Source organism: Rhodosalinus sp. (assembly GCF_046542825.1).
Classification (GTDB): domain Bacteria; phylum Pseudomonadota; class Alphaproteobacteria; order Rhodobacterales; family Rhodobacteraceae; genus Rhodosalinus.
On sequence record NZ_JBKHAQ010000002.1, the window covers coordinates 1 to 55,441 of the forward strand.

53 protein-coding genes (1 of these 53 cut by a window edge) are annotated in these 55,441 nt (G+C 69.6%); 31 read left to right on the top strand and 22 right to left on the bottom strand.

The window, feature by feature from the left end; all coding sequences use genetic code 11:
• The 4 genes from pncB to dnaK all read right to left on the bottom strand — a co-directional run.
• On the bottom strand, window positions 1–1,217 hold a 1,217-nt coding region (gene pncB / locus ACLFOB_RS00465), incomplete at its 3' end, for a nicotinate phosphoribosyltransferase (RefSeq protein WP_410924290.1).
• A gap of 61 nt (window positions 1,218–1,278) precedes the next feature.
• Window positions 1,279–1,884: a bifunctional nicotinamidase/pyrazinamidase gene (gene pncA / locus ACLFOB_RS00470; RefSeq protein ID WP_410924292.1), complete on the bottom strand. Its 606-nt coding sequence runs from the start codon at window positions 1,882–1,884 to the stop codon at window positions 1,279–1,281.
• 36 nt (window positions 1,885–1,920) lie between these two features.
• Complete coding sequence (gene dnaJ / locus ACLFOB_RS00475; RefSeq protein WP_410916951.1) at window positions 1,921–3,078, bottom strand: molecular chaperone DnaJ; 1,158 nt, start codon at window positions 3,076–3,078, stop codon at window positions 1,921–1,923.
• A gap of 81 nt (window positions 3,079–3,159) precedes the next feature.
• Window positions 3,160–5,088, bottom strand: a complete 1,929-nt coding sequence (gene dnaK, locus ACLFOB_RS00480; protein ID WP_410916949.1) for a molecular chaperone DnaK — start codon at window positions 5,086–5,088, stop codon at window positions 3,160–3,162.
• 186 nt (window positions 5,089–5,274) lie between these two features.
• On the opposite strand from dnaK, the gene ACLFOB_RS00485 reads away from it, so the two are divergent.
• Window positions 5,275–5,901: an alpha-ketoglutarate-dependent dioxygenase AlkB family protein gene (locus tag ACLFOB_RS00485; RefSeq protein ID WP_410916948.1), complete on the top strand. Its 627-nt coding sequence runs from the start codon at window positions 5,275–5,277 to the stop codon at window positions 5,899–5,901.
• A 9-nt stretch (window positions 5,902–5,910) separates the two neighbouring features.
• Here ACLFOB_RS00485 and ACLFOB_RS00490 read toward each other — a convergent pair whose 3' ends face one another.
• Window positions 5,911–6,519 carry a COG3650 family protein gene (locus ACLFOB_RS00490; RefSeq protein WP_410916947.1) on the bottom strand — a complete coding sequence of 203 codons (609 nt, stop codon included), beginning with the start codon at window positions 6,517–6,519 and terminating at the stop codon, window positions 5,911–5,913.
• A 24-nt stretch (window positions 6,520–6,543) separates the two neighbouring features.
• Window positions 6,544–7,365, bottom strand: a complete 822-nt coding sequence (locus tag ACLFOB_RS00495; protein ID WP_410916946.1) for an ABC transporter permease — start codon at window positions 7,363–7,365, stop codon at window positions 6,544–6,546.
• A 135-nt stretch (window positions 7,366–7,500) separates the two neighbouring features.
• Here ACLFOB_RS00495 and cysQ point away from each other — a divergent pair, with 135 nt between their 5' ends.
• The 7 genes from cysQ to ACLFOB_RS00530 all read left to right on the top strand — a co-directional run bounded on the left by cysQ (window position 7,501) and on the right by ACLFOB_RS00530 (window position 15,647).
• On the top strand, window positions 7,501–8,298 hold the full coding sequence (cysQ, locus tag ACLFOB_RS00500; protein ID WP_410916945.1) for a 3'(2'),5'-bisphosphate nucleotidase CysQ: 798 nt from the start codon (window positions 7,501–7,503) through the stop codon (window positions 8,296–8,298).
• Between the two features lie 114 nt (window positions 8,299–8,412).
• The gene (gene galU / locus ACLFOB_RS00505) at window positions 8,413–9,309 is read left to right on the top strand and encodes a UTP--glucose-1-phosphate uridylyltransferase GalU (protein WP_410924294.1); all 897 of its coding nucleotides are present in this window, start codon (window positions 8,413–8,415) and stop codon (window positions 9,307–9,309) included.
• A 13-nt stretch (window positions 9,310–9,322) separates the two neighbouring features.
• The gene (galE, locus tag ACLFOB_RS00510; protein ID WP_410924295.1) at window positions 9,323–10,306 is read left to right on the top strand and encodes a UDP-glucose 4-epimerase GalE; all 984 of its coding nucleotides are present in this window, start codon (window positions 9,323–9,325) and stop codon (window positions 10,304–10,306) included.
• Window positions 10,307–10,318: 12 nt separating this feature from the next.
• Window positions 10,319–11,341, top strand: a complete 1,023-nt coding sequence (locus tag ACLFOB_RS00515) for a glycosyltransferase family 2 protein (protein WP_410924297.1) — start codon at window positions 10,319–10,321, stop codon at window positions 11,339–11,341.
• 182 nt (window positions 11,342–11,523) lie between these two features.
• Window positions 11,524–12,510 (top strand): glycosyltransferase family 2 protein, encoded by a 987-nt coding sequence (locus tag ACLFOB_RS00520; protein WP_410924370.1) that lies wholly within the window; start codon window positions 11,524–11,526, stop codon window positions 12,508–12,510.
• The gene (locus ACLFOB_RS00525) at window positions 12,507–14,213 is read left to right on the top strand and encodes a beta-1,6-N-acetylglucosaminyltransferase (protein ID WP_410924298.1); all 1,707 of its coding nucleotides are present in this window, start codon (window positions 12,507–12,509) and stop codon (window positions 14,211–14,213) included. Before ACLFOB_RS00520 ends, ACLFOB_RS00525 begins: the two co-directional genes overlap by 4 nt.
• Before the next feature lie 3 nt (window positions 14,214–14,216).
• On the top strand, window positions 14,217–15,647 hold the full coding sequence (locus tag ACLFOB_RS00530) for a nodulation protein NodH (protein WP_410924300.1): 1,431 nt from the start codon (window positions 14,217–14,219) through the stop codon (window positions 15,645–15,647).
• A 57-nt stretch (window positions 15,648–15,704) separates the two neighbouring features.
• On the opposite strand, the gene ACLFOB_RS00535 is transcribed toward ACLFOB_RS00530, so the two are convergent.
• The 6 genes from ACLFOB_RS00535 to ACLFOB_RS00560 form a co-directional block, all read right to left on the bottom strand.
• Window positions 15,705–16,169, bottom strand: coding sequence for a PTS sugar transporter subunit IIA (locus ACLFOB_RS00535; protein WP_410916538.1), 465 nt, complete (start codon window positions 16,167–16,169; stop codon window positions 15,705–15,707).
• A 46-nt stretch (window positions 16,170–16,215) separates the two neighbouring features.
• Entirely contained in the window at window positions 16,216–16,788 is a 573-nt protein-coding gene (gene hpf, locus ACLFOB_RS00540) for a ribosome hibernation-promoting factor, HPF/YfiA family (RefSeq protein WP_410916540.1), read from the bottom strand.
• 237 nt (window positions 16,789–17,025) lie between these two features.
• The gene (gene lptB / locus ACLFOB_RS00545) at window positions 17,026–17,784 is read right to left on the bottom strand and encodes an LPS export ABC transporter ATP-binding protein (protein ID WP_410924302.1); all 759 of its coding nucleotides are present in this window, start codon (window positions 17,782–17,784) and stop codon (window positions 17,026–17,028) included.
• Window positions 17,781–18,230: an LptA/OstA family protein gene (locus tag ACLFOB_RS00550; RefSeq protein ID WP_410924304.1), complete on the bottom strand. Its 450-nt coding sequence runs from the start codon at window positions 18,228–18,230 to the stop codon at window positions 17,781–17,783. Before ACLFOB_RS00550 ends, lptB begins: the two co-directional genes overlap by 4 nt.
• A gap of 64 nt (window positions 18,231–18,294) precedes the next feature.
• Entirely contained in the window at window positions 18,295–18,903 is a 609-nt protein-coding gene (gene lptC, locus ACLFOB_RS00555; RefSeq protein WP_410924306.1) for an LPS export ABC transporter periplasmic protein LptC, read from the bottom strand.
• A 37-nt stretch (window positions 18,904–18,940) separates the two neighbouring features.
• A complete protein-coding gene (locus tag ACLFOB_RS00560; RefSeq protein WP_410924307.1) occupies window positions 18,941–19,552 on the bottom strand; it encodes a ribonuclease D in 612 nt (203 codons plus the stop codon).
• Between the two features lie 790 nt (window positions 19,553–20,342).
• On the opposite strand from ACLFOB_RS00560, the gene ACLFOB_RS00565 reads away from it, so the two are divergent.
• The 9 genes from ACLFOB_RS00565 to ACLFOB_RS00605 all read left to right on the top strand — a co-directional run bounded on the left by ACLFOB_RS00565 (window position 20,343) and on the right by ACLFOB_RS00605 (window position 32,331).
• Complete coding sequence (locus tag ACLFOB_RS00565; protein ID WP_410916550.1) at window positions 20,343–21,035, top strand: sugar transferase; 693 nt, start codon at window positions 20,343–20,345, stop codon at window positions 21,033–21,035.
• Between the two features lie 115 nt (window positions 21,036–21,150).
• A complete protein-coding gene (locus ACLFOB_RS00570) occupies window positions 21,151–22,542 on the top strand; it encodes a hypothetical protein (protein WP_410924308.1) in 1,392 nt (463 codons plus the stop codon).
• A gap of 2 nt (window positions 22,543–22,544) precedes the next feature.
• Window positions 22,545–23,819 (top strand): glycosyltransferase family 4 protein, encoded by a 1,275-nt coding sequence (locus ACLFOB_RS00575; protein WP_410916553.1) that lies wholly within the window; start codon window positions 22,545–22,547, stop codon window positions 23,817–23,819.
• 426 nt (window positions 23,820–24,245) lie between these two features.
• A complete protein-coding gene (gpmI, locus tag ACLFOB_RS00580) occupies window positions 24,246–25,769 on the top strand; it encodes a 2,3-bisphosphoglycerate-independent phosphoglycerate mutase (protein ID WP_410916554.1) in 1,524 nt (507 codons plus the stop codon).
• Window positions 25,766–26,881 carry a murein hydrolase activator EnvC family protein gene (locus tag ACLFOB_RS00585; RefSeq protein WP_410916555.1) on the top strand — a complete coding sequence of 372 codons (1,116 nt, stop codon included), beginning with the start codon at window positions 25,766–25,768 and terminating at the stop codon, window positions 26,879–26,881. The genes gpmI and ACLFOB_RS00585 overlap by 4 nt, the downstream gene beginning before the upstream one ends.
• 13 nt (window positions 26,882–26,894) lie before the next feature.
• The gene (locus ACLFOB_RS00590; RefSeq protein WP_410924310.1) at window positions 26,895–28,235 is read left to right on the top strand and encodes a S41 family peptidase; all 1,341 of its coding nucleotides are present in this window, start codon (window positions 26,895–26,897) and stop codon (window positions 28,233–28,235) included.
• 102 nt (window positions 28,236–28,337) lie between these two features.
• Entirely contained in the window at window positions 28,338–28,826 is a 489-nt protein-coding gene (locus ACLFOB_RS00595; RefSeq protein WP_410924312.1) for an RNA pyrophosphohydrolase, read from the top strand.
• A 65-nt stretch (window positions 28,827–28,891) separates the two neighbouring features.
• The gene (locus ACLFOB_RS00600) at window positions 28,892–29,323 is read left to right on the top strand and encodes a DUF2267 domain-containing protein (protein WP_410924314.1); all 432 of its coding nucleotides are present in this window, start codon (window positions 28,892–28,894) and stop codon (window positions 29,321–29,323) included.
• Between the two features lie 80 nt (window positions 29,324–29,403).
• Entirely contained in the window at window positions 29,404–32,331 is a 2,928-nt protein-coding gene (locus tag ACLFOB_RS00605; RefSeq protein WP_410924316.1) for an error-prone DNA polymerase, read from the top strand.
• Window positions 32,332–32,459: 128 nt separating this feature from the next.
• Here ACLFOB_RS00605 and ACLFOB_RS00610 read toward each other — a convergent pair whose 3' ends face one another.
• Window positions 32,460–33,200 carry a phosphodiester glycosidase family protein gene (locus ACLFOB_RS00610; RefSeq protein WP_410918239.1) on the bottom strand — a complete coding sequence of 247 codons (741 nt, stop codon included), beginning with the start codon at window positions 33,198–33,200 and terminating at the stop codon, window positions 32,460–32,462.
• A gap of 6 nt (window positions 33,201–33,206) precedes the next feature.
• Window positions 33,207–33,602, bottom strand: a complete 396-nt coding sequence (gene rbfA, locus ACLFOB_RS00615; RefSeq protein WP_410918238.1) for a 30S ribosome-binding factor RbfA — start codon at window positions 33,600–33,602, stop codon at window positions 33,207–33,209.
• An 84-nt stretch (window positions 33,603–33,686) separates the two neighbouring features.
• Between rbfA and dapB the strand changes: the two genes are divergently transcribed.
• Together dapB and ACLFOB_RS00625 are read left to right on the top strand one after the other, a co-directional pair.
• Window positions 33,687–34,505: a 4-hydroxy-tetrahydrodipicolinate reductase gene (gene dapB / locus ACLFOB_RS00620; RefSeq protein ID WP_410924318.1), complete on the top strand. Its 819-nt coding sequence runs from the start codon at window positions 33,687–33,689 to the stop codon at window positions 34,503–34,505.
• A gap of 95 nt (window positions 34,506–34,600) precedes the next feature.
• The gene (locus ACLFOB_RS00625; RefSeq protein WP_410924320.1) at window positions 34,601–34,954 is read left to right on the top strand and encodes a dihydrodipicolinate reductase; all 354 of its coding nucleotides are present in this window, start codon (window positions 34,601–34,603) and stop codon (window positions 34,952–34,954) included.
• Window positions 34,955–35,121: 167 nt separating this feature from the next.
• Here ACLFOB_RS00625 and ACLFOB_RS00630 read toward each other — a convergent pair whose 3' ends face one another.
• Both ACLFOB_RS00630 and ACLFOB_RS00635 read right to left on the bottom strand, forming a co-directional pair.
• Window positions 35,122–36,120 (bottom strand): type I glyceraldehyde-3-phosphate dehydrogenase, encoded by a 999-nt coding sequence (locus tag ACLFOB_RS00630; RefSeq protein ID WP_410924321.1) that lies wholly within the window; start codon window positions 36,118–36,120, stop codon window positions 35,122–35,124.
• 156 nt (window positions 36,121–36,276) lie between these two features.
• Entirely contained in the window at window positions 36,277–36,456 is a 180-nt protein-coding gene (locus ACLFOB_RS00635; RefSeq protein WP_410918479.1) for a DUF1674 domain-containing protein, read from the bottom strand.
• Between the two features lie 66 nt (window positions 36,457–36,522).
• Between ACLFOB_RS00635 and ACLFOB_RS00640 the strand changes: the two genes are divergently transcribed.
• The 7 genes from ACLFOB_RS00640 (at window position 36,523) to ACLFOB_RS00670 (ending at window position 45,256) form a co-directional block, all read left to right on the top strand.
• Window positions 36,523–37,812: an RsmB/NOP family class I SAM-dependent RNA methyltransferase gene (locus tag ACLFOB_RS00640; protein WP_410924323.1), complete on the top strand. Its 1,290-nt coding sequence runs from the start codon at window positions 36,523–36,525 to the stop codon at window positions 37,810–37,812.
• A gap of 90 nt (window positions 37,813–37,902) precedes the next feature.
• Complete coding sequence (locus tag ACLFOB_RS00645) at window positions 37,903–39,666, top strand: heparinase II/III family protein (protein WP_410924325.1); 1,764 nt, start codon at window positions 37,903–37,905, stop codon at window positions 39,664–39,666.
• Between the two features lie 19 nt (window positions 39,667–39,685).
• Complete coding sequence (gene purH / locus ACLFOB_RS00650; RefSeq protein ID WP_410924327.1) at window positions 39,686–41,275, top strand: bifunctional phosphoribosylaminoimidazolecarboxamide formyltransferase/IMP cyclohydrolase; 1,590 nt, start codon at window positions 39,686–39,688, stop codon at window positions 41,273–41,275.
• 106 nt (window positions 41,276–41,381) lie between these two features.
• On the top strand, window positions 41,382–41,861 hold the full coding sequence (gene lspA, locus ACLFOB_RS00655; protein WP_410924328.1) for a signal peptidase II: 480 nt from the start codon (window positions 41,382–41,384) through the stop codon (window positions 41,859–41,861).
• 50 nt (window positions 41,862–41,911) lie between these two features.
• The gene (locus ACLFOB_RS00660; RefSeq protein WP_410917642.1) at window positions 41,912–42,430 is read left to right on the top strand and encodes a DUF3035 domain-containing protein; all 519 of its coding nucleotides are present in this window, start codon (window positions 41,912–41,914) and stop codon (window positions 42,428–42,430) included.
• Window positions 42,431–42,512: 82 nt separating this feature from the next.
• Window positions 42,513–43,919 carry a M16 family metallopeptidase gene (locus ACLFOB_RS00665; protein WP_410924330.1) on the top strand — a complete coding sequence of 469 codons (1,407 nt, stop codon included), beginning with the start codon at window positions 42,513–42,515 and terminating at the stop codon, window positions 43,917–43,919.
• Window positions 43,916–45,256 (top strand): M16 family metallopeptidase, encoded by a 1,341-nt coding sequence (locus ACLFOB_RS00670; RefSeq protein WP_410917644.1) that lies wholly within the window; start codon window positions 43,916–43,918, stop codon window positions 45,254–45,256. The genes ACLFOB_RS00665 and ACLFOB_RS00670 overlap by 4 nt, the downstream gene beginning before the upstream one ends.
• Window positions 45,257–45,384: 128 nt before the next feature.
• Here the strand turns inward: ACLFOB_RS00670 and dapA are convergent, their stop codons facing one another.
• Window positions 45,385–46,260, bottom strand: coding sequence for a 4-hydroxy-tetrahydrodipicolinate synthase (dapA, locus tag ACLFOB_RS00675; RefSeq protein ID WP_410917645.1), 876 nt, complete (start codon window positions 46,258–46,260; stop codon window positions 45,385–45,387).
• A gap of 128 nt (window positions 46,261–46,388) precedes the next feature.
• On the opposite strand from dapA, the gene ACLFOB_RS00680 reads away from it, so the two are divergent.
• The gene (locus tag ACLFOB_RS00680) at window positions 46,389–48,374 is read left to right on the top strand and encodes a transglycosylase SLT domain-containing protein (RefSeq protein WP_410924331.1); all 1,986 of its coding nucleotides are present in this window, start codon (window positions 46,389–46,391) and stop codon (window positions 48,372–48,374) included.
• Window positions 48,375–48,473: 99 nt separating this feature from the next.
• Here ACLFOB_RS00680 and ACLFOB_RS00685 read toward each other — a convergent pair whose 3' ends face one another.
• Together ACLFOB_RS00685 and mnmD are read right to left on the bottom strand one after the other, a co-directional pair.
• Window positions 48,474–49,340 carry a DMT family transporter gene (locus ACLFOB_RS00685; RefSeq protein WP_410924332.1) on the bottom strand — a complete coding sequence of 289 codons (867 nt, stop codon included), beginning with the start codon at window positions 49,338–49,340 and terminating at the stop codon, window positions 48,474–48,476.
• Window positions 49,337–49,999, bottom strand: coding sequence for a tRNA (5-methylaminomethyl-2-thiouridine)(34)-methyltransferase MnmD (gene mnmD, locus ACLFOB_RS00690; protein ID WP_410924334.1), 663 nt, complete (start codon window positions 49,997–49,999; stop codon window positions 49,337–49,339). Before mnmD ends, ACLFOB_RS00685 begins: the two co-directional genes overlap by 4 nt.
• 57 nt (window positions 50,000–50,056) lie before the next feature.
• Here mnmD and ACLFOB_RS00695 point away from each other — a divergent pair, with 57 nt between their 5' ends.
• Window positions 50,057–51,097, top strand: a complete 1,041-nt coding sequence (locus ACLFOB_RS00695; RefSeq protein WP_410924336.1) for an NAD(P)/FAD-dependent oxidoreductase — start codon at window positions 50,057–50,059, stop codon at window positions 51,095–51,097.
• Between the two features lie 7 nt (window positions 51,098–51,104).
• Here ACLFOB_RS00695 and ACLFOB_RS00700 read toward each other — a convergent pair whose 3' ends face one another.
• The 3 genes from ACLFOB_RS00700 to sfsA all read right to left on the bottom strand — a co-directional run bounded on the left by ACLFOB_RS00700 (window position 51,105) and on the right by sfsA (window position 53,819).
• Window positions 51,105–51,647, bottom strand: a complete 543-nt coding sequence (locus tag ACLFOB_RS00700) for an NADPH-dependent FMN reductase (RefSeq protein ID WP_410924338.1) — start codon at window positions 51,645–51,647, stop codon at window positions 51,105–51,107.
• A 527-nt stretch (window positions 51,648–52,174) separates the two neighbouring features.
• Window positions 52,175–53,047 (bottom strand): type I methionyl aminopeptidase, encoded by an 873-nt coding sequence (gene map / locus ACLFOB_RS00705; protein ID WP_410924340.1) that lies wholly within the window; start codon window positions 53,045–53,047, stop codon window positions 52,175–52,177.
• 64 nt (window positions 53,048–53,111) lie between these two features.
• On the bottom strand, window positions 53,112–53,819 hold the full coding sequence (gene sfsA, locus ACLFOB_RS00710; RefSeq protein WP_410924342.1) for a DNA/RNA nuclease SfsA: 708 nt from the start codon (window positions 53,817–53,819) through the stop codon (window positions 53,112–53,114).
• A gap of 50 nt (window positions 53,820–53,869) precedes the next feature.
• Here sfsA and ACLFOB_RS00715 point away from each other — a divergent pair, with 50 nt between their 5' ends.
• The 3 genes in view from ACLFOB_RS00715 to ACLFOB_RS00725 are tightly spaced (at most 3 nt apart) and all read left to right on the top strand, a layout consistent with a single transcriptional unit that may run on beyond the window.
• Window positions 53,870–54,592, top strand: coding sequence for a competence/damage-inducible protein A (locus tag ACLFOB_RS00715; RefSeq protein ID WP_410924344.1), 723 nt, complete (start codon window positions 53,870–53,872; stop codon window positions 54,590–54,592).
• Window positions 54,589–55,329 (top strand): GNAT family N-acetyltransferase, encoded by a 741-nt coding sequence (locus ACLFOB_RS00720; RefSeq protein ID WP_410924346.1) that lies wholly within the window; start codon window positions 54,589–54,591, stop codon window positions 55,327–55,329. The genes ACLFOB_RS00715 and ACLFOB_RS00720 overlap by 4 nt, the downstream gene beginning before the upstream one ends.
• A 3-nt stretch (window positions 55,330–55,332) precedes the next feature.
• Window positions 55,333–55,441, top strand: the 5' portion of a protein-coding gene (locus tag ACLFOB_RS00725; protein WP_410924348.1) for a peroxidase-related enzyme. Its footprint extends 458 nt past the window's final position; the window shows 109 of its 567 coding nt (coding positions 1–109); the start codon lies at window positions 55,333–55,335; its stop codon lies off the right edge, out of view.

The window sequence follows — 55,441 nt, forward strand, 5'->3', positions numbered from 1 at the left end:
CCCATCGCCTTTTCCGGGTTGTCGGAGAGCTTGACGGTCGGCCGGCCGTTCGCGGCGGAGGCCTTGCAGACCAGGCTGAAGGGGGCCAGCCGGTCGCCCTCCACCAGTCCGCGGAAGTCGTTGGTCAGCAGCGTGCCCCAGCCAAAGCTCACCCGGACGCGCCCCCGGAACCGCTGGTAGAGGTCGAGGATCACGTCGTCGTCCAGCCCGTCGGAGAAGATGATCAGCTTCTTCCGCGGATCCTCTCCCCGGCTTTCCCACCAGCGGATCGCGATCTCTGCCCCCTCGGCCGGGTCGCCCGAATCCACGCGCACGCCCGTCCAGCCGGTCAGCCAGTCGGGCGCGTTGCGGAAGAAGGCCTCTGACCCGAAGGTGTCGGGCAGGATGATGCGCAGGTTGCCGTCGTGCTCCTCGTGCCAGTCCGACAGCACCTCGTAGGGGGCGCGCGCCAGCTCCTCGTCGGTGTCGGCCAGCGCGGCGTAGACCATCGGCAGTTCGTGCGCGTTGGTGCCGATCGCCTCGACCTCCTGCCGCTTGGCGATCAGGCAGTTCGAGGTGCCGACGAAGCGGTTGCCCAGCCCCTCCATCATCGCCTGCACGCACCAGTCCTGCCAGAGGAAGCTGTGCCGCCGCCGCGTGCCGAAATCCGCGATGCGCAGGCCCTCGTGCGGGCGCAGGCGCTCGATCTTTTCCCACAGCTTGGTCATGGCGCGGGCATAGAGCACCTGCAGTTCGAAGCGGCCCATGGGGGCCAGCACGGCGCGGCCGCGAAGCTCCATCAGCACGGCCAGCGCCGGGATCTCCCACAGCATGACCTCGGGCCACTTGCCCTCGAAGGTCAGTTCGTACTGATCGCCCACGCGCTCCAGGTGGTAGGGCGGCAGTTGCAGGTTCTCGAACCACTCCATGAAGTCGGGGCGGAACATCTGCCGCTTGCCGTAGAACATGTTGCCGCGCAGCCAGGTGCTCTCGCCGCGGCTGAGGCGCAGGGTGCGGATATGGTCGAGCTGTTCGCGCAACTCGCCCTCGTCGATCAGGCGGGCGAGCGGAATGTGCGTGCTGCGGTTGATGAGGGAAAAGGTGACCGTGGTGTCGGGCTTGTTGCGGAACACCGACTGGCACATCAGCAGCTTGTAGAAATCGGTGTCGATGAGCGACCGCACGATGGGGTCGATCTTCCACTTGTGGTTGTAGACGCGGGTGGCGATGTCGACCATGCGGGCTCTCCTGTTGCCTTCGCGTTAGAGCAAAGCCCGCGGGGGAAGGGCAAGGGGCGGCTCAGCGCACCTCGACACCCATCTCGCGCATCTCGGCCAGCGCCTTCGCGAGCGAGCCTTCGTGGTCGATCCCGCGCGCAAGCTCCGTGTGCAGCTCCACCTCGAAGCCAAGGCGCGCGGCGTCCTGCGCCGAGAAGTTGACGCAGACGTCGGTGGCAAGGCCCACCATCGTGAGGCGGGTCAGCCCGCGGGTGCGCAGGTAGCCCTCGAGGCCCGTGGGCGTCTGCCGGTCGTTCTCGAAGAAGGCGGAATAGCTGTCGATGTCCCGGCGGAAGCCCTTGCGCAGGATCAGGTCGGCGCGGTCGGTTTCGAGATCGGGGTGGAAGGCCGCGCCTTTCGTGCCCTGCACGCAGTGATCCGGCCACAGGATCTGGGTGCCGTAGGGCAACTCGACCGTCTGCATCGGTGCCGCGCCGGGATGCTCTGAGGCGAAGCTGGAATGCCGCGCCGGGTGCCAGTCCTGTGTCAGGATGACTGCCGGAAACTCGCGCATCAGCGCGTTGATGCCCGGCACGATCACGTCGCCCTCGGGCACCGGCAGCGCACCGCCGGGGCAGAAATCGTTCTGCACGTCGATGACGATCAGGGCCTCGCTGGCGGGTCGCATGGCGCCTCCTTTCGGCGGGCCGGCGCGCGGGGCGCGTCAGCCCTTCATGTTGTCCCAGAAGCTCTTCACCGAGGAGAAGAAGCTCTTGCTCTCGGGGTTGTTGTCCTCGCTCAGCGCCTCGAACTCGCGCAGCAGCTCCTTCTGCCGCGAGGTCAGGTTCACCGGCGTCTCGACGGCAAGCTCGATGAACATGTCGCCATGCCCGCCGCCGCGCAGCGCCGGCATCCCCTTGCCGCGCAGGCGCATCTGCCGGCCAGACTGGCTGCCGGCGGGTATCTTCACCCGGCTCCGGCCCCCGTCTATGGTAGGCACCTCGATGTCGCCGCCCAGCGCCGCGGTCGGCATCGAGACCGGCACGCGGCAGTGCAGTTCGGTGCCGTCCCGCTCGAAGATGTGGTGCGGGCTGACCTCGATGAAGATGTACAAATCGCCTGGCGGCCCGCCGCGCATGCCGGCATCGCCCTCGCCCGCAAGGCGGATGCGCGTGCCGGTCTCGACTCCCGCGGGGATGTTGACGGACAGCGCGCGTTCCCGCTCCACCCGGCCGGAGCCCGCGCAGGCGGTGCAGGGGTTCTTGATGATCTGGCCCAGCCCGCCGCAGGTGGGGCAGGTCCGCTCGACCGTGAAGAAGCCCTGCTGCGCGCGAACCTTGCCCATGCCGGAGCAGGTGGGGCAACTCACGGGTTCGGCGCCGCCCTCGGCGCCGGTGCCCTCGCACGAGGGGCAGGCGACGGAGCCGCGCACGGTGATCGTCTTCTGCAGGCCTGTATAGGCCTCTTCCAGAGTGACGCGCAGGTTGTAGCGCAGGTCGGCGCCCCGCGCCGCACGTTGCCGCGCACCGGCCCCGCCGCGGCCGCCCATGAAGTCGCCGAAGAGATCGTCGAACACGTCCGAGAAGGCGGAGGCGAAATCGCCCTGTCCGGGCCCGAAGCCACCGGGTCGCGCGCCCGCGCCGCCGCCCATGCCGCCCTCGAAGGCGGCGTGGCCGAACCGGTCGTAGGCTGCCTTGCGCTCCGGGTCCTTGAGCGCATCGTAGGCCTCGTTGACCTCCTTGAACTGGGTCTCGGCCTCGGGGTCGTCCTTGTTGCGGTCCGGGTGAAGCTCCTTGGCCTTCTTGCGGTACGCCTTCTTGATCTCATCCGCAGAGGCGCCGCGCGCCACGCCCAGAACCTCGTAATAGTCCCTCTTCGCCATCCGCAAATCCCCGTGCTCGGAACCGACGGGGCCGGCCCGGTGTCCGGACCGGCCCCCTCGCGAACCGTCAGCTTACCGCGCTCAGGCGCGCTTGTTGTCGTCGAGGTCCTCGAAGTCGGCATCGACGATGTCGTCGTCGTCGCCCTTGCCGGCGGTTGCCTCGCCTTCGCCGGCGTCGGAGGCCGTTGGCTCTTCCTGGCTTGCCTTGTAGATCGCCTCGCCCAGCTTCATCGACGCCTCGGTGACATTCTGGATGCCCGAGCGGATCTTTTCGGCGCTCACATCCTCCTTGTCGAGGTCGTCACGCAGCGCGGAGACGGCCAGTTCGATCGCCTCGACCGTTGCCGGGTCGACCTTGTCGCCATGCTCCTCGACCGATTTCTCGGTCGTGTGGATCAGGCTTTCGGCCTGGTTGCGGGCCTCGACCAGATCGCGGCGCGCCTTGTCCGCCTCGGCGTTGGCCTCGGCATCCTTGACCATCTTCTCGATCTCGTCCTCGGAGAGGCCGCCGGAGGCCTGGATCGTGATCTTCTGTTCCTTGCCGGTGCCCTTGTCCTTGGCCGAGACATTGACGATGCCGTTGGCGTCGATGTCGAAGGTCACCTCGATCTGCGGCATGCCGCGCGGGGCGGGCGGGATGTTTTCCAGGTTGAACTGGCCCAGCAGCTTGTTGTCGGCCGCCATCTCGCGCTCGCCCTGGAAGACCCGGATCGTCACGGCGCCCTGGTTGTCCTCGGCGGTCGAAAAGATCTGCGACTTCTTGGTCGGGATCGTGGTGTTGCGGTCGATCAGCCGGGTGAACACGCCGCCCAGCGTCTCGATCCCGAGGCTCAGGGGCGTCACGTCCAGCAGCACGACATCCTTGACATCGCCCTGCAGCACGCCGGCCTGGATCGCCGCACCCAGCGCCACCACCTCGTCGGGGTTCACGCCCTTGTGCGGCTCCTTGCCGAAGAACTTGGTGACCTCCTCGATCACCTTGGGCATCCGGGTCTGACCGCCGACCAGCACGACCTCGTCGATGTCGTCCTTCGTCAGGCCGGCGTCCTTGAGCGCGGCCTTGCAGGGTTCGAGCGAGTTCCTGATCAGGTCGCCCACCAGGCTTTCCAGCTTCGCACGGGTGAGCTTCATCACCATGTGCAGCGGCTGACCGGTGGCCTTGTCCATCGAGATGAAGGGCTGGTTGATCTCGGTCTGCGTGGCGCTGGAGAGTTCGATCTTGGCCTTCTCGGCGGCTTCCTTGAGCCGCTGCAGCGCCATCTTGTCCTTGGTCAGATCGACGCCGTGCTCTTTCTTGAACTCGTCGGCCAGGTAGTTGACGATCCGCATGTCGAAGTCTTCACCGCCAAGGAAGGTGTCCCCGTTGGTGGACTTCACCTCGAAGAGGCCATCGTCGATCTCGAGGATCGTGACGTCGAAGGTGCCGCCGCCGAGGTCGTAGACCGCGATCGTCTTCGTTTCCTTCTTGTCGAGGCCATAGGCCAGCGCGGCCGCCGTGGGCTCGTTGATGATGCGCAGCACCTCGAGCCCCGCGATCTTGCCCGCGTCCTTGGTGGCCTGACGCTGCGCGTCGTTGAAGTAGGCCGGCACGGTGATGACGGCCTGCGTCACCTCTTCGCCGAGGTAGTTCTCGGCGGTTTCCTTCATCTTCTGCAGGATGAAGGCGGAAATCTGGCTGGGGGAATACTTCTCGCCCTTCGCCTCGACCCATGCGTCGCCCTGGCCGCCATCGACCACGGTGAAGGGGAGGTTCTTCTTGTCCCGGGCGAGATCCTCGTCCGACAGGCGGCGCCCGATCAGGCGCTTGACGCCGAAGATGGTGTTCTCCGGGTTGGTCACGGCCTGCCGCTTGGCGGACTGGCCGACAAGGCGCTCATCGTCGGTGAAGGCGACGATCGAGGGCGTGGTGCGCGCGCCCTCCGCGTTCTCGACGACCCGCGGCTGCGCGCCGTCCATGATCGCGACGCAGCTGTTCGTGGTGCCGAGGTCGATCCCGATCACTTTACCCATGGTTTCCGATCCCTTTCATCGTTCAGGCGATACGCCGAGGCGCGAGACCCGTTGCGGCGTCTGCGCCCCGATCCGCGCGGCCGGCGCTGCCTGCCGTGCGTCTGGCGGCTATATAGGGAGGGGGTCTGGGGCCTGCAAGCGCGCCCGGCAGACGGAATGGGGTCAATATCCTGACAGGAGAATGGCATGGGCGGAACATCGGGGACGCATGACGCGGCACTGGACATTCGCGGTGTGCGGGTGCTGCCCGGATGGCTTGACGCGGACGAACAGGCGGCGCTGGTCGCGCGGTTGCGCGACGTTGCGCGCGAGGCGCCCTTCTTCCGTCCCGAAACGCCGCGCGGCAAGCCGATGTCGGTGCGGATGACCGCGGCGGGACGCTACGGCTGGGTGTCCGACCGGCGCGGCTATCGCTACGAGCCGCGGCATCCCTCGGGCGTGCCCTGGCCGCCGATCCCTGACGAGGTGCTGGCCGTCTGGCGCGCGGTCACCGGGCTTGACCGCGCGCCCGACTGCTGCCTTGTCAACTGGTATGGCGAGGGCGCCCGCATGGGCCTGCACCAGGACCGGGACGAGGCGGACTTCGCCTGGCCCGTCGTGTCGGTTTCGCTGGGGGACGCGGCGCTGTTTCGCGTGGGCGGAACGGAGCGCGGCGGGCGCACCGCTTCGGTCTGGCTGCGCTCGGGCGATGTGGCGGTGCTGGAGGGGGAAAGCCGGCTGGCGTTTCACGGCATCGACCGGATCCGCCACGGCTCGTCCAGCCTGCTGCAGCAGGGCGGGCGGATCAACCTGACGCTGCGGGTGGTGGACTGAGCTAGGGGGCTAGGGGGCTAGCGAGCAGCATCCAGCGTATTGCGAAAGCTCGCCGTCCATGGACACCAGCAGGTCGAGCGACAGGCCATAGTGCCGGTCGGACATCCCGTCGCTGCACGCCTCCCGCCGGACGATGCCGTGCATCCCCGCGGTCTCCTGCGCGCCCCAGCCGGCGAATCCGTGGCGGCCGCGGATGCCGCGCACCGTGCTGCGTGCGGCCAGCGAAGTCTCGACAGGGTCCAGGTCGACCCCTTCGAAGGTGAGGCCCGACGCGGTCACGTCCAGCGACCAGAACGGCTCGGTCCCGAAACAGCGCATCGGCACGGGCAGCGTGTCGGCGTCCTGTCCGGCTTGACGGGCGAGGAAACGCATCGAGGCCCAGCCGGAGCGTTCCTGCGTGTTCACGCGGCCCCAGCTGCCGTCGTCGTTCAGCGCGGTGACCTCGACGTTCTCCGCATCGGGCGCGAGCGTGCCGATGATCCTATCCCCGGCAGAGGGGCCTTCGCGCAGGTTGAGCACGTCGTCTGACGCCACGCCCGTGACGTCGTGCAGCGCCGGCAGCTCCTGCGCCGCCGCCAGCGTCGGCAGGAGAAGCAGAAGGGCAGTCAGACGAAGCATGGCGGGCATCTCCCATCGTGCGCCTCAGTGCCGGGCGTACCAGCTGGCCGAGGCATGCTTGCGGGTGAAATACTCGCCCATCAGGCCGATCATGACCAGCACCAACCCCACGGTCAGGGGATATTCGATCGAACTGTTGCGCGGGAAGTAGTTGGCAAAGGCGAAGCCGCGGGACTGGTCGATCGCGTGAAACAGCGGGTTCCAGTCGAACATCACCAGCATGTAGCCGGGCATCATGTTCGCCACGAACATCTTGCCCGAGGCGATCATGTTCGCGCGCTGGTAGACCATGGCGAAGATCGACACGAAGGTCGGGAGCCAGGGCTTGAGCGCCAGCAGGACAAGGCCGATGGCGGCGCCGGTGAACCACGCCAGCAGGAACATGCCCAGCACGCCCACGGGATCATGCAGCTCCACCGGGGTGAAGGCGACGTGGTAGACGAAGAGCACCAGGAAGGCGGAAAGAAGCTGGATGTAGAGCGAGCCCAGCGCGGCCGACAGGATGGCGACGGCCGTGTTCATCGGTGCATGCTGCATCATGGGCGAGGCCGGTCCCTCCGAGCCCAGGACGGCGCCAAGCGCCTTCACATGCGTCATGAAGAGGAAGATGCCCGTCATGATGAAGATCAGGAAATCGCCCCGAACCTTCATTCCGCGCAGCCCCAGCACCGTGAACATGAAATAGAAGGCCAGAACGAAGACGACCGTCTGCAGCACGTTCACCAGGATCGACATCAGCGGGTTGCCATGCGCCTTGCGCACACTGCGGACGATCCCGTGATACACCAGTTCCAGGAGCGTGACGGCCGAGTTGCCCCTGCCGCGTGTGTCGGATTGCTGAAACATGAGCCCGGCCTGCCTGCGCCCCCGGAAATATGCGCCCGGAATCTTGCCGTCCCGTTTACGCTGGAGCATAAGGGGCGCAGGTTGATTTTGCAATCGGCGTCCCCTGCGGACGCCTGCGCCGATCGGAGCGACGGATTGGACCATGACCGGCTCAGCGAGGTGATGCGCCGGCTCGCGCTCGAGGCAGGGGCGCGGATCATGGAAATCTACGAGGCGCCCGACATCGAGCTGCGCTCGAAGTGCGACGACAGCCCGGTGACCGCTGCGGACGAGGCGGCCGATGCGCTGATTTCCGCCGGACTGCGGGAGGTGTTTCCCGATGTCCCGCTCGTCACCGAGGAACAGGCCGCGACGCACGATCAGAGGGCAGACACGTTCCTGATCGTCGACCCGCTCGACGGCACGAAGGAGTTCGTGCAGCGCCGCGGCGATTTCACCGTGAACATCGCCTATGTCGAAAGCGGCCTGCCGGTGCGTGGCGTGGTCTATGCGCCGGCGAAAGGGCGGCTGTTCTACACGACCGCGACGGGGCGCGCGGTCGAGGAGGAGGGTGCGCTCGCGCCGGACGCGCCGGGGCCGCTGCGCGGGTTGTCGGTGGCCGAGCCGGACGGAAACGCGCTGCGGGTCGTTGCCTCGAAATCGCACCGCGACGCCGAAACGGACGCCTATATCGCGCGGTATCACGTCGCTGACATGAAGAGCGCCGGCTCGTCGCTGAAGTTCTGCCTCGTGGCGAGCGGCGAGGCGGATCTTTATCCGCGGCTGGGCCGCACGATGGAATGGGACACGGCTGCGGGTCACGCCGTGCTCGCAGGCGCCGGCGGAACCGTGATACGCTTCGATGACCACATGCCGCTGATTTATGGAAAGCCGGGGTTTGCGAATCCCTTTTTCATCGCTCATGCCCCCGGTGTCGAACTGGTGGAGCCATAGGCCCGCCGCCTTTCCGCCCCGGTCTGCGGGCGGAACACGGGCGGCTGCGGGGGCGCAAGGGCAAGGAAATGGCGCGGCGGGGACCCGGTGCGCGGAAATGACGAGGCGAGCGACATGCATAACAAGGTAACGAAAGCCATCTTCCCAGTTGCCGGGCTGGGCACACGCTTTCTTCCGGCGACGAAGTCGATCCCCAAGGAAATCATGACGCTCGTGGACCGGCCGCTGATCCAGTACGCCATCGACGAGGCGCGGGCGGCCGGGATCAAGGAGTTCATCTTCGTCACCTCGCGCGGCAAGGGCGCGCTCGAGGATTATTTCGACAATGCACCGCAACTCGAGGCGGAACTGCGCAAGAAGGGCAAGAACGACCTGCTCGACCTCCTGAAGTCGACGAACATGGAGTCGGGCGCGATCGCCTACATGCGGCAGCACAAGCCCCTTGGTCTGGGCCATGCCGTCTGGTGCGCGCGGCGACTGATTGCCAACGACGAGCCCTTCGCCGTCATCCTGCCGGACGACGTCATCGCGTCGGAAACGCCCTGTCTGCAGCAGATGGTGGAGGCCTACGAGGAGGTCGGCGGCAACATGGTGGCCGCGATGGAGGTGCCGAAGGACCGCATCAAGGCCTACGGCGTGCTCGACCTCGAGGAGGACATGGGCGCGCTCGTGAAAGTGCGCGGCATGGTGGAAAAGCCCGAGCCGGAGGCGGCACCGTCCAACCTTGCGGTGATCGGCCGCTACATCCTTACCCCCGGAGTCTTGCAGAATCTCAGCAAGATGAAATCCGGCTCCGGCGGCGAGATTCAGTTGACCGACGCGATCGCGGGGGAAATCGCGCAGGAGCGTGGTGTTTATGGCTACCGTTTCCGGGGTCAGCGGTTCGATTGCGGATCGAAATCCGGCTACCTGCAGGCGACCGTGGCCTTCGCGCTGGCCCGCGACGAACTGCGCGCCGACCTGATGGGCTACCTGAAGGAGCTCATCTCGGTCGAAAAGGCGGCGCAGTAGGCGCCGCGCGATCATGACGGTTGTTCTTGTCACCGGCGGTGCCGGCTACATCGGGTCGCATGCCTGCAAGGCGCTTGCAAATGCGGGCTACACGCCTGTCACCTACGACAACCTGTCCACCGGATGGGCGGAGGCCGTCCGCTTCGGGCCGTTCGAAGAGGGCGACCTGCTCGACCGGGACAGGCTTGCCGCGGCCTTTGCGCGCCATCGCCCCGCGGCGGTCATGCATTTCGCCGCGCTGAGCCAGGTGGGCGAGGCGATGCGGGAACCCCCGCGCTACTGGCGCAACAACCTCTGCGGATCGCTCAACCTTGCCGAGGCGGCGGTCGAGGCGGGGTGCCTGAACTTCGTCTTTTCTTCGACATGCGCGACCTATGGCGAGCAGGACGGCGTGACGCTGGACGAGGACTGCGCGCAGGCGCCGCTCAACGCCTATGGCGCCTCGAAGCGCGCGGTCGAGGACATGCTGCGCGACATGCAGGCGGCGCACGGGCTGCGGAGCGTGATCTTCCGATATTTCAACGTGGCCGGCGCCGACCCCGAGGCCGAGGTCGGCGAGCATCACGAGCCTGAAACGCACCTGATCCCGCTGGTGCTGCAGGCGATCGACGGCCAGCGACCCGCGCTGACCATTCACGGGACCGACTATCCCACGCCGGACGGCACCTGCATCCGCGACTATGTGCATGTCTCGGACCTTGTCGATGCGCATGTCCGCGGGCTGAAATGGCTGGAGCAGGGCGGAGAGCCGCGTGTCTTCAATCTTGGCACCGGGCACGGTTTTTCGGTGCGCGAGGTGATCGAGGCCGCGCGGCGCACCACCAACCGGGCGGTGCCGGTGGAAGAGGGGCCGCGACGGGCAGGCGACTGCACGCGCCTTGTCTCGGGCTCGGATCGTGCCGGGCGCGACCTGGGCTGGTCGCCCGCGCGCTCGACGCTGGCAGAGATGATCGGCGACGCGTGGCGGTGGCACCGGACGGGGGGCTACGGCCGCTGAGGGGAGACGCGTTTGGAGGAGCCGCGGGAACTCTGGCTCGCCTACAGATTGCGCTGGAAGCGGCGGCGCCTGCTCTTCCGCGCCTTGCGCAAGCGCCGGCAGCTGCGCCCGGTCGCGACCCGCACCGCCACGATACGGCCCGGCGCCATCCTGGCCTTCGCCACCGTGCGCAACGAGGCGCTGCGCTTGCCGTTCTTCCTGGACCACCACAGGCGGTTGGGCGTCGATCATTTCCTGATCGTGGACAATGACAGTGACGACGGCACGCGCGAATGGCTGGCCGACCAGCCCGACGTGTCGCTCTGGCGCACCGGGCACAGCTACAAGCTCTCGCGCTTTGGCATGGACTGGCTGACCTGGCTGCAGATCCGGCACGGGCACGGGCACTGGTGCCTGACGCTGGATGCCGACGAGATCCTGATCTATCCGCACCACGATACCCGGCCGTTGCCTGCGCTGACCGAATGGCTCGAGCGCGAGGGGCGCGAAAGCCTCGGCGCGCTGATGCTCGACATGTATCCCAAGGGACCGCCGGGCGCGCAGCCATATGCCGCGGGGGCGGACCCCTTCGAGACGCTCGCCTGGTTCGATGCGGGCAACTACTTCATCGAGCGGCAGCCGAAGCTGCGCAATCTCTGGATCCGGGGCGGGGTGCGCGCGCGGATGTTCTTCGCCGACCGGCCGCGGCGGGCGCCCACGCTCAACAAGGTGCCTCTCGTGCGCTGGAACCGGCGCTACGTCTACAACACCTCGACGCATCAGATCCTGCCCCGCAGGCTCAACGCGGTCTATGCCGAGGATGGGGGAGAGCTTTTGTCCGGCGTGCTGCTGCACACCAAGTTCCTGAACACGATCGTCGAAAAGAGCGCAGAGGAGAAGGAGCGGGGCGAGCATTTCGAGGTCGCCGACAACTATCGCGCCTATTACGACAGCCTGCTCGACGATCCCGACCTGTGGTGCGCGGCCTCCACCCGGTTCACCGGCTGGCACCAGCTGGTCGCGCTGGGGTTGATGTCGCGCGGCGATTGGGTCTGAGCCAGTGGGCAGTTTACCGCAACGTCGCCTTGGCCTATCTTCCGCGCGGAACGAGCCGGAAAGGCCGAGCAGGCAGGCGGGGCAGGATCAGCCCTTCGTTAACCGGCGGGCGCTAGAAGAACGACGCGCCGCAGCGCCGCGGCATCGGTGAGGGTCGCGTGGGTCTGTGGAAATCCTACAAGCTGCGATGGCGACGCAAGCGCTGGCGCGCGCGGGCCTTCGTCAAGCGCGGGCAACTGCGCGCCGTCGCCGACCGGACGGATCGCATCCGCCCCGGTCAGATCCTGCTGTTCTCGACCCAGCGGAACGAAGGTGTGCGCCTGCCCTTCTTCCTGCGATATTATCGCGATCTGGGCGTCGATCATTTCCTGATCGTGGACAACGACAGCACCGACGGCTCGCGCGAGATGCTGGCAGAGCAGCCCGACGTCTCGGTCTGGCACACGGCTGCGAGTTACAAGCGCGCGCACTATGGCATCGACTGGCTCAACTGGCTGCAAAGCCGGCACGGCCACGGGCACTGGTGCCTCGTCGTGGACCCGGACGAATTCCTGGTCTATCCGTTCTGCGACACGCGGCCGATCCGGGCGCTGACCGACTGGCTGGACAGCTCCGGCGTGCGGTCGTTCAGCGCCATGCTGCTCGACATGTATCCCAAGGGCCGGATCGACGCCCAGCATTACCTGCCCGGTCAGGACCCGCTGAAGATCGCGTCCTGGTTCGACCCGGGCAACTACACGATCCAGAAGAACCCCGACCTGGGCAACCTGTGGATACAGGGCGGTCCGCGGGCGCGGATGTTCTTCGCCGACGAGCCGCGCAAGGCGCCCGCGCTGAACAAGACGCCGCTGGTCAAGTGGCACCGGCGCTACGCCTACGTCAGTTCCACGCACATGCTGCTCCCGCGGGGGCTGAACCTGGTCTACGATGAGTGGGGCGGAGAGAAGGCAAGCGGCATCCTGTTGCACATGAAGTTTCTCGACACCCTCGGCGCCAAGGCGCAGGAGGAAATGGCGCGCGGCGAACACTATGCCTCCAGCCGCGAATACGCGGCCTATGCCCGCGCCATGGCAGAGACACCGGAACTCTGGTGCAAGTGGTCCGAGAAATACATCAACTGGCGCCAGCTCGAGATCCTGGGCCTGATGTCCAAGGGCAACTGGGCATGACCGCACCGCTGGGCATCGTCATGCTGGTGCATGCGGATTTCGACCGTGCCGCACAGGTCGCGCGGCACTGGGCCGCCGCGGGCTGCCCGGTCGTGATTCATGTGGACCGCAGGGTGCGGCGCGCGGATCATGCCGCCTTTGCCCGGGCGCTGTCGGATGTCGACCACATCCTGTTCTCGCCGCGCTTCCGCTGCGAATGGGGCACCTGGGGTCTTGTCGCGGCGGCGCAGGCGGCCTCGGAGGTGATGCTGGCGCGCTTTCCGGGTCTTGCGCATGTCTATCTCGCCTCGGGCGCCTGCCTTCCGCTGCGCCCCGTCCAGGAACTGATCGACTACCTCGCGGAGCGGCCGAAGACGGATTTCATCGAAAGCGCCACGACGTCAGAGGTGCCCTGGACCGTGGGCGGGTTGCACGAAGAGCGGTTCACGCTTTCCTTTCCCTTTTCGTGGAAGCGCCAGCGCAAGCTCTTCGATGGCTACGTCGAGCTGCAGCGCAAGCTGGGGCGCCGCCGTCGGCTGCCGGCGGGGCTTGTGCCGCACATGGGCAGCCAGTGGTGGTGCCTGACGCGGCAGACCCTCTCGGCGATCCTTCAGGACCCGGAGCGCGACACCTACGACCGCTACTTCCGCCGCGTCTGGATCCCGGACGAAAGCTACTTCCAGACACTCGCGCGGCTCCATTCGCGCCGGATCGAGAGCCGGTCGCTCACGCTGTCGAAGTTCGACTACCAGGGCAAGCCGCACATCTTCTACGACGACCATCTGCAATTGCTGCGGCGCTCCGACTGCTTCGTGGCGCGCAAGATCTGGCCGCGCGCCGACCGCCTCTATGACGCTTTCCTGACCGATCCGGTGCACGCGATGAAGCGGGCGGAGCCCAATCCGGGCAAGATCGACCGCCTGTTCGCCAAGGCGGTGGAGCGGCGCACGCGCGGTCGCCCCGGCCTTTACATGCAAAGCCGCTTTCCCCGTGAGGGGCGCGAGAACGGTGTCACCGCCGGCCCCTATTCGGTGTTTCAGGGGTTCGCGGAGCTCTTCGAGGATTTCGAGGGCTGGCTCGGGCGAACGACGGGTGCACGGGTGCACGGCCACCTCTTCGCGCCACAGCGCGCGGAGTTTGCCGAAGCGGCGCACATCGTCGTGGGCGCGCTGTCCGACAGCGCGGCGCTGCGCGACGCGAACCCCAGGGCGTTCCTGACCAACCTGATCTGGAACACACGGGGCGAGCGCCAGTGCTTCCAGTTCGGGCCGCGCGACAACCAGAAGATCAACTGGACCATCGCCAAGGATTCGAACGCCCAGATTTCGGTCGTCACCGGCGCCTGGGCGCTGCCACTCTTCCAGTCGAATCGCGACTTCGGCGAGCTTCGGGCAGAGGCCGCGCGCCTGCAGGCGATCGAGGCCGAGCAACTGAAGGTGCTGCGCTCGCCCTGGACCAAGGCGCGGGTGCGGATCTGGAGCATGGCGGAATTCGTCGAGGCGCCGATGGAGCCGCTGCAGACGATCCTGTCCGAGATCGGCAGCCGGCATCCCGTGCGCCTGTCCGAAGCGCCCCGCATGACGGATCTCGACGGGTTCGGGCAGTTCCTGCAGCAGCTGAAGAACCAGGGGATGCACCCCTATCTGATGGGCGACTTCCCGGCTGGGGCGCCCGCGCCGCGTCGGTCACCCCAGCCGCCGCGCAAGCCCTACGTCGTGCGCTGAGCGATGGCTGCGCGCTTCGACTGGTTCGTCGTCTTCGCCGAGATGCGGACGGGCTCCAATTTCCTGGAGGCCAATCTCAACGCGCTCGACGGCGTGGAGTGCCACGGAGAGGCGTTCAACCCGCATTTCATCGGCTATCCGAACCGGTCGGAGGTGCTGGGCGTGGGTCTGGCAGAGCGGGACGCCGAGCCGGCGCGCCTGCTGACCGCGATCCGGCACGCGCCCGGCGTGCTGGCGGGCTTTCGCTATTTCCACGACCACGATCCGCGTGTGCTGGACGAGATACTCGGCGATCCGCGCTGCGCCAAGATCGTGCTGACCCGCAATCCGCTCGACAGCTATGTCTCGTGGAAAATCGCGCAGGCGACGGGACAGTGGAAGCTGACCAACGTCACCAGGCGGAAAGAGGGTCTGGCGCAGTTCGACCCGGTGGAATTCGAGGCCCATGTCGCCGCGCTGCAGGACTTCCAGCGCCGGCTCATGCACGCGCTTCAGACAAGCGGGCAGAGCGCCTTCTACATAGGCTACGACGACCTTCAGGACCTGGGCGTGATCAACGGTCTCGCCGCCTGGCTCGGCATCGCGGCACGGCTGGATGACCTCGACCGCTCGCTCAAGCGGCAGAACCCCGAGCCGGTCACCGAAAAGCTTGCCAACCCCGAGGCGCTGGCAGAGGGCCTCGCGCGGCTCGACCGCTTCGACCTGGGCCGCACGCCGAACTTCGAGCCGCCGCGCCGCCCGGCGATCCCCGGCTGGGTCGCGGCACCGCGGGCGCGCGTGCTCTATGCCCCGGTGCGCGGCGGGCCCGAGGCGGAGGTGCGCGCCTGGCTCGCCGGGCTCGACGGGGCAGGGGAGGGCGCGCTGCTGCGCGACTTCACGCAAGGCACGCTGCGCAAGTGGCTGCGCGCGGCGCCCGGTCACCGCAGCCTGACCGTCCTGCGCCACCCTCTGGCCCGGGCGCATCATGTCTTCTGCACCCGGATCCTGCCCACCGGCGGGGGAAGCTTCGCCCGCGTCCGCCGCGTGATCCGGCGCACCCACGCGATCGACCTGCCGGACGACTGGCCCGACGCGGGCTGGACCGAAGACCGGCACCGTGCGGCGTTCGAGGGGTTCCTTGGCTTTCTCAAGGACAACCTGGCCGGCAACACCAACCTGCGGATCGCCGGCGAATGGTGCTCGCAGAGCGCGGCGCTTCAGGGCATGGGCGACTTCGCGCCGCCCGACTTCGTGCTGCGCGAGGACGAGATGGCCGAGTGGCTGCCGCGGATCGCGGCCGCAGCAGGCCGGCCGCATGCGCCGCCGCCGCCGGAGGCCGCGCCTGACGCGCCATTCACCCTGGCCGCCATTCACGACGCCGGGCTGGAACGCCGCGCGCGCGAGGTCTACGCGCGCGATTACGAGCGCTTCGGTTTTGGTAACTGGCGCGGCTGACGCACGCGGCGGTTCGCTGATCCGGGTCCGGGGGCGTTCGGGCCGGCAGACGCCCGGTCAGGCCGCCTTGACGCCCTGTGCCTCGGTCAGGATGGCGTGCAGCTTGGCCGGGTTAGGGTTGGCGCGCAGCTTGGCGCAGATGCCATTGTCGCGCAGCGTGCGCGCGACCAGCGCCAGCGCCTTCAGATGCTCCACCCCGGCCTCTTCCGGTGCGAAGAGCGCAAGGGCGATATCCACGGGCTGCCGGTCCACCGCGTCGAAATCCACCGGCTTTTCCAGCAGGATCAGAACGCCGCGCATTTCGTCCAGACCGGTCAGCCGCGCATGCGGCAGCGCCACACCGTGGCCCACACCGGTGGGGCCCAGCGCCTCGCGCTCCAGAAGCGCGTGCATTGCGGCGGAAGCGTCGATGCCGTAGGCGGCCTCGGCGAGGTCGGCAAGATCATGGATCAGCCGCTTCTTGCTGGATGCGGCGGTCACCACCCGAACGGCATCGGGCTTCACGAGGGTGCTGAGCGTCATGTCCTGCCCGTTCTCCGGCCGTGTGGCGCCGGAATGACCGTGTCTCTCAGGCCGAACCCTGCGGTTCGATCCAGCCGATGTTTCCGTCGTCGCGCTTGTAGACGACGTTAACGCCCTGTCGGGCCTCGTTGCGAAAGACGAGCACAGGAACCCCGGCCAGTTCCATCCGCATCACCGCCTCGCCCACCGAGAGCGACGGGATCTCCGTCTGGGTCTCGGCCACGATCACCGGCTGCAGCGTCTCCGGCTCCGAGTCGTCCTCGCCATCCGCGGCGAGGATATACGAGGAGGCGCGCATGACTTCAACGGCTTCCGGACGCGGCCGGTGATGATCTTTCAACCTGCGCTTGTAACGGCGCAGCTGCTTTTCCATCTTGGCACAGCACGCGTCGAAGGCGGCGTAGATCTCGGTCGCGGCGGCCTTGGCCTGCGCGGTCAGTCCGCTTGACAGATGCACGGTCGCCTCGCAGACATACTCGTGCGCGCTTTTCGAGAACACCACCTGTGCGTCCGTGGGGCGGTTGGCGTATTTTTCCAGCGCCTCCCCGAGGTCGGTCTCCACATGGGCCCGCAGCGCCTCGCCGATGTCGATCTGTTTGCCCGTGATCTGATAACGCATCCGCTCTCCTTTCGCGCAAGGTCTGTCCCCGGCGCGCCCGCTTGCGCGCCCGTCCCTGTCAAGGGGCAGTGCCGATGGACGTGGCAGGCGTGTGTGACGGCCTTCGCGCGCCGTGCGCGCGCCGCTCCGCGTTTGCTGTGCCGCGACCCTCATGGTCCCATTTGACGGGAGTTCGGACGGCTCTGTCAATCTCGACGGGTGCGTCGCGCGCGGGAATGGGGGCTGGCAGGCGCCGCTTCAGAGAATGCGGAAGTTCTCGCCCAGGTAGACACGGCGCACGTTTTCGTTGCGCACCACCTCCTCGGGGCTGCCCGACATCAGCATGGTGCCGTCGTGCAGGATATAGGCGCGGTCCACGATCTCGAGCGTCTCGCGCACGTTGTGGTCGGTGATGAGCACACCGATGCCGCGCGTCTTCAGCTCCGCCACGAGGTGCCGGATGTCGCCCACGCTTATCGGATCGACCCCGGCGAAGGGCTCGTCGAGCAGCAGGTACTTGGGGTCGGCGGCAAGGCAGCGCGCGATCTCGACCCGCCGCCGCTCGCCGCCCGAGAGCGCCAGCGCCGGCGCCCGGCGCAGGTGCTCGATCGAGAAATCGGACAGCAGTTCTTCCAGCCGTTCGCGCCGCTTGTGCCGGTCGCGGACCGAGATGTCGAGCACGGCCAGGATGTTGTCCTCGACGCTGAGGCCACGAAAGATCGACGTTTCCTGCGGCAGGTAGCCGATGCCCATGCGCGCCCGGCGATACATCGGCAGCGCGGTCACGTCGCGCCCGTCCACCAGCACCTGCCCGCCCTCCGGGAAAACGAGCCCTGCGATGGCGTAGAAGCAGGTCGTCTTGCCCGACCCGTTGGGGCCCAGCAGACCGACCACCTCGCCGCGGTGCAACTCCATGCTGACGTCGCGGATCACCACGCGCCTGCGGTAGCTCTTGCGCAGGTGACGCACCAGCAGGCCCTGATCGCCCTCCGTGACGGACAGCTGCGGCGCGGTCACTGGGCCTGTCCCTGCGGCCGCAGGACCGTGCGGACCCGGCCGGCCAGCTCGGCGCGGCCGGTCTCCAGAGTCACCTCCATGCGCTCGGACGCCACGGTGGCGCGGCCCTGGGTCAGAAGAACGTTGCCAGACATCACGATCCGCCCGTTCTCGACATCGTAGTCGGCGCGCTGCGCCTCGGCCGCGTCCTCGCCGCTGACCAACAGGACGCCTCCGCTCGCCTCGAGGCGCCGGATGCTGTCGCCGGCTTCACCGTAGACGACACGCACTTCGGGTGCAGACAGCCGCAGCTCGCCCTGCACGATCATGACGTCGCCCCGGAAGACGGCGGTGCCGCCGTCCTGATCGACCGAGAGCGTTTCGGCCGTGACCTCGACAGGGGCCTCGGGATCGACCGCGCCGTCACCGAAGCCGGTCTGCGTGCCCTGTGCCAGTCCCGACGTCACGGGAAGCGACCAGAGCGAAGCCACAAGAATGAGTTGGCGCGCAACTTTCAATATGAAAAAACCGCTATTCACTTCCAGGCTCGTATAGCAGCTTGACCCCCTCGGTGAAAAGCAGCCTTGCGCCCGTTTCGCCGGTCGCTCCCTCGACCTGCAGCCGCCCGGCTTCGATCCGGCCGGCGGGGCCGCGCCCTGTCACCGGTCCGCCGCTGTCCATCGCCAGCCGCTCGAGCTGGATGCGAAATCGTTCCGCCGCGACCCGGTATCCCACCGAACTCTCGACTTCGACGCCCCCGGCAAGCTGCACATAGCCTTCCGTTTCGTCCAGCAGGCCGGTCCGGGCAGCGAGCCGGATCTGGCTGCCGTCCGGCAGGTCGGCCATGGCGCGCAATTCTTCGGTGACGGCCCGACCCTCTGCCCCGGGCTCGGGCAATGCGCGGCGCGCCGTGACGGTCAGCCTGGTGCCATCCTCGGTCACACCCGCGAAGGACGGCCGTGTCACCTGTTCGCCTGCCTGCCGCTCGGCTGGCCGCCCTTCGACCCATCGCGGCGCCTCGGCCGGTTCGTGCGACCGCGCCAGCAGGAAGAGCACTGACAGAAGGCCAAGCGCTGCCAGAGGCAGCAGGATCTTCAGCCATGCCACAAGCAGGGAGTAGGTGTTGTCGCCAACCGCCATCGTGGGCCCGTGGTTGCGCGCTGCCAAAGCCGCCCGCTCAGTGGGAGAATATGTCCTCGTCCGGCCAGCCGGCGAGGTCCAGCTGCGCGCGTGTGGGAAGAAAGTCGAAGCAGGCCCTCGCCAGATCGAGCCGACCCTCGCGCACCAGCATCGACTCCAGTGCCGCTTTCAGTCGGTGCAAATAGAGGACATCGGAGGCGGCATAGTCGCGCTGGGCAGGCGTCAGCACGGGTGAGCCCCAGTCGCTGGACTGCTGCTGCTTCGAGATGTCGATGCCAAGCAGTTCCTGGGTCAGGACCTTCAGACCGTGGCGATCCGTGTAGGTCCGCACGAGCTTGGATGCGATCTTGGTGCACCACACCGGCGCCGCGAGGCTGCCGAAGGCGTTGCATAGCGCCGCGATGTCGAAGCGCCCGAAGTGAAAGAGCTTCAGCACCTCCGGGTTCTCCAGCATCGCCTGCAGGTTGGGCGCCGCGCGCTGGCCCTGTGCGATCTGGACCAGGTGGGCGGCGCCGTCGCCGGCCGAAAGCTGCACGAGGCAGAGCCGGTCACGAAACGGATTGAGCCCCATGGTTTCGCAATCGACGGCGACCACGGGACCAAGGCCCAGGTCGTCCGGCAGGTCGCCCTGGTGAAGTGTCACGCTCATCCGTATCCTCGCCGTCGCAGCGTCTTGGGGTGGCCATTAGTGGCTTGTCGCTGAGGTTGCAACTCCGTGCTGCGTGGCCGGGACGTCCGCGCGATGCCCGAAAATTGCCACGTTTCGGGGCGCGGTCCGGGCCGATTCGCGGGGTCGCCTTGCGCTCTCTCCCCGATATTCCGAAATTGAAATATTACGTGATGCAATCCTGAGTTGCATCTTTGCCGGCCACCGGACGCTGTTGACCAACAACGGCATCGCGCAGGCCGTGACAAGACGTGATCCCGCGTAATCCCGTGATATCCGAAGGATCGCGCGCTCTCGAGAAACGGTCGTTGCGTTTCGGGAGGCGAAACGCTGCACCAGACAGGAATGTATCCTGCTTTCGGACAATCTTCCGGCGTGCAACCTGGGCGAAACTGCTGCGTCAACCCCCGGCGACTCCGCCTGCAGCACAGGCTTCGTGCCCATCTTGCCGCTAGGTCCGCACAGCTGGGCGCGCATCCGGTTTCGCTTGAAGGTTGAACCCTGGCAAGGCTGCTTGACGCCCGCCATGCGCCACTGCATCTTCCTGATTAATGGAGAAAAAATGGCGAGAATGAGAATTGTCTGCGATGTGGTTCCGCATCGCGGCAACCGGAAACGGTGAGGACAGGTCGACACTCCTGGAGACTTCGGACCGGTGCGTCTCCGGCCTGCGGCAAGGATCGCAGGAAGGAGCCAGGTTTCCTCGGGACTGGGGCTGCCCGAGCGACCGTGGGTCGGGAGAGGTCGCGAGCGTCGCGGATGGAGAACAACGATGACTGTTGAATTGCGTCAGCCCCTTCCGACTGCCGAGGCGATGCCCGCTCCGTCGACGGCGTCCCGTATCGATCGCGTGAACCGCGGCCTCTACCGTACCGGCGGCAAACGGGTGCTCGACATCGTGCTGGCCCTTCTGGCGCTGCCGGCGGTGGTCTTCGTGCTCTTGCCCTTCGTGCTTCTGGTCGCGCTGGACGGGGGCAGACCGTTCTACCGGCAGGCGCGCCTTGGTCGGGATGCCCGCGTTTTCGGAATGTGGAAGCTGCGCAGCATGGTGCCCGACGCCGAGCGGCTGCTGGAGAGCCATCTCGCGGCGCATCCGGAGGCGCGTGCCGAGTGGCAGCGCGACCAGAAGCTGCGCAACGATCCGCGCATCACGCGCGTGGGGCGCTTCATCCGCCGCACCTCGATCGACGAGCTGCCGCAGCTCTGGAACGTCCTTCTGGGCGACATGTCCCTGGTCGGGCCGCGCCCGATGTTGCCCGAGCAGCGAGACCTCTATCCGGGCATAGCCTATTATGCCATGCGTCCGGGCATCACCGGGTACTGGCAGACTTCGGTTCGCAACGAGTCGAGCTTTGCCGAGCGGGCGCTTTACGACACCTCGTATTTCCGCGACCTGTCGCTGCGCACCGATCTGAGGGTGCTGCTCGACACGGTCCGTGTCCTGGCGGCACCGACCGGGCGCTGAAACACGCCCGCGTGCGCGGAATGCGCGACACGCGGCTTCGAACGTGCTAGCGAAGGGTGTTGCGGCCAGTCACGGGCCGTGACGGGGGCGTCGAACGGGATCTGGTGGCGGGACGATGCCCAACGCCCTTGCATATTTCATGATCATGCTGTGGCCGGTGGTCACCGTCATGCTTTTTCGAAAGCTGCCGGCGGACCGTGCGCTGATCTGGTCGATGATCGGGGCGTATCTGGTCCTGCCGCCTGCGCCCGCCGGGTTCGACTATCCGCTGGTCCCGCCGTTGACCAAGGACACGCTGCCGCCGCTGGTCGCCTTCGTGGCCATCGTGACGATGACCAGTCCCAAGCGCCCCTTCCTGCCGGAGAGCCCGATCGGCCGCGTGCTGCTGGCGATCTTCATGCTGTCGCCGTTTCCGACGGTGCTGACCAATACCGAGCCGCTGAGTTTCGGACGGACCTACATCCTGGGACTTCAGCTCAAGGACGCGGTGTCGCTCATGGTTCAGCAATTCCTGCTGATCCTGCCGTTTCTCATGGCCCGGCAGCTTCTGGTGTCGGCGGAAAGCCAGCGGGCACTGCTCGTCGCGCTGGTTGCGGCGGCATCGGTGTATACCCTTCCCATGCTCGTCGAACTGAGGATGAGCCCGCAGCTCAATACCTGGATCTACGGCTGGTTCCAGCACGACTTCTCGCAGATGATGCGCGGCGGCGGCTACCGTCCCATCGTGTTTCTCTACCATGCCCTGTGGCTGGCCTTTTTCATGGTAATGGCGGCGGTCTCTGCAACCGCGCTGCTGAAGACCGAGAGGCGAAACGCCCTGCGGGCCGTGTGGCTGGCCGCCATGATCTGGCTGGTGATCATCCTGGTGCTGACGAAGAGCTACGCACCGATCCTCTACGCGCTCGTCCTGCTGCCGCTGGTCCTGTTTCTCGGCACGCGCCTGCAGATCGCGGCGGCTGCCTGCATCGCGCTCTTCGCGGTGTCCTACCCGATGCTCAAGGGGGTCGACATGATCCCCGCGCAGACCGTGCTCGCCGCCGCCGAGCGGGTCGATGCCACGCGGGCGCGGTCGCTCGAGTTCCGCTTCGACAACGAGGAGTTGTTGCTCGATCGTCTCGAGCAGAAGCCGCTTTTCGGATGGGGAACTTGGGGGCGCAATCATGTCCATAACGAAGAGGGCCGCATGATCACGATCGCCGACGGGCGATGGATCATCACCATGGGCGTCTATGGCTGGGTCGGCTTCCTTGCGGAGTTCTGGCTGATCACCCTGCCGATCTTCATGATCTGGCGCGAAAGCCTGCGCAAGGACGATCCCGTTCCGCCCTACGCGGGGCCGCTCGCCCTGTTGCTGGCGGTCAATCTCTTCGACATGATCCCCAATGCGACGCTCACGCCGCTGACGTGGCTGGTGGCCGGCGCGCTCTGGGGGTTCGCCGAAGAGCGTCAGGCGCGCGCCCGACGGCAAGCCGTTGCGGCCGCGCCTGTCTGGCGCTCGGTGATGTGACGATGCGCCCGCGTGTGCTGCTGGTCGCCGAGGCGGCCAATCCCGAATGGGTCAGCGTGCCGCTCGTCGGCTGGTCGCTGGCGACTGCGCTGCGCGCCGTGGCCGACGTGCACATCGTCACCCAGGTGCGCAACCGCGACGCCTTCCTGCGAGCCGGGATGATCGAGGGCGAGGATTTCACGGCAATCGATTCAGAGGCGGTGCAGCGTCCCGTCTGGTGGCTGGGCGAGCGGCTGCGCATGGGGCAGGGGCGCGGATGGACCACGCAGCAGGCGCTCGCCTCGCTCACCTACCCGTGGTTCGAGCGGCTGGTCTGGCGCCGCTTCGGCGACGCCCTCCGCGCGGGTCGCTATGACATCGTGCATCGCGTCACACCGCTGAGCCCGACCGCGCCCAGCCCGCTGGCTGCGCGTTGCGCCCGCGCGGGCGTGCCCTTCGTCGTTGGACCGCTCAACGGCGGCGTGCCGTGGCCGCCGGGGTTCGAGGGCGAACGCCTGCGCGAACGCGAATTCCTGAGCTATCTGCGCGGCGCCTACCGGATGCTGCCGGGGCGGAGGGCGATGCTGCGCCACGCGGCGGCGATCCTCGTGGGCTCGCGCCATACCGAGAGCGAGGTGCCGGCGGCGCAGCGGGCAAAATGCGTCTACCTGCCGGAAAACGCGGTGGACCCTGCGCGCTTTTTCGATGCCGCCAGGCCCGCTGCCGCGCCGCTGACCGCTGCGTTCGTCGGTCGCATGGTGCCCTACAAGGGGCCCGACATGCTGATCGAAGCGGCGGCGCACCTGCTGCGCGAAGGTCGCCTTGTGTTGCACATGGTGGGCGACGGGCCGATGATGCCGGCGCTGAGGGCGCAGGCCGAGGGGCTGCCGGGCCTGGTCTTTCACGGCTGGCTGCCGCACGAGCGGGTGCAGGCGGTCCTGTCGGAGTGCCACCTCCTGGCCTTTCCCTCGGTTCGCGAGTTCGGCGGCGGCGTCGTGCTCGAGGCGATGGCGACGGGGGTGGTGCCCCTGATCGTGGATTATGCAGGACCGGGCGAACTGGTGGGACCGGAGACGGGGATCAAGGTCCCGATCGGCCCGCGCGCGTCGATCGTCGCCGGCTTTGCCGGGGAACTGTCCCGTCTGGCCGATGCGCCGCGGACGCTGGCGCCGCTGGCCGCCGCGGGGCGCGCACGCGTGGCCGAAGCCTTCACCTGGCAGCGGAAGGCCGAACAGGTGGGCCGCGTCTACGAATGGGTGCTGGCCGGCCGCCCCGGCGCGGCCCCGGTGCTCGTCTGATCTCAGCGGGCTGCCGATCTGGCGGGCGGGCGCGCCTGCCACAACGGCGCGCGCTTCGACGTCCCGCGTGACCACGGCGTGGGCCCCGATCTCGGCATGGGCACCCACCTCCAGCGGCCCGAGAAGCTTTGCCCCGGCTCCGATATCGACGTGTCCGCCCAGCACGACGACCCCCGACAGGGTGACCTGATGGAAGATCAGGCAGTTGGGGCCGATGCGCGCCTCGGGGTGGATCACGATCCCGTTGGGATGTGTCGGGAGCAGCCCGCCCTCGATCTGCGCGCGGATCGGAATGTCGCATTGCGTGGGCCGTGGCGTGATACATCGCCGGGCGCGTGCCGGCAATCTGCCGCCGGCCGTGCCGCGGACGGTTCAATCCGCCACCGCGCCGCGCTAGAAGGGCCGCGCGGTGGAAGGGATCAGGCAATGGCGACGAAACCTGTGGTGCTGTGCATCCTGGACGGATGGGGCTTGTCCGAGGTGCGCGAGGCGAACGCGCCCGCGCTGGCCGACACGCCGCATTTCGACCGGATCTGGGCGGACTGCCCGCACGCCACGCTCGTCACCCACGGCCGCGATGCGGGCCTGCCCGCCGGACAGATGGGCAATTCCGAGGTGGGGCATACCAACATCGGCGCGGGGCGCGTAGTCGCGATGGACCTCGGCCGCATCGGCCTGGCCATCGAGGACGGCAGTTTCGCGGCCGCGCCGGCGCTGCGCCGCTTCATCGGGCGTGTGCGCGAGGCAGGCGGCATCGCGCATCTGATGGGCCTGGTCTCCGACGGCGGGGTGCACGGGCACATCGACCACATGCTCGCCGCCGCGCGCGCGATCACCCAAGCGGGCCTTGCCGTGGCGATCCACGCGATCACCGATGGCCGCGACGTCGCGCCGAAAAGCGCCGAGGACTACATGGCGCGGCTGGAAGCGGAACTGCCGTCGGGCGCCCATGTCGCCACCGTCACGGGCCGCTACTACGCGATGGACCGCGACAACCGCTGGGAGCGGGTCGCCAGAGCCTACAACGTGATGGTCCGCGGAGAAGGTGCGCGCCACGCCCCCAACGGGATCGAGGCGGTGCGCGCGGGCTATGCCGAGGGGCTTACCGACGAGTTTCTGGAGCCCACCGCGATCGGCGACTGCGGCGCGATGCGCGACGGCGACGGCCTCTTCTGCCTGAACTTCCGGGCTGACCGCGCGCGGCAGATCCTGCGCGCCATCGGAGAGCCCGGATTCGCCGAGTTCGACACCCGGCCGCGCCCGAAGCTTTCCGCCATGCTGGGGATGGTCGAGTATTCCGAGGCGCACAACGCCTTCATGGACACCGTCTTTCCCGCGCAGGACATCCCCGACACGCTGGGCGCCTGGGTGGCGCAGAAGGGGCTGCGGCAATTCCGCCTGGCCGAGACGGAGAAATACCCTCACGTCACCTTCTTTCTCAACGGTGGCCGCGAAGCGCCCTACGCGGGCGAGGATCGCTACATGGCGCCGTCGCCGAAGGTGGCGACATACGATCTCGCCCCCGAGATGGCCGCAGGCGAGGTGACCGACAGCCTGGTGGAGGCGATCGGGGCGGGGTACGACCTGATCGTGGTGAACTACGCCAACCCGGACATGGTGGGCCACACCGGCGATCTGCAGGCCGCGATCCGCGCCTGCGAGGCTGTGGACCGCGGCCTTGGCCGCGCGCTCGACGCGCTGGCGCAGGCGGGCGGTGCCATGATCGTGACCGCCGATCACGGCAATTGCGAAACCATGGTGGACCCCGAGACCGGCGGCCCGCACACCGCGCATACCACCAACCCGGTGCCGGTGATCCTGGTGGGCGGCCCATCGGGCGCGCGGCTGCGCGAAGGCGGGCGGCTTGCGGATCTGGCGCCCACCGTGCTGGCGCTCATGGGGCTTGACCAGCCGGCCGCCATGACCGGCGAGAGCCTGATCGCGGCATGAGGTGTCTGGCGGCCCTGCTGATCGCGCTCGCGGGGCCGGTGTCCGCCGATCCGGCGGAAGAGGCGCGCGCCGCGCTCGCGCAGCTCGATGCAGCGATGCGGTCGCTGGACGAGGCCGAGGGCGGGCGCGACCGGGTTGCCGCGCTGACCGAGACGGTGCGCGGCCTGGAGGCCGGCCTCGCCGCCATGCGCGAAGGGCTGCGCGCGGTCGCGATCCGCGAGGCGCAGCTTGACCGCAGCCTTCAGGCGCAGGAGGCCGAGGTGGCGCAGCTTCTGGGCGTGCTGCAAAGCATCGGCTCGGCGCCGACGCCGGTGCTGTTCCTGCATCCCGGCGGCCCCCTTGGCACCGCGCGGGCAGGCATGCTGGTGGCGGAAGTCACGCCGGCGCTCGAGGCAGAGGCCGCCGCCCTGCGCGAAGACCTGCGTGAGGTGGCGACGCTTCGCGCGCTGCAGGAGGCCGCTGCAGAGCGGTTGACCGAGGGGCTGACGAGCGTGCAGCAGGCGCGCACCGCGCTCAGCACCGCCATCGCCGACCGCACCGACCTGCCGCGCCGCTTCACAGCCGATCCCGTGGCCACGCAGATCCTGATCGCGGCGAGCGAGACGCTGGAGGGTTTCGCCAGCGGGCTGGCCGAGATCGGCTTCGCGGATCCCGACGCGCCACCGCTGCCCGGGATCTCCGAGCGCAAGGGCGCGCTGCCCCTGCCGGTCGAGGGCACCGTGCTGCGCCGCGCGAACGAGACCGACGCGGCCGGGATCGCCCGGCCGGGCATTCTCGTCGCCACGCGCCCCCGCGCCCTGGTGACCACGCCCGCCGCCGCGACGGTGCGGTATCGCGGCCCGCTGCTCGACTACGGTCAGGTCAGCATCCTGGAACCCGAATCGGGTATCCTGCTCGTGCTGGCCGGCCTCGACACGGTCTTCGGCGAACCCGGACAGGTTCTGCCGGAGGGCAGCCCGGTGGGACTGATGGGCGGGGAAGAGCCCTCGCCGGGCACGAATCCGTCACAGGATGGTGAAGGGGCTGGCTCGCCCCTGTCGGAGACGCTCTATATCGAGGTACGGACCAATGACGCGCCCGTCGATCCGCTCGACTGGTTCCGCGCAGACTAGGGAAGAGTATCGCATGAACAAGACGCTGATGGCTGCCGCCGCCGGCACGCTCGCCGGAATTCTGGCAACGACCCAGGTCGCCGGTCCGTTGCTCGCGCAGGAGGACATGCGCGGCTCGAACGTCTACGAGCAGCTCGACCTGTTCGGCGACATCTTCGAACGGATCCGTGCGCAATATGTCGAAGAGGTGGACGAGGCCGACCTGATCGAGGCCGCGATCAACGGGATGCTCACCTCGCTCGACCCGCATTCCAGCTACCTGTCGCCCGAGGATGCAAGCGCCATGCGCGTCCAGACCCGCGGCGAGTTCGGCGGGCTGGGCATCGAGGTCACGCAGGAGGACGGCTTCGTCAAGGTGGTCTCGCCGATCGACGGGACGCCTGCGGACGCCGCGGGTGTGCAGGCGGGCGACTTCATCACCCATGTGGACGGCGAATCGGTCCTTGGCCTCACGCTCGACGAGGCGGTCGAGCTGATGCGCGGCCCCGTGGGCTCCGAGATCATCATCACGGTCGTGCGCGAGGACCAGGCAGAACCCTTCGACGTCTCGATCATCCGCGACACGATCAAGCTGACCGCCGTGCGCTCGCGGCTGGAGGGCGACAGCGTGATCCTGCGCGTCACCACCTTCAACGATCAGACCTTTTCCAATCTCGAGGCCGGTCTCGCGGAACAGGTCGAGGAGGCCGGCGGGCTCGAGAACATAAACGGCATCGTGCTCGACCTGCGCAACAACCCGGGCGGCCTGCTCAACCAGGCGATCGAGGTCGCCGACGCCTTTCTCGACAAGGGAGAGATCGTCTCGACCCGCGGCCGCAACCCCGAGGAGGGCGACCGCTTCAACGCGACGGCGGGCGATCTGGCAGAGGGCAAGCCCATCGTGGTGCTCATCAACGGCGGCTCCGCCTCGGCCTCCGAGATCGTGGCAGGCGCGCTGCAGGACCACCGCCGCGCCATCGTCGTGGGCACCAAGAGCTTCGGAAAGGGTTCGGTTCAGACGGTCATGCCGCTTCGCGGCGATGCGGCGATGCGGCTGACGACGTCGCGCTACTACACGCCGTCGGGCCGGTCGATCCAGGCGCTGGGCATCTCGCCCGACATCCCCGTGCAGCAGCCGCCGCGGCGCGAGGCCAGCGAAGAGGAGGAAAACGGGCCCGCGCTTCCCTCGCGGTCGGAGGCCGACCTGCGCGGCCGGCTCGACAACGACAGCCTGAGCGAGGACGAGGTCCGCCAGATCGAGGAGGATCGCGCGCTTGCCGATGCCTCCGCGCGGCTGCGCGACGAGGATTACCAGCTGGCCTATGCCATCGACATCCTCAAGGGCCTGACGGCGCTGGTCCCAGCCCAGGAGTGAACAGGGGCGGGGCGATCTTTCGGCAGGAAGATCGCCCCCGCCCGCCGCCGCGCGCGAAAAATCTTCGAAGGAGATTTTTCGGACCAGTCCCGGAGCTTCGCGATGACCCCCGATGAGATCGCCCGCCTGCCCTATCGCCCCTGCGTCGGCGTGATGCTGACCAATGCCAGGGGCGAGGTCTTCGTCGGCCAGCGGATCGACAACCCCGGCCCCGCCTGGCAGATGCCGCAGGGCGGCATCGACCCCGGAGAGAGCGTCGAAGAGGCCGCGCTGCGCGAATTGCGCGAAGAGACCGGCGTGACCCCCGACCTCGTGCGCCTCGAACGCGAAAGCGCGGACTGGGTGACCTACGATCTGCCGCACGAGCTTGTCCCGAAGATCTGGAAGGGCCGCTTTCGCGGGCAGAAGCAGAAATGGGTGCTGATGCGCTTTCTCGGCACCGACGACCGGATCGACATCGCCACCGAGCATCCCGAGTTCTCGACCTGGCGCTGGATCGCGCCGGAGGCGCTGCCCGGCGTGATCGTGCCCTTCAAGCGGCAGGTCTACGAAGAGGTTCTGGCGCAGTTCGCGGGCGCGCTGGGCCGCTGAGGAACGGTCGCGCCGTTGCTTGCGTTTGGTCACCGAAGGACACCAGACGCAAGGGAGGCCGACCCATGACCGGCAATGCACCCTCGGTAATCGACCGGACCGTGCACGAAACCAACGAATGGCTGAACGAACTGGCCGAGGCGATCGGCGGCAGCAAGCAGGATGGCTATCATGCGCTGCGCGCGGGCCTTCACGCCCTGCGCGACCGGATGGTGGCGGACGAGGCCGTGCATCTGGGCCAGCAACTGCCGCTCCTGATCCGCGGCATCTATTTCGAGGACTGGAAGCCTTCGGCCACGCCGCACAAGCAGCGCTCGCGCGAGGCCTACCTCGATTTCGTGCGCCAGAAACTCTCGCAGGACGGCAGCAGCATCGAGCCCGAAACCGCCCTTGACGGCGTGTTCACCGTGCTGAAGATGCATATCGACAAGGGCGAGCTTGGCCATGTCGCCGACCAGCTGCCCGGGGAAGTGACCGAGATGATGCGGGTCGCCTGAACCCGGCCCGGTGGTCGGGCGCCGCGATGCGTCGCCCGACTCCACATGAGAACAAAACATGAATATACTCGCGACTCGCCATGGTCGCAGAGCTTTCGATCACCACCAACTTCACCTTCCTCACCGGGGCCTCCCACCCCGAGGAGCACATGCAGCGCGCCGCGCTGATGGGGCTTTCGGCCATCGCGGTGGCCGACGTGAACTCGGTCGCCGGTATCGTCCGCGCCCATGCGGAGGCGCGCAGGATCGCCCGCGAGGTGGCCGAGATCGAGACGCGCCTGCGCGACGGCCGGTTCATCGGCCCGCCCGCGCCGCCCGGTCTGCCGCCGCCCCCCTCGGCCAACATCCGCAACGTGCCAAGGCTGATTCCGGCCGCGCGGATCGTGCTGTCCGACGGGCCGGAGTTCACCGCGCTCGCCGCCACGCGGGCGGGATGGGCGCGGCTCTGCCGGCTGATTTCGCGCGGGCGGCTGCGCGCGCCCAAGGGCGATTGCGCGCTGCGGATGGAGGACGTGCTGGAGGGAATGGAGGGGCTGGAGCTTCTGCTGCACCCGCCGGCCCGCGCGCTCGACCCCGGCGCGGACTGGCGGCGGCAGGCGGACCGCCTCGCGCGGCGTTTCGCGGCGCAGATGCATCTTGCCCTTGCACCTGTCTACGACGGGCAGGATGCCCGCCGCTTCGACCTTTGGGCGGAGGAGGCCGCGCGGCTCGGCCTGCCCGCGCTGGCCACCGCGCGGCCCCTCATGCACCACGGTCGCCGCCGGCGGCTGGCGGACGTGATGACGGCGATCCGCACCGGCACGCGGGTCGATGCGCTGGGCCGCGCGGCGCTGGCCAACGGGGAACAGCGGTTGCGCTCGCCGGCGGAGATGCGCCGCCTCTTCCGCGGGCACGAGGCGGCGGTGGAGCGGACCGGGGCGCTGGCCGCGCGCTGCAGCTTCGCGCTTGACGAGTTGCGCTACGAGTATCCGTCCGAGGTGGCAGAGGGCGAAAGCGCGTCCCAGCGGCTGAACCGCCTCGCCCGCGAGGGGCTGCGCTGGCGCTATCCCGAGGGCGCGCCGGAGCGGGTGACGAAGCTGATCGAGCACGAACTCGCCCTGATCGCCAAGCTGAACTACGAGCCCTATTTCCTGACCGTGCGCGATATCGTGGCCTTTGCCCGCGCGCGCGGCATCCTCTGCCAGGGGCGCGGCTCTGCCGCCAATTCGGTGGTCTGCTACTGCCTCGGCATCACCAGCGTCAGCCCCGAGATCGGGACCATGGTCTTCGAGCGCTTCGTGTCCGAGGCGCGGGACGAGCCCCCCGACATCGACGTGGATTTCGAGCACGAGCGCCGCGAGGAGGTGATCCAGTGGATCTATGACCGCTACGGCCGCCACCGCGCGGGCCTCTGCGCCACCGTGATCCACTACCGCGGCAAGCGCGCGATCCGCGAGGTGGGCCGCGCCATGGGGCTTTCCGAGGACACGGTCGCCGCGCTTTCCTCCCAGCTCTGGGGCTTCTACGGCATGAGCGGGACGGAAGCGGAGCGCCTGCGCGAGATCGGCCTCGACCCCGCCGACCGGCGGCTGGGGCAGACGATGGAACTGATCGACGAGATCATCGGCTTCCCCCGGCACCTCAGCCAGCACGTCGGCGGCTTCGTCATCACCGAGGGGCGGCTGGACGAGCTCTGCCCGATCGAGAACGCCAGCATGGAGGACCGCACGGTCATCTGCTGGGACAAGGACGACATCGACGCGCTGGGCATTCTCAAGGTGGACGTGCTGGCGCTGGGGATGCTGACCTGCATCCGCAAGGCCTTCGACCTGATGCGCCAGCATCACGGGGCGGACTACACGCTGGCCACCCTGCCGCAGGAGGACCGCGCCACCTACGACATGCTCTGCCGGGCCGATTCGGTAGGCGTCTTCCAGGTCGAGAGCCGCGCGCAGATGAACTTCCTGCCGCGGATGCGCCCGCGCTGCTTCTACGATCTGGTGATCCAGGTGGCGATCATCCGCCCCGGTCCCATCCAGGGCGACATGGTGCACCCCTACATCCGCCGCCGGAACGGCGAGGAGCCGGTGACCTTCCCCTCCGACGCGCTGGGCGCGGTGCTGGGCAAGACGCTGGGCGTGCCGCTCTTTCAGGAGCAGGCGATGCAGATCGCCATCGTGGGCGCGAACTTCACGCCCGACGAGGCCGACCGCCTGCGCCGTTCGCTCGCCACCTTCAAGAAGCACGGCAACGTCAGCGAGTTCCGCACCCGCTTCCTGCGCGGGATGGCGGCCAACGGCTACGACCGCGACTTCGCCGAGCGGTGTTTCAGCCAGATCGAGGGCTTCGGCAGCTACGGCTTCCCCGAGAGCCACGCGGCGAGCTTCGCGCTGCTGGTCTATGCCTCGGCCTGGATCAAGCGGCACCACCCCGGCCTTTTCGCCTGCGCGCTGCTCAACGCGCAGCCGATGGGCTTCTACGCGCCGGCGCAGATCGTGCGCGACGCACGCGAACACGGGGTCGAGGTGCGGCCCGTCTGCATCAACAGGAGCTACTGGGACAACGCGATGGAGCCCGACGGGCGCGGCGGGCTCGCCCTGCGGCTGGGGTTCCGCCAGATCCGCGGGATGAAGGAAGAGGACGCCGCCTGGATCGCGGGGGCGCGCGGCAACGGCTACCGCTCGGTCGAGGATGTCTGGCGCCGCGCCGGCGTGGCGCCCGCCCTGCTGGCCCGGCTGGCCGAGGCCGACGTCTTCGCCGACCTGCGGCTTCCCCGGCGCGAGGCGCTGTGGCAGGCCCGGGCCCTGCGCGCGCCCGCGCCGCTCCCGCTCTTCGAGGGCCAGATGGAGGGCGAGGGCATCGCCGAGCCCGCCGCCCGTCTGCCCGCCATGACGCTGGGCGAGGAGGTGGTGGAGGATTACGTCGCCATGCGGCTCACGCTGCGCGCGCACCCTGTGGCGCTCTTGCGCGACCGGCTGACCCCGCCCGGCGCCTGGGAGCGGGGCGCGCCGGCCGGGACCGGCGCCTGATGCGCCACCGGCGCCAGGCAGCGGAAGCCGGCAGGGGGGCTGTCTGCCCCCCTCGGCGGCTGCGCCGCCTCACCCCCCCGAGGGTATTTCGGGCAAGAGGAAGGGCTGGGGAGGGGGGCGCCCGCCGCTCAGCCCGCCGGCTCGACCACGCCCAGGATCGGACCCATCGCGCGGCCGAAGTCCGACCGGCCGAGCGAGGGCGCGTGCAGGCGCGAGACGCTGCCGTCGAGGTAGAGCGCCTGCGGCAGCCCCAGCGCGTCGCGGAAGAGGCGGCCGAATTCGTGGAAGGTGACCGGCACCTCGGAGATCGCCATGACAAGGCGCCGGCCGTCCGCGCTGGTGCCCACGCCGTTGCGCACATGGCGCGAGGTCGAGTCGGGCAGGAAGCGCGGGTGCAACTCGCCGTCGATCACCAGCATCGGCCCGGATTGCGTGGCGAAGCGGCAGGCGGGCGCCGCCTGTTCGAAGCGGCGTGTCTCGATCACGTCGGCGCGGCCGCTGCGCAGGCAGAGCACCCCGTTGGGCAGCAGGCCGAAGTTGCCGGGCCCCGCGGAGGTGACGAGATACATCGCCTCCTCGCCCTCTTCGACGTAGAGGCCCACAGGCGCGCGGTCCTCGTGATACATGCCGGCGTTCATCGCCGGGCCGAGGCTGAGGCCGCGCGCCGCGAGCGCGGCGTCGAGCGTGGCGAAATGGCCGTAGGGCTTGCCCGTCGCATCCGAGTGGAACAGGCGCAGGTCGTCCCGTGCGGGGTCGAGCTCGCAGATGGTGTAGGACCGCTCCCCATGCTCGATGCCGCGGCAATCGGCCGCCTTCGCCGGAAGCCCCAGGCCAAGCCCCAGCGTCGCCGCAAGCAGGGCGCGCAACATGCGCGCCTAGTCCTCGGTGTCGCGCCGCACGTCGGGCTGCGCGAGCAGGCGGCGCGTCTCGTCCATGCGGTCGAAGCTCTCGTCGATGCGGAAGCGCAGTTCTGGCGCGAATTTCAGTTCCAGCCCCTTCGCCACCTGGCGCCGCAGCTCGGCGCGGTTGCGGTCGAGAAGCGCCAGCGCCTCGTCCTGCCCGCGCCCGCCCAGCGGCAGGACGAAGGCGGTCGCGACCTTGAGGTCGGGCGAGGTGCGCACCTCGCCCACGGTCAGCGACAGGCGGTTCAGATCGGGGTCGTGCACATCGCCGCGCATCAGAACGTCGGACAGACGCCGGCGGATCAGCTCACCCACGCGAAGCTGCCGTTGACTGGGGCCGCTCCGGCCCTGGGATCGGGGATGCGCCATGCCCGGACACTTAAGGCCGCGCGCCGGCTTTGCCAAGCGGTCGCCGCTGCGCTAGGGCTGCCGTTGGCAACGAAGGGGACGGGCATGGCGGATCTGCCGGGGATCGTGGTGACGGGCGTCTCGGGGCGCATGGGCCGGATGCTGGCCGAGGCGGTGCGCGACAGCCCGCGCGCCCGGCTGATCGGGGCGCTGGAGCGGCCGGGCCACGACTGGATCGGCCGCGATCTGGGCGAGGCGGCGGGCGGCGCGGCGATCGGCGTGACGGTGACGGATGACCCGCTCGAGGCCTTCGCGCGCGCCCGCGCGGTGCTGGATTTCACCACGCCGGAGGCGACGGTGGGCTTCGCCGAGATCGCGGCGCAGGCGCGGCTGGTCCATGTCATCGGCACGACCGGGATGGACGAGGCGCAGCTGGCCCGGATCGCCGCGGCGGCGCGGCACGCCACGGTGATCCGCGCGGGCAACATGAGCCTTGGCGTCAACCTTCTGGTGCAGCTCACGCGGCGGGTGGCGGCGGCGCTGGACGAGGATTTCGACATCGAGATCGTCGAGGCGCACCACCGCCACAAGGTGGATGCGCCCTCCGGCACCGCGCTGATGCTGGGGGCGGCGGCCGCCGAGGGGCGCGGCGCCATCCTGTCCGAGGTGGCCGACCGCGGCCGCGACGGCATGACGGGCGAACGGGCGCCGGGCGCCATCGGCTTTCACGCGGTGCGCGGCGGCGACATCGTGGGCGAGCACGAGGTGATCTTTGCCGGGGCGGGGGAGCGGATCGTGCTGCGCCATGTCGCCACCGATCGCGGCATCTTTGCCCGCGGGGCGCTGAAGGCCGCGCTCTGGGGGCAGGACAAGGGGCCGGGCGCGTTCGACATGGCCGATGTCCTGGGGCTTTCGGGCGCCTGATCGGCGAACCCTTGCCGATATCGCGCGCGGCCTTGATTTGGTGACGCTGCGGCACATCTTCGCGTCGGGAGCAAGCACCGAGGGGAAAGACCGCGATGCGTATCACCGCCGCAGCATTCGCCGCGCTGACCGTCTCCGCCGCGCCCGTCGCCGCGGAATTCGCCCGTGTGACCGACGAAAGCCAGTTCCGGCAGATCGTGCAGGGGCGCGAGCTGACCTATCCGCTCGTGCGCCTGCAGGTGGTCTCGGACGGCCGGATCGTGGGCAAGGGGGCCGGGCGCGAGGTTTCCGGCGAGTGGGACTGGCAGAACGGGCTGTTCTGCCGCGACCTCAACTGGGGGCAACGGGAGCTGGGCTACAACTGCCAGACCGTCGAGGTGCGCGGGAATACCGTGCGCTTCACCGCGGACGAAGGGCAGGGCGATCACGCAGACTTCCGCCTGCGCTGAGGCTCGACCTTCGGGAACGCGCGTTCCCGGGACGCATCCGGCATTCGGCGCCCGCAGGACCGCATCCGCAGATGCCTGGCAGGGCGAAGAGCATCGTTCCCCGGCTTGCCGTCAGCGGCGCGGCCCGCCGGGCCGGCAGACCCGGGTCGCGCCAGACGGCGGCAGCCTTATCGTTCCGCCGCCATCCGGCGCGCGACGTCCAGCATCCGGCAGGAATAGCCCCATTCGTTGTCGTACCAGCCGAAGACGCGCAAGAGGCCCGTGGCGTTGACCGAGGTTTCGGGCCCGCTCATCACCACCGATTCGCAGCGCCCGCGCAGGTCGGACGACACCAGCGGCTGATCCGTCCAGCCAAAGACCGGCCCCTCCCGCGCCGCCGCGCGCAACGCGTCGTTCACCGCCTCGGCCGTCACCGGCACAGCCGTGGCGACCGTCAGGTCCACGCAGGAGACGCTGGCGGTGGGCACGCGCAGCGCGCGCGCTTCCACGCGGCCCTCGAGATGCGGCAGAACCACGCCGATCAGCTTGCCGGCGGAGGTCGTGGTGGGCACCATCGACAGCGCGGCGGCGCGCGACCTCTCGGGGGTGCCGCGCGGCTTGTCCACGGTGGGCTGGCTGCCGGTGTAGCAATGCACCGTCGTCATGTGCCCGCTTTCCACGCCCCATGCCTCGTCGAGCAGCCGCAGGAGCGGCGCGAGCGCATTGGTCGTGCAGGAGGCGTTCGAGACGATCGCCTGACCGGCGAGCCGCGCTTCGTTGGCGCCCAGCACCACCGTCAGATCCGCGGCGGGGGAGGGACCGGAGATCAGCACGCGGGACGCGCCCGCCGTCAGCCCCTGTTCGGCGATCTCGCGCGTGCTCGCGCGGCCTGTGCATTCCATCACGATGTCCACGCCCGAGAGGTCCAGCGCCGAAAGATCCCGCGATCGCGTGAGCGGGATGCGGTGCGGGCCGGTGACGAAGGCGTTGTCTTCCGCGGTCACCGGGTCGCCCCAGGGGCCGAAGACACTGTCGTAGGCAAAGAGATAGGCCAGCAGGTCGCCGGCCTCGATATCGTTGATGTGCACCAGTTCGACCCCTGGCGCCCCTGACAGGATCTGCCGGGCGAGGGTGCGTCCGATTCGGCCGAAGCCGTTGATCGCCACGCGGACGGGGCGCTGGGTCATGGGGCCTCCGTGGAGCTGTTCATGGCCGGATGGCCGGTCGTGCGGGCTCTTGCAACCCGTCTCGTTTTGCGTTGCCCGACCGGGAATGGGCGCTCAGCATCGCCGTGCAAGCCGCGCCGGAGGAGCGAGGACGCCCGGAAGGGCGGACGCGCGCGCTCAGAAATCCACGGCGATGCCCTTGCGTTCCCAGTCGCCGTAGCGCACCGGCTCGGGACCGTCGCGGCCGCCCAGTTCCGGCGGAAGCTCCAGCGCCCTGGCCTTCTTGCGGCGCTCCTCGGCCTCGGCAAGGGCGCGCTGCGCCGCGGGCGGCAGGTCGTCGCGTGTGCTGTCGGTCATGGCCTTCCCCTGCTCTCGTGGCGCTGATATAGCCCTGCCTTCCGCCGCAGCCAAGCAGGTCGCCCGATGTCCCGACGCCCGCGCCCCGCCGGCCGCGAGGGCCAGCCGGCCCGCCGCGCGGCGCTGACGCTCTTTCTTTCCGTTCTCGACGAATGCCGCCCGCTGGCAGAGGAAGAGCCCGTGCTCGCCCCCCTGCCGCCCGCCGATCGCGCCCGTGCCCGGCGGCTGGTGCTCGGGGCGTTTCGCGGCCTCGCGCGCGCCGATGCGCTGCTTGCCCCGCGCCTGCAACGGCGCCCGCCGCCTGCGGCTTTGGCGGCGCTGCGCCTTGGCACCGTGGAGCTTGCGCAGGGCGGCGCGGCGCATGGCGTGGTCAACGACTGGGTGCAGGTCGTGGCCGGCGCGGGCCGCAAACCCGCCGCGGCGCGCGGCATGGTCAACGCGGTGCTGCGGCAAATGGCGCAGGTGGCGCCGGCGCAGTGGGATGCGCTTCCGGTGCCGGCGTTGCCCGACTGGCTGCGCGCGCCGATGGTCGCGGCCTGGGGCGAGGCAGCGGCGGCGGGGATAGAGGCTGCGCATCTGGCCGGCGCGCCGCTCGACATCACGCCAAAGGGCGACGCGGCGGCGCTGGCCGCGCGGCTGGGGGGCGAGGTGCTGCCCACCGGCTCTGTGCGCCTGTCGCGCGGCGCGCAGGTCTCGGCCCTGCCTGGCTATGCGGAGGGTGAGTGGTGGGTTCAGGACGCCGCCGCCGCGCTGCCCGCGCGTGCGCTCGCCGCCCGGCCGGGCGAGCGGGTGCTCGACCTTTGCGCCGCGCCCGGCGGCAAGACCATGCAGCTTGCCGCGACGGGGGCGGAGGTGACCGCGCTCGATCTCTCGCCCGCCCGGCTCGAGCGGGTGGCGGCCAACCTCGCGCGCACGGGCCTGTCGGCGCGGCTGCTGGCCGGGGATGCCCGCGACCACGCGGGCGGCCCCTACGACGCGATCCTGCTCGATGCGCCCTGTTCCGCCACAGGCACGATCCGCCGCCACCCGGAACTGCCGCACATCCGCGACGGCAGCGGCCTGCCGGACCTCGTGCAGTTGCAGGCGCAGATGATCGATCGTGCCGCCGCCCTGCTGGCGCCGGGAGGGCGGCTTGTCTGTTGCACCTGCTCGCTGCTTCCCGAAGAGGGCGAGGCGCAGGTTGCCGCGGCACTTGCGCGTCATCCTGCCCTGCGCCCGGACCCCGACGCCCTGTGCCTGCCCGGCGTTCAGGCCGACTGGATCGGCGCGCAGGGTCTGCGCCTGCGCCCGGATTACTGGGCCGAACTTGGCGGGATGGACGGATTCTTCGTCGCCGCACTGCGGCGCGTGGCCTGAACCCCTCACCGTGCCGGCCTGATTCGGCGGGCCGGTGACTTCATGCCGCGCTGTGGCTATGATCCGATGAAAGGGGCCGCGCAGGCGGGCATGGGGCGAACGGGCGGATATTTGCAGAAGTGGGGCGCGCGCTGGACGCGAGCCGCCAACCGCTATGCCGCCTGGCGTGCCACGCGCGGCCGCGCCGCGACCGCCTTCGTCTCGCAGCCCGAGCCGCGCACCATCGGCAGCTTGCCGCGCGGCCGTCAGCTTCTGGCCGGGAACCTGATGTTCGCGGGCCATCTGGTCGAGGCGCCGGAGGCCGACCTCTGGGATCTTGGCGTGCCCGACCGGGCCTTTCTGGACGAGACGCAGGAATTCGGCTGGCTCGACGATCTGGCGGCGGTGGGCGATGGGCGGGCGCGGCGGCTGGCGCAGCGCTGGCTTGCGGGCTGGATCGCGCGCTACGGCCGTGGCCGCGGGCCGGGCTGGACGCCCGACCTGACGGCGCGCCGGATGACGCGCTGGATGCATCACGCCGTCTTCCTGCTGCAGGGGCAGAGCGCGGAGGCACAGACGGCCTATTTCCGCGCGCTCGCCGCGCAGGCCGATTTCCTGTCGCGCCGGTGGAAAGCCACCTCGCCCGGCCTGCCGCGGTTCGAGGCGCTTTGCGGTCTGGTGCAGGCGGGCCTCGCGCTGGAGGGGATGGGCCGCCTGCTGGCGCCGGCGCAGAAGGGACTGGAACGCAGCTGCCGGGATCGGATCGACGCCGGCGGCGGCATCGCCACCCGCAACCCCGAGGAGCTGATGGAGGTGCTGAGCCTGCTTGCCTGGACCGAGGCGGCGCTGCGCGAGGCCGGCCGCGGGGCCGGGCCCGAGCACGCCGCCGCGATGCGGCGCATCGCGCCAGCGCTGCGCGCGCTGCGTCACGCCGACGGCAGCCTGCCGCGCTTTCACGGCGGCGGGCGCGGCGCGCAGGGCAGGCTTGACGCGGCGCTTTTCGCCGCAGGCGCGCGCGAGGTGCGGCACGAGGGCCTTGCCATGGGATACGCGCGGCTGTCCGCCGGCCGGACCAGCGTGATCGTGGATGCCGCGCCACCGCCATCGGGTGCCGCCAGCCGCGATGCCCATGCCGCGACACTGGCGATGGAAGTGACCTCGGGGCGCCGTCCGCTGATCGTCAATTGCGGTGCGGGCGAAGGCTTCGGTTCCGCCTGGCGCCGGGCGGCACGCTCCACGCCGTCGCATTCCACGCTGGTCGTCGAGGAGCTGTCGAGCGCGCAGCTGGGCGTGGCTGCGCCCGGTCAGCGCAGCGACCGCGCGCCGCTGGTGTCCGGCCCCGCGCGGGTGCCCGTCGAGGTCATGCAGACGGACACCGGCGCCCGCCGGTTCGAGGCCGGGCACGACGGCTACCTGGCGGAGTTCGGCCTGACCCATGCGCGGGTGCTGGAACTGTCGGCGGACGGCCGCACGATAGCGGGCGAGGACCTGCTGCTGGCGCTCGAGGAGGCGGACAAGCGCCGCTTCGACGCGGCGCTGGACGCGCGCCGGCTGCGCGGAATTGCCTGGCATCTGCGGTTTCACCTGCATCCCGACGCCGATGCGGAACTCGACATGGGCGGCCACGCGGTCTCTGTCGCGCTGCGCTCGGGCGAGATCTGGGTCTTTCGCCACGACGGGCGGGTGCGGATGACGCTGGAGCCTTCCGTCTACCTGGAGCGCGGGCGGCTCCGGCCGCGGGAGACGAAACAGATCGTTTTATCCGGCCGCGCGCTGGAGTATGGCACGCGTGTCCGCTGGTCCCTGGCCAAGGCGCAGGACACCGCGCTCGCGGTGCGCGACTTCGCGATGGACGCGGCGGACGCCTTGGAATGATACCCGGAGCCCGTGCCTCATGCCCGATCTCGTCCCGCTGCGCCGTGCGCTGATCTCCGTCTCCGACAAAACCGGCCTGACCGAACTGGGCCAGGCGCTGGTCGCGCGCGGGGTCGAGATCCTGTCAACCGGCGGCACGGCGCAGGCGCTTCGCGAGGCGGGCTGCCCGGTGACCGACGTGGCCGAGGTGACGGGGATGCCCGAGATGATGGGCGGCCGGGTCAAGACCCTGCATCCGGCGGTGCACGGCGGGCTGCTGGCACTGCGCGAGGATCCCGCGCATCTGACCGCGATGGAGGAGCACGGCATCGCGCCCATCGACCTTCTGGTGGTCAACCTCTACCCCTTCGAGGCGACGGTTGCGGCCGGCGCGGATGCGGCGCAGGCGATCGAGCAGATCGACATCGGCGGGCCGGCGATGATCCGCGCGGCGGCCAAGAACCACGCCCATGTCGCTGCCGTGGTGGATGTGGAGGATTATGCCGCGCTGCTGGCGGAACTCGAGGCCAACGATGGCGCGACGACGCTGGCCTTTCGGCAGGGGCTGGCGCTGACGGCCTTCGGGCGCACCGCGGCCTATGACGCGGCGGTGAGCGGCTGGATGGCCGGGCGCCTCGGCGTTTTCGCCCCGCGGCGGCGGGTGATGGCGGGCAGGCTTGCGGAGGAGCTGCGCTACGGCGAGAACCCGCACCAGCGCGCGGCTTTCTACACGGAGGGCGCGCCCGGGCCGAGCGTCGCCAGCGCCACGCAGCTGCAGGGCAAGGCACTGAGCTACAACAACATCAACGACACCGACGCGGCCCTTGCGCTGGCGGCCGAGTTCGCCGCCGCCGACGGGCCGGCCTGCGTGATCGTCAAGCACGCCAATCCCTGCGGCGTGGCGCGCGGTGCCTCGGCGCTCGAGGCCTATCGCAAGGCGCTCGACTGCGACCGGGTCAGCGCCTTCGGCGGGATCGTCGCGCTCAACACGCCACTCGATGCCGAGACGGCACGCGCGATCCTGGGGCTCTTCACCGAGGTGGTGATCGCGCCGGGGATCAGCGACGAGGCGCAGGCGCTCTTCGCCGAAAAGCCCAACCTGCGGCTGCTGCTGGCACCGGGGATGCCGGACCCGGCCGAGGCGGGCCTCGCCGTGAGGCAGGTGGCGGGCGGCTGGCTGGTGCAGGACGCCGACACCCGCATGGTCGCGCCCGAGGCGCTGCAGGTCGTCACGAAGCGCGCGCCCACGCCGGCGGAACTGGCCGACATGCGCTTTGCCTGGGCGGTGGCCAAGCACGTCAAATCCAACGCCATCGTCTACGCGAAGGACGGCGCCACCGTGGGCATCGGCGCCGGTCAGATGAGCCGCGTGGATTCGGCCCGCATCGCCGCCGAAAAGGCGCGCGCCATGGCCGGGGCGCTGGGACTGGGCGAGCCGCCCACGGTGGGCGCCGCCGTGGCCTCGGACGCCTTCTTTCCCTTCGCGGACGGGATCGAGGCGCTGGCCGCGGCGGGTGCCACGGCGGTGATCCAGCCCGGCGGCTCGATGCGCGACGCGGAGGTGATCGAGGCGGCCGAGGCGCACGGGATCGCCATGGTCCTTACCGGAGAGCGGCATTTCCGGCACTGAGCGCGGGCAAAGGGGGGGGCTCTGCCCCCCGTCCGGCTGCGCCGGACTCCCCCCGGGGTATTTTCAGCAAGAGGAAGGACCGACGGGTGCAGGAAGGGGCTGAACGGTGCGGCTGATGAGCTGGGTCGCGGTGGCGGTCTTCGTGATCGACCAGGCGCTGAAATACTACGTGGTGCATGTGCTGGCGCTGGCGCAGGTGCGGGCGATCGACGTGTTTCCGCCCTATCTGAACCTGCGCATGGCCTGGAACACGGGGATAAACTTCGGCCTGTTCTCCGGCGGATCGGACACGGCGCGCTGGGTGCTGATCGGCCTTGCGCTGGCGATCTCGCTCGCTGTCGTCGTCTGGATGTGGCGCGATCCTCCGGGGCGGTGGGGGCTGGTCGCGGCCGGGCTGCTGGTGGGAGGTGCGCTGGGCAACGTGGTCGACCGGCTGGTTTATGGCGCGGTGGCAGATTTCCTGAACATGTCGTGCTGCGGGATCGACAATCCCTTTGCCTTCAACGTGGCCGACATCTCGATCTTCGCGGGTGCGCTGGGGCTGGTGGTCTTCACCGGTGAGGGGTCGGGCAAGAAGACCCCGTGACGCGCGGCGCCGGATGGGATAGACCTGCGCCCGAACGACGGAGGGTGACGATGCGGGCGCTACGCTTGGCGGTGCTGGGACTGACCCTGACGGGGATTGCGGCCTGCAGCAACGACGGCCGGCTGCGGGATTTCTCGAATCCCGCCGAGGGGCCCGAGGAATTCGCCGTCGTGCCCAACAAACCCCTGCAGCAGCCGCCGTCCTTCGCGGAGCTTCCGCCGCCGGCGCCGGGCGGGGCCAGTCGCACGGACCTGACGCCCAATGCGGATGCGGTGGCGGCGCTGGGCGGCAACCCGGCGCGGCTTGCGCCCTCGGGCGTGCCGGCGTCGGACGCGGCGCTGGTGGCATCCGCGCAGCGTTACGGCGTGCCGGAGAACATCCGCTCCCAGCTTGCGGCGGAGGATGCGGCCTTCCGCAGGGGCAAGTCGCGGTTCACCAACATCCGGATCGTTGCCGTCGACCGCTACAGCCAGGCCTACCGCAGCCAGGCGCTCGATCCCTTCGAGGCGCAGCGGCAGTATCGCGCGGCGGGCGCGCGCACGCCGACCGCGCCCCCGGAGCTGCGTTGAGCGCGCTCACAAAGGCGTAGGCGCGGCTTGATCTCTTGTCGAAGCCGCCCAGTTGCAAGCTGGGCATGAATGGAGGTGGCGGATGCGCCGACTCGCGAAAACGCTGGCTGTGGTTCTGGCGCTTGGCCCGGCCGCAGCCGGGATGGCGGCAGAGAACGTCACGGGCTTCACCCTCGACAACGGGATGGAGGTCGTGGTGATCGAGGATCACCGCGCACCGCTCGTGGTGCACATGGTCTGGTATCGCGCGGGCGCGGCGGACGAGCCGCCGGGCCAGTCGGGCGCCGCGCATTTCCTCGAGCACCTGATGTTCAAGGGCACCGAAGAGCTTGAGCCGGGCGAGTTCTCGGCCACCGTCGCGGCGCAGGGCGGGCGGGACAATGCCTTTACCAGTTACGACTACACCGCCTATTTCCAGCGGGTGGCGGCCGACCGGCTGGGCCTGATGATGGAGATGGAAGCCGACCGGATGACCAACCTCGCACTTGCCGAGGAGGACATCGTGACAGAGCGCGGCGTCGTGCTGGAGGAGCGCAACCAGCGGGTGGAGAACGAGCCCGGCGCGCTCTTCCGCGAGCAGGTCTCGGCGGCGCTGTGGCTCAACCATCCCTACGGCGCGCCGGTGATCGGCTGGCAGCACGAGATCGCGGCGCTGGATGAGGCGGCGGTCAAGGCCTTCTACCGCCGCTTCTATGCGCCCAACAACGCGATCCTGATCGTGGCGGGCGACACCACGCCCGAAGAGGTTCGGCGGCTGGCCGAAGAACACTATGGCCCGATCCCGGAGAACCCCGCGGTAAGGGCCCTGGACCGGCCGAAGGAGCCGCCGCACCGCGCCGCCCGCCGCGTCAAGATGGAGGATGCGCGCGTCGCCCAGCCCTACGTGATGCGCCAGTATCGCGCGCCCAAGCGGAATCCGGGCGATCAGGAACAGGCCGCGGCACTGCTTCTGCTGGCCGAGATCCTGGGCGGCGGGCAGACCTCGGTCCTCACGCAGCGGCTGCAGTTCGAAGAGCAGCTTTCGGTCTATGCCGGGGCCTATTACGGCGCGACGCGGCGGGACGATTCGACCATCGGCTTCTTCGTCGTGCCCTCGGAGGGCGTGTCGCTGGAGGAAGCCGAGGAGGCGCTGGACCGCGTTCTGGAGGACTTCATGGAAACGGGCGTGGATTCCGAACAGCTGGATCGCATCAAGCTGCAGCTGCGCGCCTCGCTGATCTACGAGCGGGACGATGTGCAGGCGCTGGCCAACCGGTACGGCCGGGCGCTGGCCTCGGGCCTCACGCTCGACGATATCGCGGCCTGGCCCGAGGTGCTGCAGGCGGTGACCGAAGAGGACATCATGGCGGTGGCGCGCGAGGTGCTGGTTCCCGAAAGCTCGGTCACAGGCTGGCTGTCGGCTGGCGACTCGCCTGTCCCCGCGCCGGACGCGGGCCAGCCCGCGCTGCCGGACGCGGGGGCCGTGACGCCCGAGGAGGTGACGCAATGACGCCCCGTTTCTTCTCCCGTCTCGCGGCTGCGATGCTGCTGACGCTCGCCGCGGCCTTGCCCGCGCGCGCCGCGGTCGAGATCGAGGAAGTGACCAGCCCGGGCGGCATCACCGCATGGCTGGTCGAGGATCGGAACATTCCCTTCGTCGCGCTCGAAATCCGCTTTCAGGGCGGCACCTCGCTGGACGCGCCGGGCAAGCGGGGCGCGGTGCATCTGATGACCTCGCTGCTCGGGGAGGGCGCGGGCGACATGGACGCGCAGGGCTTTGCCCGCGCGGTCGAGGGCGTGGCGGCGGATTTCGACTATGACGCCGGCGACGACGTCGTCTCGGTCTCCGCCCGCTTCCTGACCGAGACGCGGGACGAGGCGGTGGAGTTGTTGCGTGCCTCGCTGGTCGAGCCGCGCTTCGATGCGGACGCGGTCGAGCGGGTCCGCGCGCAGGCGGTCTCGGCCATCCGGTCGGATCTGCAGGATCCGTCGGTGATCGCGGGCCGCGCCTTCGACAGGGTGGCCTTTGGCGATCATCCCTACGGCACCGCACCCGACGGCACGCCGGAAAGTGTCGCTGCGCTGACCCGCGACGACCTGATCGCGGCGCATGGCGACGCGCTCGCGCGCGACCGGATCTTCGTGGGCGCGGCGGGCGACATCACGGCAGAGGAACTGGGCGCGCTGCTCGACGAGCTCTTGGGCGATCTGCCGGCAGAGGGCGCGCCGCTGCCCGAGGACGCGGAAGTTGGCCTGTCAGGCGGCGTCAAGGTGGTGGAATTCGACACGCCGCAGTCGGTCGCGGTCTTCGGGCACGAGGGCCTGCCGCGCGACCACGAGGATTTCTTCGAGGCCTTCGTGCTGAACCAGATCGTGGGCGGCGGCGGCTTCGAAAGCCGTCTGATGCAGGAAGTGCGCGAGAAGCGGGGCCTGACCTACGGCGTCTATTCCTACCTCGCGCCGAAGGATCACGCGGCGCTCTACCTGGGGCGCGTGGCCTCTGCCAACGACCGCATCGCGGAGGCGATCGGGGTGATCCGCGACGAGTGGGAAAGCGTGGCCGAGGAGGGCGTGAGCGCGCAGGAGCTGGAGGATGCCAAGACCTATCTGACCGGCGCCTATCCGCTGCGCTTCGACGGGAACGGTCCGATCGCCAACATCCTCGTCGGCATGCAGATGGACGGGCTGCCGATCGACTATGCAGAGACCCGCAACGACAAGGTGCGTGCGATGACGCTGGAGGAAATCAACCGTGTCGCCGCCGACCTCTTCGATCCCGAAAGCCTGACCTTCGTCGTGGCCGGCCGGCCCGAGGGCCTGGAGGACGCCGAGCCCTTGTCGCAGTAAGGCGTGACGGGCAGTGAGGCGTGACGGTCAGTGAGGCGTGACCAGAAGTGAGGCTTGACCAGATCGTGCGGGCGCATCCCGCCACAGGGCGCACCGCAGGGTGCGACGAGCGCATGCCGCAGATGGCCTCAGTTGATCAAGCCGGCGTGGCGCATCGCGTCCCGCACGCGCGCCTTCGTGCCCTCTGTCAGACCGACGAGCGGCAGCCGCGTGTCGGGCTCGCACAGGTCCAGCACCGACAGGCCGAACTTCGCCCCCACCAGCCCCGGCTCCGCAAAGATCGCCTTGTGCAGCGGCATCAGCCGGTCCTGGATCGACAGCGCGCGGGCGTAGTCGTTGGCGAGGCAGGCCTCCTGCATCTCGGCACAGAGCCGCGGCGCCACGTTGGCCGTCACCGAAATGCAGCCGCGGCCGCCCTGCGCGTTGAAGCCGTGCGCGGTGGCATCCTCGCCCGAGATCTGCAGGAAATCGGGGCCGCAGAGCATCCGCTGCCGGCAGACACGGTCCAGATCGCCGGTCGCGTCCTTCACTCCCACGATGCGCGGCAGGCGCGCAAGCTCCGCCATCGTCTCCACGGACATGTCCACGGCCGAGCGGCCGGGGATGTTGTAGATGATGATCGGCAGTCCGGCGCAGTCGTGCAGCGCGCGGAAATGCGCGATCAGCCCGGCCTGCGTGGGCTTGTTGTAATAGGGCGTGACCACCAGCGCGCCATCGGCGCCCACCCGCTCTGCATGCTGGGTGAAGCGGATCGCCTCGTTCGTGTTGTTGGACCCGGTGCCGGCGATCACCGGCAGCCGCCCCGCGGCAAAACGAACGACAGAGGCCACGACCTCCTCGTGTTCGGCATGGGTCAGCGTGGGGCTTTCGCCAGTGGTGCCCACGGCAACAAGGCCGTGGCTGCCCTCTGCCACGTGCCAGTCCACCAGCCGTTCCAGCGCGGCGTAATCCACCGCGCCGTCCCGGAACGGCGTGACCAGCGCGGGCAGCGATCCCTGGAACATGACGCGCTCCTTCGTCCTTCTGCGAGCCGCGCGCGCCCGGCGATCGCCCGCCCAGGCCGGCGAGACGCCCTTGCTGCACCGTGCGGCCGCGATAATCTGCGCGTGTCTATGTTGCGCGGGAGGCCGGAATGCAAGCCGTAACCGTCCCTGCCGTGCGCCGCGCCGCCGGTCTGCTGCTGGCGCTTGCCGTCCTCCTGACCGCAGCAGCAGCCACCGCGCAACCGGCCGCCCCGCGGGCGCTGGACGAGGCGATGGATGCCCTGCGTGCGGGTGACTGGACACGCGCCGCCGAACTCGGGCAGCGCGACGGTCCGGCAGCCGCCGACGTGATCGAATGGCACCGCCTGCGCGAGGGTCGCGGCAGCGCGGAGGAGGTCATGGATTTCCTCTCGCGGAACCCGGACTGGCCCGGCCTCGACTGGCTGCGCCGCCGGTCGGAGGCGGCGATCGCCAAGGCGGACCCGGCGACGGTGCGTGCCTTCTTCGCGGAGAACCTTCCGCAGACGGGCGAGGGCGCGCTCGCCCATGCCGCAGCGCTCGAGGCCGCAGGGGAGACGGGCGCGGCGCAGGCGGAACTCGTGCTGGCGTGGCGCACACGGCCGCTGTCGGCCGCAGAGCACGCGTCGTTCGTCGCGCGCCATGGCGCGCTGCTGGCACCGCATCACACCGCGCGACTCGACATGGCGCTCTGGCAGGAGTGGCAGGACAACGCGCGCGCGATGCTTCCGCTGGTGCCGGAAGGATGGCGCGCGCTTGCAGAGGCGCGACTGGCGCTCGCCGCCGATGCGCCGGGCGTCGACACGCGGATCGCCGCGGTGCCCGCGCCGCTGGCAGATCATCCCGGCCTTGCCTACGAGCGCTTCGCCTGGCGGTTGCGGCGCGGACGCCTCGAGGATGCGGCGGACCTGCTGCTGGCGCAGAGCGACAGCGCCGAGACGCTGGGCGAGCCCGCCGTCTGGGCCGGGCCCCGCCGCACCCTCGCGCGGCTGCTCAAGCAGGAGGGGCGGCACGAGCTGGCCTATCGCGTGGCGGCCAGCCATCACACGGCGGCCATGGTCGGCTACGTCAGCGCCGAACTGGAATGGATCGCCGGCTATCTCGCGTTGCGCCACCTCGACCGGCCCGATGATGCGGTCGCTCACTTCGCCCGTTTCGCACAGGGCGTCGCTTCGCCGATCTCGCTGGGGCGCGCGGGCTACTGGCTGGGCCGCGCGCAGGAGGCGGCGGGCAATGCAGAGGGCGCCGCCGAGGCCTATGCGCTGGGCGCGGCGCATCAGAGCAGTTTCTACGGCCTGCTCGCGGCAGAGCGCGGCGGGCTGCCCTTCGATGCGACACTCGCGGGCGATGCGCCCGCGCCCGACTGGACGGGCGCCGCCTTCACCGACAGTTCGGTCTTTCGCGCGGGCGTCCTGCTGCTGGCGGCGGAAGAGCGGCGGCTGGGCGAACGCTTCCTCACCCATCTCGCCGAAAGCCTCGACCCGAAGGCGCTGGCGCAACTGGGCGCCATGCTGGATGACCTGGAAGAGCCACACGTCGCGGTCATGGTCGGCAAGCGGGCGGCACAGCGCGGAATTGTCGTGCCCGCCTCCTACTACGCGCTGCACCCGATGGCCGGCACAGGCTGGCCCGTGCCCACCGAACTCGCCCTCGCCATCGCGCGGAGGGAAAGCGAGTTCGACCCCTCGGTGGTCAGCGGCGCCGGCGCGCGCGGGTTGATGCAGGTGATGCCGGACACCGCGCGCGAGGTCGCGGGGCGGCTGGGGCTGGGCTACGACCACGACCGGCTGCTGAGCGACTGGACATTCAACGCGCAGCTCGGCACGGCCTACCTTGCCGAACTGGTGGAACGCTTCGAGGGCAACCCCGTGCTGGTGGCCGCGGCCTACAACGCCGGCCCCGCGCGCCCGATCCGCTGGACACGGGAGCTTGGCGACCCGCGCGATCCGGAGGTGGATGTCGTGGACTGGATCGAATCGATCCCGTTCGCGGAGACCCGCAACTACGTCATGCGCGTGACCGAGAGCTTGCCGGTCTACCGTGCCCGCCTGGGACTGTCCCCGCATCCGGTGCCCTTTTCCGAAGAACTCAAGGGCCAGACTCTGCACGGCGGCTAGGGCGCGGCGGCGAAGATTTTTCGATCGAAAAATCTTCGGATGCGGATGCGATCGGCCTGCGGATTTTCGATCGAAAATCCGCAGGCGCATGTGCCGATGTCAGCCACGCAGCTGCGCGCGCCAGAGCGTGAAGAGCCCCGCGCCCACCACCAGCGCCGCACCCAGCGCCACGTTGGGGGCCACCGTCTCGTCGAAGACCGCGATTCCGATCGCGCTCGCGAAGACGAGCTGGAGGTAGGCGAAGGGCTGCACCGCGCTCGCCTCCGCAACCTCGTAGCACTTGATCAGCGTGAAATGCCCCAGCGCGCCGGTCAGGCACAAAGAACCCATCCAGACCCAGTCGGGCGGCGTCATCGGCTCCCAGACCCGGAGGCCTGCGCCGGTCATCACCACCGCGCCCACCACGCCCGTCCAGAAGAAGCTGGTGGCGGCACTGTCGGCGCGGGCGGCGAAGCGCGTGAGCAGCCCGTAAAGCGCGAACATCAAGGCGGCGAGCAACGGAACGGCGGCCTCCAGCGCGAAGACGCCGAAGCCGGGCTCGAGGATGATCAGCACACCCAGGAAGCCAACGCCGATCGCTACCCAGCGCCGCCAACCCACCCGCTCGCCCAGCACCGGGCCAGAGAGCGCCGCAATCAGCAGCGGATAGCAGGCGAAGACTGCGTGGCTTTCCACCAGGCCCAGCAGCGTGAAGGCCAGCACCATGACGCAGATCTCGACCGACAGCAGCGCGCCGCGAAAGACCTGCAATCCGGGCTGGCGCGTGGCCGCGGCCGCGCGCAGGCCCCCAGCGCGCCGTGCGGCCACCGTCATCACGAAGGCGGCGAAGAACCAGTAGCGGATCATCACCACCATCAGCACGTTGTATTCGCCGGCCAGATGACGAGAGATGCCGTCCTGCACCGCGAAGACGAAGGTGGTGGCCACCATCAGCCAGATGCCGAGGCGGGTGTCCTGCGCCCTCATGCCAGCCGTGCGCGCGTCATGTGCCGTTTCGCGCCGTAGCCCGGGGCGCGGGTGACCTCGAAACCCGCGGCGGCCAGCGCGCGCCGGACGTGGCCCGCGGCGGTGTAGGTGGCCGCCGTGCCGCCCATAGCCGTGTGGCGCGCGACCTCGGCCAGCAGGGCAGGTTCCCAGAGTTCGGGGTTCTTGGCCGGCGCGAAGCCGTCGAGGAACCACGCATCCGCCTGCCCCGCCCAGTCCGGCAGGGTCCGCCGTGCGTCCCCCTCGACCAGGCGGAAGTCAAGGTCGGGCAGGCGGATCGCCGGTGTGCCCCAGTGCGGTGCCAGATCCTCCGCGAGCGGGGCGAGGACCGGAAAGCCCGCCTGCGCGCGCTGCATCGCCTCTGCCGGCAGCGGCCAGGCCTCGAAGCTGGTGTAGCGCAGCAAGCCTGCCTGCCCGCTCGCGCGCCAGAGCGCGAGCGCGGCCAGCAGGTTGAGCCCGGTGCCGAAGCCGAGTTCGGCGATGTGAAATCCGGGGCGGAAGCGCGCCGGCAGGCCGTTGCCCGCAAGAAAGACGTGCCGCGTTTCGGCCAGACCGTCATGAAGCGAGAAGTAGGGGTCGTCGAAGCGCGTCGAGACCGGCACCGCGCCGCGCCATTCGACCCCTGCGCTCTGGTCCTGCATCCGTCGCTGTCCTAGGCTGTCCTTCGACCGGCTGGACACTGGCGAAGGGGCGCGGAAATGACAATGCCAGAGGTGACGGTGCGCGGCGCGGGCATCTTCGGCCTGTCGGTGGCCTGGGCCTGCGCGCGGCGCGGCGCGCGGGTGACGGTGGCCGATCCGAATGGGGTGGGCGCAGGTGCGTCCGGCGGACTGGTGGGCGCGCTTGCGCCCCACGCGCCGGAGCAGTGGAGTGAAGCCAAGGCCTTTCAGCTGGAAAGCCTGCTGATGGCGGGCGACTGGTGGGCCGAGGTGCAGGCAACAGGCGGTGTCGATCCCGGCTACGCCCGCGCGGGCCGCCTGCAGCCCGTTGCGGACGAGGCCGCGCTCGCCCGCGCGCGTGAGCGCATCGCCGGGGCCGAGGCACATTGGCAGGGGGTCGCGACGTGGGAGGTGATCCGCGCGGACGCGGCAGGGCCCTGGGCGCCGGTGTCGCCCACCGGCTGGCTGGTCCGCGACACACTCTCGGCACGCCTGCATCCCCGCCGGGCCTGCGCCTCGCTGGCGGCCGCCCTGCGCGCCCGCGGCGCGTGCATCGGTGCGGACGCGCAGGAGGCCGGACTGACGGTCTGGGCCACCGGCGCGGCAGGGCTTGCAGAGGCTGACCTGGGGCGCGGCGTGAAAGGGCAGGCCGCGCTTCTGCACTTCGAGGCGCACGAGCATCCGCAGGTCTACGCGGGCGGCGTGCACATCGTGCCGCACATGGACGGGACCGTGGCGGTGGGCTCGACCACCGAGCGGGACTGGAACGACCCGGACGGCACCGATGCGCAACTCGAGGACGTGCTGGCGCTGGCCGTGCAGGCGATGCCCGTGCTGTCCGGCGCGCGTGTGGCGGAACGCTGGGCCGGGCTGCGGCCCCGCGCCCGCTCGCGCGCGCCGGTGCTGGGGCGGCATCCGGCCCGCCCCGGAGCCTTCATCGCCAATGGCGGTTTCAAGATCGGCTTCGGCATGGCCCCTCTGGCAGCAGAGGTCATGGCGGACCTTCTGCTCGAGGGCCGGGACCGGATACCGGAAAGCTTCCGCCCCGAGAGGAGCCTGACCGCCGCTCTGCGGCCCTGACGGGGCCTTACCGCTCTGCCGCGTCCCGCAGCCGCGCCATGAGCGTGTCCAGAGACGTCGCATAGCTTTCGGTCACCAGCCGGTCCCCGGCGTCGAAATGATCCCCGGCGCCTGCCACCATCACCATCGGATACTCCAGCACGGCGGGCCGGAGCGGAACCAGACAGGCACGCAGCATGTATTGCCCGGTCTCGCCGCCGGTTCGTCCGGCATTGGCCGAGATCACGGCGGTTGGCTTGTCGCCCAGCGGGAAGCCTTCTGCCCGGCTGATCCAGTCGAGCGCGTTCTTCATCACGCCCGTCACGCCCTTGTTGTATTCGGGCGAGGCGATCACGACCGCGTCGGCCAGCGCGACCGCCTCGGTCAGCCGGCGCACGGACTCTGGCAGGCCCTCGCGCTCTTCAAGGTCGCCGTCGTAGAGCGGCAGGCGGAGGTCGCCCTCCAGATAGGTCGCGGGCGCGAAGCGGCGCACCGCCTCTGCCAGCAGCTTGCGGTTGAACGAGCCCGCGCGCAGCGACCCGGACATGCCAAGAAGCGTGAGATCGGCCATTCCTGCTCCACTATTGCCAGATGCTGCATAGCTGGGACAGACTACAGGAACGACAAGGGCAAAGGAGCCGCCAAGCCCTCCGCGACCGCCTCGCAGCCGTTCGGGGTCCTGTTTCGTTCCGAGGCGCCGGAGGAAGAGGCGCGGCCGGCTCCGCGCCCGGGCCGGAGCGCGCCGCTCCTGATGGGCGACATCGTGACGGCTCACCGCGGCGAGACGCTGTTCCTGTCCGAGTGGCGCCGCGCCGAGGCCGCGCGCGACGCGACAGGCTGACTTCGGCCCCCTATCCGGAACCAAGCCGCCGCTGCACGCCGCGCGATCCTCTTGCGTCGACATGCACTGGGGCGCGCGATTTTTCGGACGAAAAATCGCCATACGCCCGGCGAGTCTTCCGAAGAATTTTCGATCGAAAATTCTTCTTCAGGCGGATGGGTGCTCGTGGACCGCGATCGGGTCACGCGCGACACCGTCCTTCGATGGTCTGGAATGCCCCTGTTGCATTGCCGCGTCGGCCAGCGCCGAAGGCAAGATCAGGCGACCTCGAAGGTCGGGTGGAAGCGCCCCGCGGGCGACAGGGTGAAGATGTCCGCGCCGTCGCGGGTCACGCCGACCGAATGCTCGAACTGTGCCGAGAGCGACTTGTCGCGGGTGATCGCGGTCCAGTCGTCGGCCAGCACCTTCGTCTCGGGGCGCCCGAGGTTCACCATCGGCTCGATGGTGAAGAACATCCCTTCCTCCAGCACAGGGCCGGTGCCGGCGCGGCCGTAGTGCAGCACGTTCGGCGGGGCGTGGAAGACACGACCCAGACCGTGACCGCAGAAGTCGCGGACCACAGACATGCCCTGCGCCTCGACGAAGGACTGGATCGCGTGGCCGATGTCGCCGAAGGTGTTGCCTGGCTTCACGGCTTCGATCCCAAGCATCAGCGCGTCGTGCGTCACCTGAATCAGCCGCCTTGCATAGGGTTTGGGCTCTCCGGCGACATACATCCGCGAAGAGTCGCCGTACCAGCCGTCGACGATCACCGTGACATCGACATTCAGGATATCGCCGTCCTTGAGCACGTCGTCGGTCCGCGCGAAGGAGTCGTTCTTCCATTTCGGGATCTTGCTGCCCGGGATGCCGTGGCAGACGACGTGGTTCACGCTGATGCATGACGCGTGCCGATAGCCCTTGTAGCCGATGGTGGCGGATTGCGCGCCCGCCTGATCCACCCGGCGGGTGATGTAGGCGTCGATCTCGGCCGTGGTGGCGCCGGGGCGCACCAGCGCGATCACCTCGTCGAGGATCTCGGCGGCGAGCCGTCCGGCCTTGTGCATTCCGGCGAAATCGGCCGGGTCGTGGATGCGGATGCCGTCGCGTGTCAGGCGCCCGCGGTGATCCTGGTTCAAGTCGCGCTCCATCGGCGGTCTCTCCGTCACCCCGTCATTTATGCAATTTTGTCTCCAAGGGCCAGTGCACCGCCTGTCACGGCACCAGGAGGCGGAGGAGCCCCGCCGCCTCGATGCCCTCCGGCTTGATCCGGGTGCCGAGCGCCAGCGCCTCGACGCCGTCCGCGCGCGCGGCGGCGAAGGCCGCGGCATAGCCCGGGTCGATGTCGGCAGCGAGCCCCACCTCGCGCGCATCCGTCCGCTGCACGAGGTAGAGCAGGACGGCGCGATGCCCTGCCCGCGCCATCGCGGCAAGCTCGGCCAGGTGCCGTGCGCCGCGCGCCGTGACCGCGTCGGGAAACTCGGCCCGCCCCGCCGCGCGGCTCAGGGTGACGCTTTTCACCTCGACGTAGGCGTCCGGCCGCCCGCCGCCGGACAGCAGGAAGTCCACGCGGCTCTTCTCGCCGTAGCGCACCTCGGGGCGCAGGCTGTCGTATCCGGCCAGGTCCGCCACGGCGCCGGCCTCCAGCGCCTCGCGGACGATCCGGTTGGCGGCCCCCGGGTCGACGCCGGTGAAATGGCCATCCGGGTGCTCCACCAGCCGCCAGGCGAACCTCAGCTTCCGCTTCGGGTCGTCGTTGGGCTCCAGCCAGATGCGCGCGCCGGGCTCGGCCAGGCCCAGCATCGAGCCGGGGTTGCCGACATGCGCCGTCACCTCGCGCCCGTCGTCCAGCCGCGCGTCGGCGAGGAAGCGCTTGTAGCGGCGGATCAGCCGGCCGGGCAGCAGAGGGGTTTGAAAGCGCATGACGCCGCGCTTACAAGGGCGCAACCAGCCCGGCAAGGAGCGTCACTGCCATGCCCAATCCCACCGCCGCGATGCTCGTGATCGGGGACGAGATCCTCTCCGGACGGACGCGCGATTCCAACATGCATCATCTTGCGGGCGAGTTGACGCGCGTGGGCATCGACCTGCGCGAGGTGCGCGTGGTGCCCGACGACCGCGCCGCCATCATCGCTGCAGTCCAGGCGCTCGCGGAGCGGTGGGATCACCTCTTCACCTCGGGCGGGATCGGCCCCACCCATGACGACATCACGGCAGAGGCGGTCGCGGCGGCCTTCGGCCTGCCCATCGGCGTGCGCGCCGACGCCCGCGCGGTGCTGCAGGCGCATTACGACGCGCAGGGGCTTGAGCTGAACGAGGCGCGGCTGAGGATGGCGCGCATCCCCGAGGGCGCCACGCTGATCGAGAACCCGATCTCGGCCGCGCCGGGCTTCACGCTTCGCAACGTGCATGTCATGGCGGGCGTGCCCACGATCTTCGAGGCGATGGTGGCCAGCGTTCTGGCGACGCTGGTGGGCGGTGCGCCGCTCCTGTCGCAGACGATCACCGTGCAGCGGGGCGAAGGCGACGTGGCGCCGATCCTGAGCGAGGTGGCAGAGGCGTTCCCCGATCTCTCCGTCGGCTCCTACCCGTTCCTGCGCGGGGGCGTGCACGGGGTCAACGTGGTGGTGCGGGGCACCGACAAGGCGCAGGTGGACGCGGCGATGACGCGGCTTTCGGGAATGCTGGAGGCATGAGCGCCGAGGCGCTGGCCCTGCTGGAGGTGAACGAGGCGACATGGCCGCCCGCGCGTCGGTGGCGGCTGGGTCCCTGGATTCTGCGGGACGGGCAGGGCGGCGGCAAGCGCGTCTCTGCCGCCACGGTGGCCGAGCATGGCGTGGTGCCCGACGCCCCCGCGCTGGCCGAGGCAGAAGCGGCGATGGCCGGGATGCGGCAGGCACCGCTCGTCATGGTGCGGCCCGGCGAAGAGGCGCTGGATGCGATGCTGGAGCGGGCAGGGTATGCCATGCTCGACCCCAGCGTGATCTACGCGGCCCCCATCGGGCGGCTGACCGACCGCGCGGTGCCGCGGCTGGCCGCGCTCACCGTCTGGGAACCCCTGCAGATCATGCGCGAGATCTGGACCGCGCACGGCTTCGGCCCCGCGCGGCAGGCGGTGATGGAGCGCGCGCCGCAACCCAAGACCGGGCTGCTGGCGCGGCAGAACGACCACCCGGCCGGCACCGGCTTCGTCGCGGTCCATGACGGCGTGGCGATGGTGCACGCGCTGGTCGTCGTGCCGGGCGAGCGGCGGCAGGGAGCGGCGGAATGGTTCATGCGCGGCGCGGCCGTCTGGGCCGAGGCGCACGGTGCCACCCGGATCGCCGCCATCGCCACGCGCGACAACGCGGCGGCGGCGGGGCTTTATGGCAAGCTCGGGATGGGGCAGGCTGGGGTCTATCATTACCGCATCAAGCCCGTGGAGGGGCGCTGAGAGATGGACGAAAAGCCGACCGCGCTGGACCTGCCCCCGGTCGATCCGCTGCCCGAGGCAACGCGGAAATATTTCGAGGTCTGCGAGGACAAGCTTGGCATGGTGCCCAACG

Coding starts and splice junctions, on each gene's coding strand:
- hpf (WP_410916540.1), bottom strand. CDS start 16,788: ATGCGTTATCAGATCACGGGCAAACAGATCGACATCGGCGAGGCGCTG.
- ACLFOB_RS00590 (WP_410924310.1), top strand. CDS start 26,895: ATGAACAAGACGCTGATGGCTGCCGCCGCCGGCACGCTCGCCGGAATT.
- ACLFOB_RS00715 (WP_410924344.1), top strand. CDS start 53,870: ATGCCCAATCCCACCGCCGCGATGCTCGTGATCGGGGACGAGATCCTC.
- dnaJ (WP_410916951.1), bottom strand. CDS start 3,078: ATGGCGAAGAGGGACTATTACGAGGTTCTGGGCGTGGCGCGCGGCGCC.
- rbfA (WP_410918238.1), bottom strand. CDS start 33,602: ATGGCGCATCCCCGATCCCAGGGCCGGAGCGGCCCCAGTCAACGGCAG.
- ACLFOB_RS00635 (WP_410918479.1), bottom strand. CDS start 36,456: ATGACCGACAGCACACGCGACGACCTGCCGCCCGCGGCGCAGCGCGCC.
- dapB (WP_410924318.1), top strand. CDS start 33,687: ATGGCGGATCTGCCGGGGATCGTGGTGACGGGCGTCTCGGGGCGCATG.
- lptC (WP_410924306.1), bottom strand. CDS start 18,903: ATGGCGGTTGGCGACAACACCTACTCCCTGCTTGTGGCATGGCTGAAG.
- ACLFOB_RS00525 (WP_410924298.1), top strand. CDS start 12,507: ATGACCGCACCGCTGGGCATCGTCATGCTGGTGCATGCGGATTTCGAC.
- ACLFOB_RS00680 (WP_410924331.1), top strand. CDS start 46,389: ATGCAAGCCGTAACCGTCCCTGCCGTGCGCCGCGCCGCCGGTCTGCTG.
- mnmD (WP_410924334.1), bottom strand. CDS start 49,999: ATGCAGGACCAGAGCGCAGGGGTCGAATGGCGCGGCGCGGTGCCGGTC.
- ACLFOB_RS00660 (WP_410917642.1), top strand. CDS start 41,912: ATGCGGGCGCTACGCTTGGCGGTGCTGGGACTGACCCTGACGGGGATT.
- ACLFOB_RS00530 (WP_410924300.1), top strand. CDS start 14,217: ATGGCTGCGCGCTTCGACTGGTTCGTCGTCTTCGCCGAGATGCGGACG.
- ACLFOB_RS00585 (WP_410916555.1), top strand. CDS start 25,766: ATGAGGTGTCTGGCGGCCCTGCTGATCGCGCTCGCGGGGCCGGTGTCC.
- pncA (WP_410924292.1), bottom strand. CDS start 1,884: ATGCGACCCGCCAGCGAGGCCCTGATCGTCATCGACGTGCAGAACGAT.
- ACLFOB_RS00595 (WP_410924312.1), top strand. CDS start 28,338: ATGACCCCCGATGAGATCGCCCGCCTGCCCTATCGCCCCTGCGTCGGC.
- dapA (WP_410917645.1), bottom strand. CDS start 46,260: ATGTTCCAGGGATCGCTGCCCGCGCTGGTCACGCCGTTCCGGGACGGC.
- ACLFOB_RS00640 (WP_410924323.1), top strand. CDS start 36,523: ATGTCCCGACGCCCGCGCCCCGCCGGCCGCGAGGGCCAGCCGGCCCGC.
- ACLFOB_RS00665 (WP_410924330.1), top strand. CDS start 42,513: ATGCGCCGACTCGCGAAAACGCTGGCTGTGGTTCTGGCGCTTGGCCCG.
- ACLFOB_RS00485 (WP_410916948.1), top strand. CDS start 5,275: ATGGGCGGAACATCGGGGACGCATGACGCGGCACTGGACATTCGCGGT.
- map (WP_410924340.1), bottom strand. CDS start 53,047: ATGGAGCGCGACTTGAACCAGGATCACCGCGGGCGCCTGACACGCGAC.
- ACLFOB_RS00570 (WP_410924308.1), top strand. CDS start 21,151: ATGCCCAACGCCCTTGCATATTTCATGATCATGCTGTGGCCGGTGGTC.
- dnaK (WP_410916949.1), bottom strand. CDS start 5,088: ATGGGTAAAGTGATCGGGATCGACCTCGGCACCACGAACAGCTGCGTC.
- ACLFOB_RS00565 (WP_410916550.1), top strand. CDS start 20,343: ATGACTGTTGAATTGCGTCAGCCCCTTCCGACTGCCGAGGCGATGCCC.
- ACLFOB_RS00600 (WP_410924314.1), top strand. CDS start 28,892: ATGACCGGCAATGCACCCTCGGTAATCGACCGGACCGTGCACGAAACC.
- sfsA (WP_410924342.1), bottom strand. CDS start 53,819: ATGCGCTTTCAAACCCCTCTGCTGCCCGGCCGGCTGATCCGCCGCTAC.
- ACLFOB_RS00685 (WP_410924332.1), bottom strand. CDS start 49,340: ATGAGGGCGCAGGACACCCGCCTCGGCATCTGGCTGATGGTGGCCACC.
- ACLFOB_RS00610 (WP_410918239.1), bottom strand. CDS start 33,200: ATGTTGCGCGCCCTGCTTGCGGCGACGCTGGGGCTTGGCCTGGGGCTT.
- gpmI (WP_410916554.1), top strand. CDS start 24,246: ATGGCGACGAAACCTGTGGTGCTGTGCATCCTGGACGGATGGGGCTTG.
- ACLFOB_RS00630 (WP_410924321.1), bottom strand. CDS start 36,120: ATGACCCAGCGCCCCGTCCGCGTGGCGATCAACGGCTTCGGCCGAATC.
- ACLFOB_RS00560 (WP_410924307.1), bottom strand. CDS start 19,552: ATGAGCGTGACACTTCACCAGGGCGACCTGCCGGACGACCTGGGCCTT.
- galE (WP_410924295.1), top strand. CDS start 9,323: ATGACGGTTGTTCTTGTCACCGGCGGTGCCGGCTACATCGGGTCGCAT.
- ACLFOB_RS00535 (WP_410916538.1), bottom strand. CDS start 16,169: ATGACGCTCAGCACCCTCGTGAAGCCCGATGCCGTTCGGGTGGTGACC.
- ACLFOB_RS00720 (WP_410924346.1), top strand. CDS start 54,589: ATGAGCGCCGAGGCGCTGGCCCTGCTGGAGGTGAACGAGGCGACATGG.
- ACLFOB_RS00695 (WP_410924336.1), top strand. CDS start 50,057: ATGACAATGCCAGAGGTGACGGTGCGCGGCGCGGGCATCTTCGGCCTG.
- ACLFOB_RS00645 (WP_410924325.1), top strand. CDS start 37,903: ATGGGGCGAACGGGCGGATATTTGCAGAAGTGGGGCGCGCGCTGGACG.
- ACLFOB_RS00605 (WP_410924316.1), top strand. CDS start 29,404: ATGGTCGCAGAGCTTTCGATCACCACCAACTTCACCTTCCTCACCGGG.
- ACLFOB_RS00670 (WP_410917644.1), top strand. CDS start 43,916: ATGACGCCCCGTTTCTTCTCCCGTCTCGCGGCTGCGATGCTGCTGACG.
- ACLFOB_RS00700 (WP_410924338.1), bottom strand. CDS start 51,647: ATGGCCGATCTCACGCTTCTTGGCATGTCCGGGTCGCTGCGCGCGGGC.
- galU (WP_410924294.1), top strand. CDS start 8,413: ATGCATAACAAGGTAACGAAAGCCATCTTCCCAGTTGCCGGGCTGGGC.
- ACLFOB_RS00495 (WP_410916946.1), bottom strand. CDS start 7,365: ATGTTTCAGCAATCCGACACACGCGGCAGGGGCAACTCGGCCGTCACG.
- purH (WP_410924327.1), top strand. CDS start 39,686: ATGCCCGATCTCGTCCCGCTGCGCCGTGCGCTGATCTCCGTCTCCGAC.
- ACLFOB_RS00625 (WP_410924320.1), top strand. CDS start 34,601: ATGCGTATCACCGCCGCAGCATTCGCCGCGCTGACCGTCTCCGCCGCG.
- ACLFOB_RS00490 (WP_410916947.1), bottom strand. CDS start 6,519: ATGCTTCGTCTGACTGCCCTTCTGCTTCTCCTGCCGACGCTGGCGGCG.
- ACLFOB_RS00575 (WP_410916553.1), top strand. CDS start 22,545: ATGCGCCCGCGTGTGCTGCTGGTCGCCGAGGCGGCCAATCCCGAATGG.